The organism is Pseudomonas tohonis, assembly GCF_012767755.2.
Classification (GTDB): domain Bacteria; phylum Pseudomonadota; class Gammaproteobacteria; order Pseudomonadales; family Pseudomonadaceae; genus Metapseudomonas; species Metapseudomonas tohonis.
Genome location: NZ_AP023189.1, coordinates 1862194 through 1919864 on the forward strand (window position 1 = coordinate 1862194; position 57671 = coordinate 1919864).

The 57671-nt window shown below is 67.0% G+C and carries 46 protein-coding genes and 3 tRNA genes (2 of these 49 only partly in view); 36 read left to right on the top strand and 13 right to left on the bottom strand.

Annotated elements, in window-relative coordinates:
• From purF to HSX14_RS08655, 3 genes are all read left to right on the top strand, one after another.
• Window positions 1-1150 carry the 3' portion of an amidophosphoribosyltransferase gene (purF, locus tag HSX14_RS08645; RefSeq protein ID WP_111259420.1) on the top strand. 356 nt of this gene lie to the left of the window's left edge, so the window shows 1150 of its 1506 coding nt (coding positions 357-1506); its start codon lies off the left edge, out of view; the stop codon is at window positions 1148-1150.
• Between the two features lie 77 nt (window positions 1151-1227).
• Window positions 1228-2439 carry an O-succinylhomoserine sulfhydrylase gene (locus HSX14_RS08650; protein ID WP_173177189.1) on the top strand — a complete coding sequence of 404 codons (1212 nt, stop codon included), beginning with the start codon at window positions 1228-1230 and terminating at the stop codon, window positions 2437-2439.
• Between the two features lie 11 nt (window positions 2440-2450).
• A complete protein-coding gene (locus HSX14_RS08655) occupies window positions 2451-3215 on the top strand; it encodes an SDR family oxidoreductase (protein ID WP_173177191.1) in 765 nt (254 codons plus the stop codon).
• 114 nt (window positions 3216-3329) lie between these two features.
• Here HSX14_RS08655 and gspD read toward each other — a convergent pair whose 3' ends face one another.
• Together gspD and HSX14_RS08665 are read right to left on the bottom strand one after the other, a co-directional pair.
• The gene (gene gspD, locus HSX14_RS08660) at window positions 3330-5288 is read right to left on the bottom strand and encodes a type II secretion system secretin GspD (RefSeq protein WP_173177193.1); all 1959 of its coding nucleotides are present in this window, start codon (window positions 5286-5288) and stop codon (window positions 3330-3332) included.
• A 4-nt stretch (window positions 5289-5292) separates the two neighbouring features.
• A complete protein-coding gene (locus HSX14_RS08665; protein ID WP_228723562.1) occupies window positions 5293-5934 on the bottom strand; it encodes a type II secretion system protein N in 642 nt (213 codons plus the stop codon).
• 255 nt (window positions 5935-6189) lie between these two features.
• Here HSX14_RS08665 and gspE point away from each other — a divergent pair, with 255 nt between their 5' ends.
• The 12 genes from gspE to HSX14_RS08725 all read left to right on the top strand — a co-directional run bounded on the left by gspE (window position 6190) and on the right by HSX14_RS08725 (window position 14196).
• Window positions 6190-7677: a type II secretion system ATPase GspE gene (gene gspE / locus HSX14_RS08670; RefSeq protein ID WP_173177195.1), complete on the top strand. Its 1488-nt coding sequence runs from the start codon at window positions 6190-6192 to the stop codon at window positions 7675-7677.
• On the top strand, window positions 7678-8895 hold the full coding sequence (gene xcpS / locus HSX14_RS08675) for a GspF family T2SS innner membrane protein variant XcpS (protein WP_173177197.1): 1218 nt from the start codon (window positions 7678-7680) through the stop codon (window positions 8893-8895).
• Window positions 8896-8944: 49 nt separating this feature from the next.
• Entirely contained in the window at window positions 8945-9331 is a 387-nt protein-coding gene (gspG, locus tag HSX14_RS08680) for a type II secretion system major pseudopilin GspG (protein ID WP_230428053.1), read from the top strand.
• The gene (gene gspH / locus HSX14_RS08685; protein ID WP_173173615.1) at window positions 9331-9906 is read left to right on the top strand and encodes a type II secretion system minor pseudopilin GspH; all 576 of its coding nucleotides are present in this window, start codon (window positions 9331-9333) and stop codon (window positions 9904-9906) included. Before gspG ends, gspH begins: the two co-directional genes overlap by 1 nt.
• Complete coding sequence (gene gspI / locus HSX14_RS08690) at window positions 9903-10292, top strand: type II secretion system minor pseudopilin GspI (RefSeq protein WP_173173617.1); 390 nt, start codon at window positions 9903-9905, stop codon at window positions 10290-10292. The genes gspH and gspI overlap by 4 nt, the downstream gene beginning before the upstream one ends.
• Complete coding sequence (gspJ, locus tag HSX14_RS08695; protein WP_173173619.1) at window positions 10289-10981, top strand: type II secretion system minor pseudopilin GspJ; 693 nt, start codon at window positions 10289-10291, stop codon at window positions 10979-10981. The genes gspI and gspJ overlap by 4 nt, the downstream gene beginning before the upstream one ends.
• Window positions 10978-11952 (top strand): type II secretion system minor pseudopilin GspK, encoded by a 975-nt coding sequence (gene gspK, locus HSX14_RS08700; protein ID WP_173173621.1) that lies wholly within the window; start codon window positions 10978-10980, stop codon window positions 11950-11952. Before gspJ ends, gspK begins: the two co-directional genes overlap by 4 nt.
• Window positions 11949-13091, top strand: coding sequence for a type II secretion system protein GspL (gene gspL, locus HSX14_RS08705; RefSeq protein ID WP_173173623.1), 1143 nt, complete (start codon window positions 11949-11951; stop codon window positions 13089-13091). Before gspK ends, gspL begins: the two co-directional genes overlap by 4 nt.
• Entirely contained in the window at window positions 13088-13612 is a 525-nt protein-coding gene (locus HSX14_RS08710; protein ID WP_173173625.1) for a type II secretion system protein M, read from the top strand. Before gspL ends, HSX14_RS08710 begins: the two co-directional genes overlap by 4 nt.
• 216 nt (window positions 13613-13828) lie before the next feature.
• Window positions 13829-13904 (top strand) — tRNA-Val (locus HSX14_RS08715).
• Between the two features lie 35 nt (window positions 13905-13939).
• Window positions 13940-14016 (top strand) — tRNA-Asp (locus tag HSX14_RS08720).
• 103 nt (window positions 14017-14119) lie between these two features.
• Window positions 14120-14196, top strand: a tRNA-Asp gene (locus HSX14_RS08725).
• Window positions 14197-14475: 279 nt separating this feature from the next.
• Here HSX14_RS08725 and HSX14_RS08730 read toward each other — a convergent pair.
• Together HSX14_RS08730 and HSX14_RS08735 are read right to left on the bottom strand one after the other, a co-directional pair.
• Window positions 14476-15513 (bottom strand): AraC family transcriptional regulator, encoded by a 1038-nt coding sequence (locus HSX14_RS08730; RefSeq protein WP_173173627.1) that lies wholly within the window; start codon window positions 15511-15513, stop codon window positions 14476-14478.
• On the bottom strand, window positions 15510-16640 hold the full coding sequence (locus tag HSX14_RS08735; RefSeq protein ID WP_173173629.1) for a nitrilase-related carbon-nitrogen hydrolase: 1131 nt from the start codon (window positions 16638-16640) through the stop codon (window positions 15510-15512). The genes HSX14_RS08730 and HSX14_RS08735 overlap by 4 nt, the downstream gene beginning before the upstream one ends.
• 203 nt (window positions 16641-16843) lie before the next feature.
• Between HSX14_RS08735 and HSX14_RS08740 the strand changes: the two genes are divergently transcribed.
• From HSX14_RS08740 to HSX14_RS08760, 5 genes are all read left to right on the top strand, one after another.
• Window positions 16844-18880: an NADPH-dependent 2,4-dienoyl-CoA reductase gene (locus tag HSX14_RS08740; protein ID WP_173173631.1), complete on the top strand. Its 2037-nt coding sequence runs from the start codon at window positions 16844-16846 to the stop codon at window positions 18878-18880.
• Window positions 18881-19090: 210 nt separating this feature from the next.
• A complete protein-coding gene (locus HSX14_RS08745) occupies window positions 19091-19522 on the top strand; it encodes a nuclear transport factor 2 family protein (RefSeq protein WP_173173633.1) in 432 nt (143 codons plus the stop codon).
• A 211-nt stretch (window positions 19523-19733) separates the two neighbouring features.
• Window positions 19734-21104, top strand: coding sequence for a chromosome partitioning protein ParA (locus HSX14_RS08750; protein ID WP_173173635.1), 1371 nt, complete (start codon window positions 19734-19736; stop codon window positions 21102-21104).
• 65 nt (window positions 21105-21169) lie between these two features.
• A complete protein-coding gene (locus HSX14_RS08755; protein WP_173173637.1) occupies window positions 21170-22141 on the top strand; it encodes a 1-aminocyclopropane-1-carboxylate deaminase/D-cysteine desulfhydrase in 972 nt (323 codons plus the stop codon).
• Window positions 22142-22145: 4 nt separating this feature from the next.
• Window positions 22146-23252 carry a cyclic nucleotide-binding domain-containing protein gene (locus tag HSX14_RS08760; protein ID WP_173173639.1) on the top strand — a complete coding sequence of 369 codons (1107 nt, stop codon included), beginning with the start codon at window positions 22146-22148 and terminating at the stop codon, window positions 23250-23252.
• Between the two features lie 147 nt (window positions 23253-23399).
• Here the strand turns inward: HSX14_RS08760 and HSX14_RS08765 are convergent, their stop codons facing one another.
• A complete protein-coding gene (locus HSX14_RS08765) occupies window positions 23400-24344 on the bottom strand; it encodes a DUF1853 family protein (RefSeq protein ID WP_173173641.1) in 945 nt (314 codons plus the stop codon).
• Window positions 24345-24437: 93 nt separating this feature from the next.
• On the opposite strand from HSX14_RS08765, the gene HSX14_RS08770 reads away from it, so the two are divergent.
• From HSX14_RS08770 to HSX14_RS08825, 12 genes are all read left to right on the top strand, one after another.
• Window positions 24438-25325, top strand: coding sequence for an NAD(+) kinase (locus tag HSX14_RS08770; RefSeq protein ID WP_173173643.1), 888 nt, complete (start codon window positions 24438-24440; stop codon window positions 25323-25325).
• Complete coding sequence (locus tag HSX14_RS08775; protein ID WP_173173645.1) at window positions 25325-26299, top strand: metallophosphoesterase; 975 nt, start codon at window positions 25325-25327, stop codon at window positions 26297-26299. Before HSX14_RS08770 ends, HSX14_RS08775 begins: the two co-directional genes overlap by 1 nt.
• Window positions 26300-26341: 42 nt before the next feature.
• Window positions 26342-27691 carry an ATP-binding protein gene (locus tag HSX14_RS08780; RefSeq protein ID WP_173173647.1) on the top strand — a complete coding sequence of 450 codons (1350 nt, stop codon included), beginning with the start codon at window positions 26342-26344 and terminating at the stop codon, window positions 27689-27691.
• Entirely contained in the window at window positions 27691-28173 is a 483-nt protein-coding gene (locus tag HSX14_RS08785; RefSeq protein ID WP_173173649.1) for a hypothetical protein, read from the top strand. The genes HSX14_RS08780 and HSX14_RS08785 overlap by 1 nt, the downstream gene beginning before the upstream one ends.
• Window positions 28173-29096 carry a tetratricopeptide repeat protein gene (locus HSX14_RS08790; RefSeq protein ID WP_173173651.1) on the top strand — a complete coding sequence of 308 codons (924 nt, stop codon included), beginning with the start codon at window positions 28173-28175 and terminating at the stop codon, window positions 29094-29096. The genes HSX14_RS08785 and HSX14_RS08790 overlap by 1 nt, the downstream gene beginning before the upstream one ends.
• A 107-nt stretch (window positions 29097-29203) precedes the next feature.
• Window positions 29204-29467, top strand: coding sequence for a YeaC family protein (locus HSX14_RS08795; protein ID WP_173173653.1), 264 nt, complete (start codon window positions 29204-29206; stop codon window positions 29465-29467).
• A 14-nt stretch (window positions 29468-29481) separates the two neighbouring features.
• Window positions 29482-30318: a DUF2797 domain-containing protein gene (locus HSX14_RS08800; RefSeq protein WP_175384290.1), complete on the top strand. Its 837-nt coding sequence runs from the start codon at window positions 29482-29484 to the stop codon at window positions 30316-30318.
• A 76-nt stretch (window positions 30319-30394) separates the two neighbouring features.
• Window positions 30395-33055: an aminopeptidase N gene (pepN, locus tag HSX14_RS08805; protein ID WP_173173655.1), complete on the top strand. Its 2661-nt coding sequence runs from the start codon at window positions 30395-30397 to the stop codon at window positions 33053-33055.
• Window positions 33056-33580: 525 nt separating this feature from the next.
• Window positions 33581-35548, top strand: coding sequence for a DUF1302 domain-containing protein (locus tag HSX14_RS08810; RefSeq protein WP_173173657.1), 1968 nt, complete (start codon window positions 33581-33583; stop codon window positions 35546-35548).
• Window positions 35549-35606: 58 nt separating this feature from the next.
• A complete protein-coding gene (locus tag HSX14_RS08815; protein ID WP_111259392.1) occupies window positions 35607-36974 on the top strand; it encodes a DUF1329 domain-containing protein in 1368 nt (455 codons plus the stop codon).
• Between the two features lie 200 nt (window positions 36975-37174).
• Entirely contained in the window at window positions 37175-38260 is a 1086-nt protein-coding gene (locus HSX14_RS08820) for a WD40/YVTN/BNR-like repeat-containing protein (protein WP_173173659.1), read from the top strand.
• Window positions 38261-38278: 18 nt separating this feature from the next.
• Window positions 38279-40654 (top strand): efflux RND transporter permease subunit, encoded by a 2376-nt coding sequence (locus HSX14_RS08825; RefSeq protein WP_173173661.1) that lies wholly within the window; start codon window positions 38279-38281, stop codon window positions 40652-40654.
• 350 nt (window positions 40655-41004) lie between these two features.
• On the opposite strand, the gene HSX14_RS08830 is transcribed toward HSX14_RS08825, so the two are convergent.
• Genes HSX14_RS08830 through HSX14_RS08855 form a run of 6 tightly spaced genes read right to left on the bottom strand, consistent with a single transcriptional unit; the run spans window position 41005 to window position 47785 of the window.
• Complete coding sequence (locus HSX14_RS08830) at window positions 41005-42645, bottom strand: BatD family protein (RefSeq protein ID WP_173173663.1); 1641 nt, start codon at window positions 42643-42645, stop codon at window positions 41005-41007.
• A complete protein-coding gene (locus HSX14_RS08835) occupies window positions 42642-44387 on the bottom strand; it encodes a VWA domain-containing protein (protein WP_173173665.1) in 1746 nt (581 codons plus the stop codon). Before HSX14_RS08835 ends, HSX14_RS08830 begins: the two co-directional genes overlap by 4 nt.
• Window positions 44384-45403: a vWA domain-containing protein gene (locus HSX14_RS08840; protein ID WP_173173667.1), complete on the bottom strand. Its 1020-nt coding sequence runs from the start codon at window positions 45401-45403 to the stop codon at window positions 44384-44386. The genes HSX14_RS08835 and HSX14_RS08840 overlap by 4 nt, the downstream gene beginning before the upstream one ends.
• Complete coding sequence (locus HSX14_RS08845; RefSeq protein ID WP_173173669.1) at window positions 45396-45890, bottom strand: DUF4381 domain-containing protein; 495 nt, start codon at window positions 45888-45890, stop codon at window positions 45396-45398. Before HSX14_RS08845 ends, HSX14_RS08840 begins: the two co-directional genes overlap by 8 nt.
• Complete coding sequence (locus HSX14_RS08850; protein ID WP_173173671.1) at window positions 45887-46822, bottom strand: DUF58 domain-containing protein; 936 nt, start codon at window positions 46820-46822, stop codon at window positions 45887-45889. The genes HSX14_RS08845 and HSX14_RS08850 overlap by 4 nt, the downstream gene beginning before the upstream one ends.
• Before the next feature lie 3 nt (window positions 46823-46825).
• A complete protein-coding gene (locus tag HSX14_RS08855) occupies window positions 46826-47785 on the bottom strand; it encodes an AAA family ATPase (RefSeq protein ID WP_111259384.1) in 960 nt (319 codons plus the stop codon).
• 352 nt (window positions 47786-48137) lie between these two features.
• Here HSX14_RS08855 and HSX14_RS08860 point away from each other — a divergent pair, with 352 nt between their 5' ends.
• Window positions 48138-53003, top strand: coding sequence for an NAD-glutamate dehydrogenase (locus HSX14_RS08860; RefSeq protein WP_173173673.1), 4866 nt, complete (start codon window positions 48138-48140; stop codon window positions 53001-53003).
• A 168-nt stretch (window positions 53004-53171) separates the two neighbouring features.
• Here HSX14_RS08860 and HSX14_RS08865 read toward each other — a convergent pair whose 3' ends face one another.
• Window positions 53172-54044 (bottom strand): DUF6685 family protein, encoded by an 873-nt coding sequence (locus HSX14_RS08865; protein ID WP_173173675.1) that lies wholly within the window; start codon window positions 54042-54044, stop codon window positions 53172-53174.
• Between the two features lie 148 nt (window positions 54045-54192).
• Here HSX14_RS08865 and HSX14_RS08870 point away from each other — a divergent pair, with 148 nt between their 5' ends.
• Window positions 54193-54414 (top strand): DUF2835 domain-containing protein, encoded by a 222-nt coding sequence (locus HSX14_RS08870; RefSeq protein ID WP_111263998.1) that lies wholly within the window; start codon window positions 54193-54195, stop codon window positions 54412-54414.
• 53 nt (window positions 54415-54467) lie between these two features.
• Complete coding sequence (locus HSX14_RS08875; RefSeq protein WP_111263997.1) at window positions 54468-55493, top strand: quinone-dependent dihydroorotate dehydrogenase; 1026 nt, start codon at window positions 54468-54470, stop codon at window positions 55491-55493.
• A gap of 97 nt (window positions 55494-55590) precedes the next feature.
• Here HSX14_RS08875 and rmf read toward each other — a convergent pair whose 3' ends face one another.
• The gene (rmf, locus tag HSX14_RS08880) at window positions 55591-55806 is read right to left on the bottom strand and encodes a ribosome modulation factor (protein WP_111263996.1); all 216 of its coding nucleotides are present in this window, start codon (window positions 55804-55806) and stop codon (window positions 55591-55593) included.
• A gap of 430 nt (window positions 55807-56236) precedes the next feature.
• On the opposite strand from rmf, the gene rlmKL reads away from it, so the two are divergent.
• Window positions 56237-57671, top strand: partial view of a bifunctional 23S rRNA (guanine(2069)-N(7))-methyltransferase RlmK/23S rRNA (guanine(2445)-N(2))-methyltransferase RlmL gene (rlmKL, locus tag HSX14_RS08885; protein ID WP_173173677.1) — the 5' portion only. 752 nt of this gene lie beyond the right edge of the window; 1435 of the gene's 2187 nt are visible here — the first part of the coding sequence; it begins with the start codon at window positions 56237-56239; the stop codon falls past the right edge of the window.

Sequence of the window (57671 nt, forward strand, 5' to 3'; positions counted from 1 at the left end):
GCGCCACGTGAACACCAATTCCGACTCGGAAGTGCTGCTCAACGTGTTCGCCCACGAGCTGGCCCATCGCGGCAAGCTGCAGCCCACCGAGGAGGACGTGTTCGCCGCCGTCTCCGGGGTGCACGACCGCTGCCTGGGCGGCTACGCCGTGGTGGCGATGATCACCGGCTACGGCATCGTCGGCTTCCGCGACCCCAACGCCATCCGCCCGATCGTCTTCGGCCAGCGTCACACCGACGAAGGCGTGGAATACATGATCGCCTCCGAGAGCGTCTCCCTCGACGTGCTCGGTTTCACCCTGATCCGCGACCTCGCGCCGGGCGAAGCGGTGTACATCACCGAAGACGGCAAGCTCTACACCCGCCAGTGCGCCAAGGCGCCGAGGCTCGCCCCGTGCATCTTCGAACACGTCTACCTGGCGCGTCCGGACTCCATCATGGACGGCGTCTCGGTCTACAAGGCGCGCCTGCGCATGGGCGAGAAGCTGGCCGAGAAGATCCAGCGCGAGCGCCCGGACCACGACATCGACGTGGTCATCCCGATCCCCGATACCAGCCGCACCGCAGCCCTTGAACTGGCCAACCACCTGGGCGTGAAATTCCGCGAAGGCTTCGTCAAGAACCGCTACATCGGCCGCACCTTCATCATGCCGGGCCAGGCCGCGCGCAAGAAGTCGGTGCGCCAGAAGCTCAACGCCATCGAACTGGAGTTCCGCGGCAAGAACGTGATGCTGGTGGACGACTCCATCGTCCGTGGCACCACCTGCAAGCAGATCATCCAGATGGCCCGCGAAGCCGGCGCCAAGAACGTCTACTTCTGCTCGGCCGCCCCGGCGGTGCGCTACCCCAACGTGTACGGCATCGACATGCCCAGTGCCCACGAGCTGATCGCCCACAACCGCTCCACCGAGGAAGTGGCCGAACTGATCGGCGCCGACTGGCTGATCTACCAGGACCTGCCGGACCTGATCGAGGCGGTCGGTGGCGGCAAGGTGAAGATCGACCAGTTCGACTGCGCGGTGTTCGACGGCAAGTACATCACCGGCGATGTCGACGAGCACTACCTGAACAAGATCGAGCAGGCGCGCAACGACGCCAGCAAGAACAAGGTCAACGTGGTCAGCGCGATCATCGACCTGTACAACAATTGAGCGGCCACCACTGAGCCGCACGTTGCAAGCCAGCAGCCCGGACCCGATCCGGGCTGCGTTTCTGATGAGGTAGCGATATGACGCAGGAATGGGAAGCCGGGCGGCTGGACAGTGACCTCGAAGGCGCGGCCTTCGACACCCTGGCGGTGCGTGCGGGGCAGCACCGCACCCCGGAGGGCGAGCACGGCGAGGCGATGTTCCTCACCTCCAGCTACGTGTTCCGTACCGCCGCCGACGCCGCCGCGCGCTTCGCCGGCGAGGTGCCGGGCAACGTCTACTCGCGCTACACCAACCCCACCGTGCGCGCCTTCGAAGAGCGCATCGCCGCCCTTGAAGGTGCCGAGCAGGCCGTGGCCACCGCCTCGGGCATGTCGGCGATCCTCTCCATCGTCATGAGCCAGTGCAGCGCGGGCGATCACGTGCTGGTCTCGCGCAGCGTGTTCGGCTCGACCATCAGCCTGTTCGAGAAGTACCTCAAGCGCTTCGGCGTCGAGGTCGACTACCCGCCGCTGGCCGACCTGGCCGGCTGGGAAGCGGCCTTCAAGCCCAACACCCGGCTGCTGTTCGTCGAATCGCCGTCCAACCCCCTGGCCGAACTGGTGGACATCGCCGCCCTGGCCGAGATCGCCCACGCCCGTGGCGCCCTGCTGGCGGTGGACAATTGCTTCTGCACCCCCGCGCTGCAGCAGCCGCTGAAGCTCGGCGCCGACATCGTCATGCATTCGGCCACCAAGTACATCGACGGCCAGGGCCGCAGCATGGGTGGCGTGGTCGCCGGCCGCAAGGCGCAGATGGAAGGCGTGGTCGGCTTCCTGCGCACCGCCGGCCCGACCCTCAGCCCGTTCAACGCCTGGATCTTCCTCAAGGGCCTGGAAACCCTGCGCGTGCGCATGCAGGCCCACTGCGCCAGCGCCCTGGAGCTGGCCCGCTGGCTGGAACAGCAGCCGGGCATCGAGCGCGTGTACTACGCCGGCCTGGAAAGCCACCCGCAGCACGAACTGGCCAAGCGTCAGCAGAGCGCCTTCGGTGCCGTGGTCAGCTTCGAGGTGGCCGGCGGCAAGGACGCGGCGTGGCGTTTCATCGACGCCACCCGGGTGATCTCCATCACCACCAACCTGGGTGATACCAAGACCACCATCGCCCACCCGGCCACCACCTCCCACGGCCGCCTGTCGCCGCAGGAGCGTGCCAACGCCGGCATCGGCGACAACCTGATCCGCGTCGCCGTGGGCCTGGAAGACATCGCCGACCTCAAGGCCGATCTCGCGCGTGGCCTCGCCGCGTTGTGATCGAGTGGTCCATGGAGTCGCTACCCGCCCATAACGGCAAGGTCGCGCTGGTCACCGGCGCGGCCCGTGGCATCGGCCTGGGCATCGCCGCCTGGCTGATCGCCGAAGGCTGGCAGGTGGTGCTGGCGGACATCGATCGTGCCCGGGGCAGCAAGGTGGCCAAGGCACTGGGCAGCAACGCCTGGTTCGTCGGCATGGACGTGGCCCATGAAAGCCAGGTCGCCGTGGGCATCGCCGAGGTGCTCGGCCAGTTCGGCCGGCTCGATGCGCTGGTGTGCAACGCCGGCGTCGCCGAGGCCCATGGCGCGCCGCTGGAAAGCCTCGAGCTGATGCAGTGGAACCGCACCCTGTCGGTCAACCTCACCGGGCCGATGCTGCTGGCCAAGCACTGCGCGCCCTACCTGCGCGGCCACCGGGGCGCCATCGTCACCATCGCCTCGACCCGTGCCCATCAATCCGAACGCGACACCGAAGCCTACGCCGCGAGCAAGGGCGGCCTGGTGGCGCTGACCCACGCGCTGGCCATCAGCCTGGGGCCGGACATCCGCGTCAACGTGGTCAGCCCCGGCTGGATCGACTCCCGCGACCGCGCCGCCCGTGAAGAGGCGCCGCTGTCGGAATGGGATCATGACCAGCACCCGGCGGGCCGCGTCGGTACGGTGGAAGACGTCGCCGCCCTGGTCGCCTGGCTGCTTTCGGACAACAGCGGCTTCGTCACCGGCCAGGAGTTCCTGGTCGACGGCGGCATGACCCGCAAGATGATCTACCTGGACTGAGCTCGCTCTCCCGGTACACACCGTTCCCCCGATCGTTCCACGGGCCTGCGGAACGAACGAAAACGGGCGGCAGTGCCTTCGCACTGCCGCCCGTTGGTTTTCGGGGGCCGGGTATCAGGGCGCCGGGCTTTCTGCCGGGCGCACGTCGATGGCCGGGGTGCCCTGGCCGCCGTCGAACAGCTGCGCCGGGCTGCGCGGGAGGATGCTCGGGCGGTTCTCCTTGTCGCTCTGGTCGCCCAGCACGCGGATGTCGCTGTACTTCTTGCCCGAGAGGGCGGCGAGGCCGGCGCGGTCGCGGACCACGGTCGGGCGCAGGAAGACCATCAGGTTGCGCTTCACGTGGCTGTCCTTGGTGGAGCGGAACAGGCGGCCGAGCAGGGGGATGTCGCCCAGCAGCGGCACCTTGGAGTCGGTGGTGGTGACGTCGTCCTGGATCAGGCCACCGAGCACGATCACCTGGCCGTCCTCGGCGAGGATGGTGCTCTTGATCGAGCGCTTGTTGGTGATCAGGTCCACCGCCTGGGCGGTGAGGGTGGCGCTGGGAGCGATGGAGGAGATCTCCTGCTCGATCTCCAGGCGCAGGGTGGCGCCCTCGTTGATGTGCGGGGTGACCTTGAGGGTCACGCCGATGTCCTTGCGCTCGATGGTGGTGAAGGGGTTGTTGGCCCCGGCCGCATCGGTGGTGTAGGAACCGGTCTGGAAGGGCACGTTCTGGCCCACGAGGATTTCCGCCTTCTGGTTGTCCAGGGTCAGCAGGCTGGGCGTGGACAGCAGGTTGCTCTTGCTGTTGGCCGAGAGCGCGGTGACCAGGGCGGCGAAATGGTCGGTGCCGATGCCGATGATGGCGCCGTCGGGCAGGGTGGTCGGCAGCTTCTCGTCCTTGATGGCATTGAGCACGGTGCCCACCGAGAGGCCGGTGTTGCCGAAGTTGACCCCGCCGAGGCCGCCGGTATTGCCGCGGGCGTCGACGGCCCACTGCACGCCGAGGGCGTCGGTGATGTCGCCGGAGATTTCCACGATGGCGGCTTCCACCATCACCTGGGCGCGCGGCACGTCGAGCTGGCGGACGATGTCCTCCAGCGCGTTGACCGTGTCCGGTTCGGCCAGCAGGACCAGGGCGTTGAGGCTCTCGTCGGCACGGATGAGGATGTTCTGCGGCTTGCCCTGCTGTTCACCGCCGCCTTCGGGGGCCTTCAGGCCCTCGGAAATCTCGCCCAGGGTGGTGGCCAGGGCCTTGGCGTCGTTGTGGCGCAGGCGGATGACGCGGGTATTGGCCGAGCGCGAGGTCGGGGTGTCGAGGGATTGCGCCAGTGCCACCAGCTTGGCGCGTGCCGAAGGCGGGCCGACGATGATCAGGCGGTTGGTGCGCGCGTCGGCGATCACCTGGGCGGCGTTGGTGCCCTTGGCCTGGCCGCGGCTGACCGCGCTGTTGAGCACCTCCGCGGCGTCCATCACCCAGGCGTTCTGCAGGTTGAGCACGGTGTAGTCGCGGTCGCCCTTCTGGTCGAGCTGGCTCATCAGGCTTTCGATCCGCGCGATGTTGGCGCTACGGTCGCTGATGATCAGGGCATTGGACGAGGTCACTGCGGCGAGGTGGCCGTATTGCGGCACCAGCGGGCGGATCAGCGGGATCAGCTCGGTCACCGGCGTGTGCTGCACCTGGATGACCCGGGTTTCCAGCTTGTCCGGCGCGGCCGGCCCGCCCTCGGCTTCGGACTTGGCCTCGGCGTTGGGGATGATGCGTGCCTGGTCGCCCTGGGTGACCACGGTGAAGCCATGGGTGGCCATCACCGAGAGGAACAGCTGGTAGACCTCGGAGAGGCTCAGCGGCGCCTTGGACACCACGCTGACCTGGCCCTTGACCCGGGGGTCGACGATGAAGGTCTCGCCGGTGATGTCGGCCACCTGGTCGACGAACTCGCGAATGTCGGCGTCCTTGAGGTTGATCGTCCAGCCATCCTGCTGGCTGCTTTCGGCCTGGGGTTGCGGGGTTGCCGCCAGCAGGGGCAGCGGCGCGGTAGCGAGGCCGGCGGCCAGCAGGGCGATACTCAGGCGCGAGAGGAGTGTGGGCATTGATTCATTCGCTTTCCGGGGGCTGTTCGGGCGGTAAGTCCGGCGGCAGGCCACCGGATTCTTCCATCTGTTTTCTCAGTGCTTCCATGCGTTCGCGCAGCTCGGCGGTGTTCTCCTCCTGGAGGCCGCCAAGGTCGTTCACAGCATCGTTCGCCGGCTCCGCCTCCATGGCGGGCGTTCCGGGTGCGGCCAGGCGCGCCCGGGGGAATGTCAGGGTTTCGAGGCGGCCGCCACGGTCGATCTCCACGCGGTCGCGGTAGACGGCGTGCAGCTTCACGCCGGGGCTGAGCTCATCGCCGCTGTGCAGGCGCCGGGGCTTTTCGCCCTCGGTACGGATGATCACGCTGGAGCGCGCCGGGTCGGCATTGATGAAGCTGCCCAGCAGGGTCAGGCGCAGGTTGGTCGCCGGTGGCGGCGCATCGCTCTGCACGCGGCTCGGGCCGAACAGGGGTTCGAGGCGTTCCAGGCTGGCCGGAACCACGGCCTCGAGGGTGGGGTCACTGCTGGTGACGGGGGAATTGCGGAGCAATCGGATCCAGTCGGCGGTTTGCCAGGCGAGGCTCAGGCTCATGGCGATCACCAGGCCCGCGCCCAGCAGCGCAGGCGAATGCTGTTGCAGCCAGTGTCGAGCACCAGGTGTGGGCAAGTTGGGGGTTCTCCGCGAGTCGTTCTTGGTTTTCTGGATCGGCGAAAGTGCTGAATCATAGCAGTACGACGCAATCACGCTACAACTCGCTGGCACGTGTGTCGTGGAGGTCGATGTGCTAAGAATATTCCAGATTTTTTACGGGTTTGCGTGCGCGCCCGATCACAACGACAAGAGAAATGGCAGGGATTGCCGCACAACCGTCAGGCAGTGTTGTGATAATTGCCCAGGTGATTTCATGAAGGCATTACACGGATGAACCCCTCTTCGATCGAGGCGCCGCTGCGGCGCCTGCCGTTCGGCTTCGCCAAGCGCCACGGCGTCTTCCTGCAGGATGGCGTAGAGCCCTGCCTGGCCCATCGCCAAGGCGCCGAACTGGTGGCCCTGGCCGAGGCCCGGCGCTTCGTCGGCCGTTCGCTGCCGTTGCGCCCGCTGCCCGCCGAAACCTTCGACCAGGCCCTGGCCCAGGCCTACCAGCACGACTCCTCCGCCACCATGCAGCTCGCCGAAGACCTCGGCGGCAGCCTCGACCTGGCTGCGCTCGCCGAGCAGATGCCGGAGACCACCGACCTGATGGAGCAGGAGGACGACGCGCCGATCATCCGCCTGATCAACGCCATCCTCGGCGAGGCCATTCGCGAGAACGCCTCGGACATCCACCTGGAGACCTTCGAGAAGCGCCTCGTGGTGAGGTTCCGTGTCGACGGCATCCTGCGCGAGGTGCTCGAACCCAAGCGTGAACTGGCGGCGCTGCTGGTTTCGCGGATCAAGGTCATGGCCAAGCTGGACATCGCCGAGAAGCGCGTCCCGCAGGACGGCCGTATCTCCCTGCGCGTGGCCGGGCGCGAAGTCGACATCCGTGTCTCCACGCTGCCCTCGGCCAACGGCGAGCGCGTGGTATTGCGCCTGCTGGACAAGCAGGCCGGGCGCCTCACCCTGCAGCACCTGGGCATGAGCGCGCGCGACCGCGAACTGATGGAAGCCACGGTGCGCAAGCCCCACGGCATCCTGCTGGTCACCGGGCCCACCGGCTCGGGCAAGACCACCACGCTGTACGCCAGCCTGGTGACCCTCAACGACCGCACGCGCAACATCCTCACGGTCGAGGACCCGATCGAGTATCACCTCGAAGGCATCGGCCAGACCCAGGTCAATGCCAAGGTGGAGATGACCTTCGCCCGTGGCCTGCGCGCCATCCTGCGCCAGGACCCGGACGTGGTGATGGTCGGCGAGATCCGTGACCACGAGACCGCCGAGATCGCCGTGCAGGCCTCGCTCACCGGCCACCTGGTGCTTTCCACCCTGCACACCAACAGCGCCATCGGCGCCATCACCCGCCTGGTGGACATGGGCGTCGAGCCCTTCCTGCTGTCGTCCTCCCTGCTCGGCGTGCTCGCCCAGCGCCTGGTGCGCGTGCTCTGCAATCACTGCAAGGCGCCGTACAGCGCCGACGCCGCCGAATGCGCGCTGCTGGGCATCGACCCGGCGCAGCCGCCGACCCTCTACCACGCCCGTGGCTGCGCCGAATGCCACCAGCAGGGCTATCGCGGGCGTACCGGCATCTACGAACTGGTGGTCTTCGACGACCACATGCGCACCCTCATCCACAACGCCGCTGCAGAGCAGGAGATGACCCGCCATGCACGCCGCTTCGGTCCCAGCATCCGTGACGACGGCAAGCGCAAGGTGCTCGAAGGCGTGACCACGGTGGAAGAAGTGCTGCGCGTGACCCAGGAAGAATAAATGGCCGCCTTCGAATACCTCGCCCTGGATGCCCGCGGGCGCCCGCAGAAGGGTGTGCTCGAGGCCGACAGTGCCCGCCAGGTGCGCCAGCTGTTGCGGGAGAAGCAGCTGGCACCCCTGGAGGTGAAAGCCACCCGCACCCGCGAGCAGGCCGCCAGTGGCGGTCGCTTCGGTTTCACCCGTGGCCTGTCCGCCCGCGACCTGGCGCTGGTGACCCGGCAACTGGCGACCCTGGTACAGGCCGCGCTGCCCATCGAGGAAGCGCTGCGCGCCGCTGCCGCCCAGTCCACCTCGCCGCGCATCCAGTCGATGCTGCTGGCGGTACGCGCACGCGTGCTGGAGGGCCACAGCCTGGCCGGCAGCCTGCGCGAATTCCCCGCCGCGTTCCCCGAGCTCTACCGGGCCACGGTCGCCGCCGGCGAGCACGCCGGCCACCTCGGGCCGGTGCTGGAGCAGCTCGCCGACTACACCGAACAACGCCAGCAGTCGCGGCAGAAGATCCAGCTGGCGCTGCTCTACCCGGTGATCCTGATGTGCGCTTCGCTGGGGATCGTCTCCTTCCTCCTGGGCTACGTGGTCCCGGACGTGGTGCGCGTGTTCATCGATTCCGGGCAGACCCTGCCGCTGCTGACCCGGGGCCTCATCGCCCTCAGCGACCTGGTCAAGCACTGGGGCTGGCTGGTGGCGCTGGCGCTCATCGCGGCATTCGTCGGCGCGCGCCTGGCGCTGCGCGAGGAGGCGGTGCGTGTCCGCTGGCATGGCCTGGTATTGCGCATTCCACTGGTGGGCGGGCTGGTGCGCGCCACCGACACCGCGCGCTTCGCCTCGACCCTGGCGATCCTCACCCAGAGCGGCGTGCCGCTGGTGGAAGCGCTGGGCATCGGTGCCGAGGTCATCGCCAACCGGGTGATCCGCGCCGATGTGGTGCTGGCGGCGCAGAAGGTCCGCGAAGGCGGCAGCCTGACCCGCGCGCTGGAAGCCAGCGGCCAGTTTCCGCCGATGATGCTGCACATGATCGCCAGCGGCGAACGCTCGGGCGAGCTGGACCAGATGCTGGCGCGCACCGCGCGCAACCAGGAAAGCGACCTCGGCGCGCAGATCGCGTTGCTGGTCGGGCTGTTCGAGCCCTTCATGCTGGTGTTCATGGGCGCGGTGGTGCTGGTCATCGTCCTCGCCATCCTCCTGCCGATCCTTTCTCTCAACCAACTCGTGGGGTAATCGCGTGAAACAGCGCCGTACACAGACGGGCTTTACGCTCATCGAAATCATGGTGGTGGTGGTCATCCTCGGCATCCTCGCCGCGCTGGTGGTGCCGCAGGTGATGAACCGCCCGGACCAGGCCAAGGTCACCGTCGCCAAGGGCGACATCAAGGCCATCGGTGCCTCGCTGGACATGTACAAGCTCGACAACTTCGCCTACCCCAGCACCCAGCAGGGCCTGGAGGCATTGGTGAAGAAGCCCAGCGGCAACCCGCAGCCGAAGAACTGGAACAAGGACGGCTACCTCAAGCGCCTGCCGGTCGATCCCTGGGGCAACCCGTACCAGTACCTGGCCCCCGGTACCAAGGGCGCCTACGACCTGTACTCCTTCGGCGCCGACGGCAAGGAAGGCGGCACCGACGCCGATGCCGACATCGGTAACTGGGAAAACTGATGCACCCAAGGCCGCGCTGCCCAGGCTGCCCGCCCGCCGAGGGGCAGGGCGGCTTCACCCTGATCGAGTTGCTGGTGGTCCTGGTGATCATCGGCTGCCTGGTCGGGCTGGCGGTGCTCAGCAGCGGCGTGGCCGGCCCCTCCCGTGAACTGAACAACGAAGCCGAGCGCCTCGCCGGGCTGATCGGCGTGCTGGTGGACGAGGCCGTGCTCGACAACCGCGAGTACGGCCTGCGCCTGGAGGGGGACGGCTATCGCGTACTGCGCTTCGACGAGGCGAAGGCGCGCTGGCAGGAAGTGGGGGATGAAACCCACAAGCTGCCGGCCTGGGCCGAGCTCAAGTTCGAACTCGAAGGCGCCGCGCTGGCATTGCCCGGGCCGGTGGCGGACGAGGACGAGAAAACCAAGGACCAACCCCGTACGCCGCAGTTGCTGATCCTCTCCAGCGGCGAGCTCAGCCCGTTCCGCCTGGAGCTGGGCGAGCGGCGCAAGGACGGCCTGCGCCTGCAGATGAGCAGCGACGGCTTCCGCCTGCCCAGGGTCGAGGCGATGCCGGGCAAGGGGAGGGCGGGATGAGCACCCAGCGCGGTTTCACCCTGCTCGAAGTGCTGGTGGCCCTGGCCATCTTCGCCGTGGTCGCCGCGTCCGTGCTGGCCACCAGCGCGCGCAGCCTGCAGAACGCCGCGCGCCTGGAGGACAAGACCCTGGCGATGTGGATCGCCGACAACCGCCTCGCCGAGATGCAGCTGGCCGCCACGCCGCCGGGGGACGGGCGCGACCAGGGCGAGCTGGATTTCGCCGGGCGCCGCTGGGAGTGGCAGAGCCAGGTGGAGGCGACCTCCGATCCGGCCCTGCGCCGCGCCACGCTCTGGGTGGCCCAGCGCAACGACCGGGGCCCCCGGGGCAAGCTGGAGGAGCGCGCCGCCGCGCGCCTGGTCGGCTTCATCGAGACCCGCCAATGAAGCGCTCCGCCGGTTTCACCCTGCTGGAACTGCTGATCGCCATCGCCATCTTCGCGCTGCTGGCACTGGGCACCTACCGCATGCTCGACAGCGTCCTCTCCAGCGACCGGGCCACCCGTGCCCAGGAACAGCAGCTGCGTGAACTGGTGCGGGCAATGGCCGCCATCGAGCGGGACCTGCAGCAGGTCAATCCACGCCCCGTGCGCGATGCCTACGGTGAATGGCGCGGTGCGCTGGTGGGCGAGAGCGGCGACAACGATGCCATCGAACTGAGCCGTGGCGGTTGGCGCAATCCGCTAGGCGCCCCGCGTTCGCGGCTGCAGCGGGTGCGTTGGCAACTGTCCGGGGAGAAGCTGGAGCGCCGCTACTGGACGGTGCTCGACCAGGCCCAGGACAGCCAGCCGCAGGTGCAGCAGGCGCTGGACGGCGTGACCCGCCTCAAGCTGCGCTACCTCGACAAGTCCGATAACTGGGTGGAGGTCTGGCCGGCCGACGGCGAGACCGGCGACAAGAGCCTGGAGAAGCTGCCCCGGGCCATCGAACTGACCCTCGAACACCGCCGCTACGGCGAGTTGCGCCGCGTGCTGCGCCTGGTGGACGAGCCGCCGGAGCGCAAGCCCCAGGTCCCCGACAACAGTGGTGGCGATGACGGCGGCGACGTACCGCCCGATGACGGTGGTACGCCATGACGCGGCAGCGTGGCATGGCCATGATCACGGTGCTGCTGGTGGTAGCGGTGGTGACCGTCGTCTGTGCCGGCATGATCGCGCGACAACAGCTGGCGATCCGCTCCAGTGCCAACCAGCTGCATGCGCGCCAGGCCCTGCAATATGCGCTGGGTGGCGAAGCGCTTGCCCGTGGGATGCTGCAGCGCGACCTGCGCGCCGGCGATCCGCGCACCCCGGTGGATCACCTCGGCGAAGCCTGGGCGCGACCGCTGAACAATTTCCCGCTGGATGACGGCGGCGAGCTGCTGGTGCGCATCGAGGACGCCACCTCGCGCTTCAACCTCAACGCCCTGGTGCGCCAGGGGCGGGTCAACGAGCAGTCGCTGCAGCAGTTCCGTCGCCTCCTGTTGCGCCTGCAGATCGAGGCACCCTATGCGGAGCGCCTGGTGGACTGGCTCGACAAGGACCAGGAGCCCACCGGGGCCAATGGCGCCGAAGACAACGAATACCTGCTGAGCCAGCCGCCCTACCGGGCAGCCAACCGTGCCATGGTCGACGTCTCCGAGCTGCGCCTGCTGGCGGGCATGACCGAGGCGGACTATCGTCGCCTGCTGCCCTACGTCAGCGCGCTGCCGGACGACGCCACGCTCAACGTCAACACCGCCGGCGCGATGGTGCTTTCCAGCCTGGCCGACAGCCTCACGCCCAGCGTGGGGGAGGCGCTGGTGGCGGCCCGTGGCAAGGCCGGCTTCCAGACCCTGGACGCCTTCCTCGGGCAATCGGCGCTGGCCGGCATGGGGATGCAGGCGCAGGGCCTGGCGGTGGGCAGTGAATATTTCCGGGTGACCAGCGAAGTGCATCTGGGCGGACGACGCCAGGTACTGGTCAGCACCTTGCAGCGCAGCAATGACGGCCGCGTGCGGGTGCTTTCCCGCGACATGGGGCAGGGCGGATTGCCGCCGGCCCTTCTCAAGGAAAAGGACGAAGAATGAAGCAGGCAAGTATTTTCCTGCCGGCGGCGGCGGTCACGCGCGTCGAAGGCGAGCTGGAGGTCTGGCTGGTGCAGGGTGGGGACGCCCGGCAACTGCCATTCGCGGCGGCGGTGACGGCGCTCTCCGGTGACTGGCGCCTGGTATTGCCGGTGGAGGCGGTGACTGCCTGCGCCGCGCGCCTGCCCACGCAGAAGGCGCGCTGGCTGCGCCAGGCGCTGCCTTTCGCGGTGGAGGAGTTGCTGGCCGAAGACGTCGACAGCCTGCACCTGGCCCTTGGCGGCAGCCTGCCGGATGGCCTGCACCGCATCTTCGCCGTGCGCCGCGCCTGGCTGAGCGCCTGGGTCGACCTGGCGGCGGAACTGGGCTCGGTACCCACCAGCCTGCAGGTGGATGCCGACCTGCTGCCCGATGAAGGCACCCAGCTGTGCTGGCTGGATGGCCGCTGGCTGCTGGGGGGCGAGCAGAGCGCGCGCCTCGCCCTGCTGGACGAGGACTGGCCGCACCTGCGCGATGCCTGCGTGCTGCCGCTGCAGGGGCACGCGCCCCAGGCACGGCAGGTGCTCGAAGGCATCGAGCAGTGGCAGGAGCACGAACAGCCGCACCTCTGGCTCGCCGGACGTTCGGGCAGCGAACTGGCCCAGGCGGAGTTCGAAGTGCGCCAGGAACATCGCCACCAACGCTTCCTGCGTCCGCTGCTGGGGCTGGTCGGGCTCTGGGTGGTGCTGCAGTGGGGCTTCTACCTGGCCCAGGGCTGGCACCTGCGGCATGAGGGCGATCGCTATGCGGCGGCCAACGAGGCGCTGTACCGCGAGCTGTTTCCCCAGGACAGCAAGCTGATCAACCTGCGTGCGCAGTTCGACCAGCACCTGGCGGCCAGCTCGGTGTCGGGACAGGGCCGCTTGCTCGGCATGCTCGACCAGGCCGCCGAGGCGCTGCTGGCGGAGGGGGTCCAGGTGCGCGTGCAGCAACTGGATTTCAGCGACACCCGGGGTGACCTGGCGATGCAGGTGCAGGCCCCTGGCTTCGATGCCCTGGAGCGCTTGCGCGAGCGGCTGATCGCCGCCGGACTGGCCGTGCAGCTGGGCTCGGCCAGCCGTGAAGGCAATGCGGTGAGCGCGCGACTGGTGATCGGAGGATGAGCATGGCCATGGTTTTCAAGGACAGGGTGCAGGCGCAATGGCAGGCATCGGCGCTGGCCGGGCGCTGGAAGGCGCTGCCGACCCGTGATCGCCTGGCGCTGATGTCGCTGGGCGGCTTCCTGCTGCTGGTGCTGCTCTACCTGGCGCTCTGGCGCCCGGCCCAGCAGGGCGTTGTCAGTGCCCGCGAGTATTTCGAACAGCAGCGTGCGCTGCATGCCTATATGCAGCAGCAGGCACCGCGAGCCCGATCCAGCCAGGAAGCGCCGCAGGCCAGCGTCGAGCCGGAGCGCCTGCAGGGGCTGGTCACCGCCAGTGCCGCCGAGCAGGGGTTGTCGGTCGAACGCCTGGACAGCGACGCCCCGGGGCAGGTGCAGGTGAGCCTGCAGCCCACCAGCTTCGCTCGCCTGTTGCGCTGGTTCGCCGGCCTCGAGGCCCAGGGCGTGCGCATCGAGGAGGCCGGCCTCGACCGCGCGGATGAAGGGCAGGTGACGGCGCGGCTGACCCTGCGCGTCGGTGGCTGAATGCACCTTCCTGTGGCCGGGGGCACCGTCGTGCACCGGCCTGGTGATCACCGGTGGTGATCGGTGATCGCTGCGACGGCACCGTTTTCCCCTGGGCGGACGCTGCCATCGAAGGGGCTGTCGGAGGCGTGCAAAAAACGATTCCGAGAAAAAACTTCAAGCAGGGTGTTGACTTAGGTGGGGCCTCTGCGTAAATTGCGCGCCTCGCAAGGCGATGGGTGATTAGCTCAGCCGGGAGAGCATCTGCCTTACAAGCAGAGGGTCGGCGGTTCGATCCCGTCATCACCCACCATCCCTTGTGAATTCGGACGAAAGTCCGGCCGACGCGCAGCGGTAGTTCAGTCGGTTAGAATACCGGCCTGTCACGCCGGGGGTCGCGGGTTCGAGTCCCGTCCGCTGCGCCATATTTCCCATGCCAGGTTCCGCCGGGCATGAGGCGACGAGAAGCTCGAAACTCTCATCGCCAGACGAAGCAAAGGTTCCACCGGACGAAAGTCCAACCGACGCGCAGCGGTAGTTCAGTCGGTTAGAATACCGGCCTGTCACGCCGGGGGTCGCGGGTTCGAGTCCCGTCCGCTGCGCCATATAAAGGAAAGCCCTCAGGTAGCAATACCTGGGGGCTTTTTATTTGCCTCGAAAAAAGTCAGTTCGCCGGTTTCGGCGCCGATCGACTTCGCGGGGCATTGTCCTGGGTTAATTTTTCGGTCACCCGCACTCGTTACTCTTTTGGCACGGTCCTTGTTTCATCCAGGGAGCGACAGAACAGGAGAGTGATGATGGATGAGTATCAGGAAGAAATCCTCGACTTCCACGCCAGCGAGCAGGACGGGGTGGAGCCGGCGGACGACGCCACCGAGATGTGATCAGCCCACCTGGCGCTGGGCGCGGCGGAACTCGCCGGGTGTGCTGCCGCTCCAGCGCTTGAACGCGCGCTGGAAGGCCTCGGCCGAGGCGAAGCCCAGCAGGTAGGCGATTTCCCCGAAGGCCAGTTCGGTGTCGCGGATATAGGCCATGGCCAGGTCGCGTCGGGTGTCGTTGAGGATGCTGCGGAACTGCGTGCCTTCCTCGGCCAGCTTGCGTCGCAGGGTCCAGGTCGGCAGTTGCAGGCGCGCGGCCACCTCCTCAAGGTCCGGCTCGCGGCCGTGCAGCAGTGGCCCCAGCAACTGGGTGATGCGTTCGCGCAGGCTGCGGGTGCGGGTGCGTTGCTCCAGTTCCTGCTCGCAGAGCTCCAGCAACTGTCGCCAGGTGCTGGGGCAGTGCTCGCGTCCACGCAGGGCGAGGGTCGGCTGGGACAGGCGCAACTGGTTGGCGCCGGCAGCGAACTCCACCGGGCAGCCGAACAGTTCCGAGTAGCGCTCGGCGTAGTCGGGGGCGGGAAACTCGATCTCCACCTTCTCCACCGCTAGCGGCTCGCCCACCAGCATGCCGAACTGGCAGGCCCAGCTGGCCAGCACGGAATCCACCACGAAGCGGTTGTAGGCGTTGTACGGGCTGATGGAATAAAAGCGCAGCCAGGCACCGCCGGCGTCCTCGTGGAAGCTCGACTGGCCCCGGTAGTTGTGGGCGTACAGCGGCTCGAAGCGGATCAGCGTGCGGGCCGCCTCGCGCACGTTGGGGGCCTGCATCGCGGTGACGCCGGTGAGGCCGACCTGGCTCAGCCGGCTGATGCGCCCCATGCGCAGGCCCAGCGCTGGGTCGCCGATCAGTTGCATCGCGGCGTGGCCCAGGCGCATGTAGCGGGGGATCGACAGGCGCCCGCGCGGTTCGGCCAGGCGGGCGGCGTCCAGGCCGTACTGGGCGAGCAGGGGGGCCGGGTCCCGGCCGGCGTCGCGCACCGCCTCGGCGAGGTTCTGCACGAAGCCCACCGAGAGGTCGCCCAGGCGTACCCGTGTCGGTTTCATAGCCAGATGTTCAGCAGCTTCGCGCCGCGTCCGGCTTCGGCGATGTGGATGCCGTTGGCATCGGCGGCGAGGCCGGGGCCGTCGCTGCCCATGTCCCACAACTGGCCGCGGAGGAAGACCGTCATGCCGGCGCGGGCGCCGCTGCCCGGCTGGTGCCCGGCCAGGGCCAGGCGCTGCCAGGCCTCGCCTTCGCTGAGCTTGTCGGCCTGCAGGTTCGCGTCATCGGGCGCCGGCGCGCCTTTTTCGCCGCGCCAGGGCTTGCTCCAGCTGCCGTTGCCGGTGAGGAAGGCCGGCACTGCCAGCAACTCGACGCCCTGTTCGTGCAGCGCCGTGTAGCCGGCGGGGTACCAGCTGTCGGCGCTGACCAGCACGCCCAGCCGCCCGGCCGGGGTGTCGACCACCTGGAGCTGGTCGATCCCCGCGGCGGCGGTGAAGCCCTGTTCCTCGTGGCTCGGGAAGAGCTTGCGCTGGGGCTGGCCCACGGGCCTGCCCTGGCGGTCGAACACCAGGCTGACGTTGTACAGCGGCCCGCTCTCGGCCAGCAGGTTGCCGCCTTCGATGCGCGGCGCGGGGAGCAGGATGGAGCCTGCCACCAGGGTGATGCCGAACTCCCGGGCGAGGCCGCCGAACAGGGCCTGGTAGTCACCGGCCATGCGCGTCGCCTTCATGCGGAAGAGGGCATCGACCAGGCGTTGCTCGCCTTCGGCCGCGACCAGCGCGCGGGCGAGCTTCATCGGGTTGGCGGCGGCCAGCCAGAGCATGGCGTCATCCAGGGTGTGGGCGCTGTAGACCTGGTCCTTCTCGCCGGCGGCCACCAGCCAGGTGCCGATGTGCTCGGGCAGCACGACGACCGTGCGATCGTTGATCAGCCCTTCGGCGCGGGCCTTCTCCAGGTAGGCCGCGAGCTTCAGGCGCAGGCGCTCCACGCTCTGGTAGTCGGCGGCGAAGAGTTCGGGCTGGATGCCCAGCAGGTTGCCGCGTTCGCCGGGCTGGCCGAGGTTGAGCGCCACCTCGCTGCGCAGGTCGGAGAGGTAGTGGCCGACCGGTCGCTTGTCGGTCCAGATCGCGTAGCTGACCAGCACGCCGGCGAACAGGGCGGAGGCCAGGACAATCAGCAGTTTGCGCATGGGATTGGGCGTCGATGGATGTGCCGGTCAGGGTAGGGGAGCGCGTTGTGCTTGCCAAGTCGTGCTGTGCGTTTGGATCAATAACTTGTCACTTTCGATCATTGAGCGCGCCCGGCTGGCTGACTATCGTCTGCCCAATAAACCGACCGTGGCCCACGACGCCGCGGCATCCCGTGAATGCAACGCCCGCTGTGGAGACATCCATGACCGCTTCCGCCTACCCGAACCTGCTCGCGCCCCTGGACCTGGGCTTCACCACCCTGCGCAACCGCACCCTGATGGGCTCCATGCACACCGGCCTGGAAGAGAAGCCCAATGGCTTCGAGCGCATGGCCGCCTACTTCGCCGAGCGTGCCCGTGGCGGCGTCGGCCTGATGGTGACCGGCGGCATCGGCCCGAACGACGAGGGCGGCGTGTACTCCGGCGCCGCCAAGCTGACCACCGTGGAAGAGGCCGAGAAGCACCGCATCGTCACCCAGGCAGTGCACGAGGCGGGCGGCAAGATCTGCATGCAGATCCTCCACGCCGGCCGTTATGCCTACAGCCCCAAATCCGTCGCACCGTCCGCCATCCAGGCGCCGATCAACCCGTTCAAGCCGCGCGAACTGGACGAGGAAGGCATCGAGAAGCAGATCCAGGACTTCGTGAACTGCTCCGTGCTGGCGCAGAAGGCCGAGTACGACGGCGTCGAGATCATGGGTTCCGAGGGTTACTTCATCAACCAGTTCCTCGCCGCCCACACCAACCAGCGCACCGACCGCTGGGGTGGCAGCTACGAGAACCGCATGCGCCTGCCGGTGGAGATCGTCCGCCGCGTGCGCGAGGCCGTGGGCCCGAACTTCATCATCATCTACCGCCTGTCGATGCTCGACCTGGTGGAAGGCGGCAGCACCTGGGACGAGATCGTCCTCCTGGCCAAGGCCATCGAGGCTGCCGGCGCCACCCTCATCAACACCGGCATCGGCTGGCACGAGGCGCGCATCCCCACCATCGCCACCAAGGTGCCGCGCGCGGCCTTCACCAAGGTCACCGCCAAGCTCAAGGGCGAGGTGTCGATCCCGCTGATCACCACCAACCGCATCAACACCCCGGAAGTGGCCGAGCAGGTACTGGCCGAAGGCGACGCCGACATGGTCTCCATGGCCCGCCCGTTCCTCGCCGACCCGGACTTCGTCAACAAGGCCGCCGAAGGCCGCAGCGACGAGATCAACACCTGCATCGGCTGCAACCAGGCCTGCCTGGACCACACCTTCGGCGGCAAGCTGACCAGCTGCCTGGTCAACCCGCGTGCCTGCCACGAGACCGAGCTGAACTACATCCCCACCACCCAGGTGAAGAAGATCGCCGTGGTCGGCGCAGGCCCTGCCGGCCTCGCGGCTGCCACCGTCGCCGCCGAGCGTGGCCACCAGGTGACCCTGTTCGACGCCGCCGCCGAGATCGGTGGCCAGTTCAACGTCGCCAAGCGCGTGCCGGGCAAGGAAGAGTTCTACGAGACCCTGCGCTACTTCAAGCGCAAGCTGGAGACCACCGGCGTCGACGTTCGCCTGAACACCCGCGTCGGCGTCGATGACCTGGCCCGGGGCGGCTACGACGAGATCCTCCTCGCCACCGGCATCGCCCCGCGCACCCCGGAGATCCCCGGCGTCGACAACCCCAAGGTGATCAGCTACCTGGACGCCATCCTGCAGCGCAAGCCGGTCGGCCAGAAGGTCGCGGTGATCGGTGCTGGCGGCATCGGCTTCGACGTTTCCGAATTCATCACCCACGAAGGCGAGGCCACCAGCCAGAACCGCGACGCGTTCTGGAAGGAGTGGGGCATCGACGGTGATCTCGAGGCCCGTGGCGGCATCGCCGGGATCAAGGCCCAGCCGCACCCGGCGGCGCGCGAGGTGTTCCTGCTGCAGCGCAAGAAGACCAAGGTCGGCGACGGCCTGGGCAAGACCACCGGCTGGATCCATCGCACCGGCCTGAAGAACAAGAACGTGCAGATGCTCAACTCGGTCGAGTACCTGAAGATCGACGACGCCGGCCTGCACATCCGCATCGCCGAGGGCGAGCCGCAGGTGCTGCCGGTGGACACGGTGGTCATCTGCGCCGGCCAGGACCCGCTGCGCGAGCTGCACGACGGCCTGGTCGCCGCCGGCCAGACGGTGCACCTGATCGGCGGTGCCGACGTGGCCGCCGAGCTGGACGCCAAGCGCGCGATCAACCAGGGCTCGCGCCTCGCCGCCGAACTCTGATGGAAAGACGCCCCGCCTTGTGCGGGGCGTTCTCTTTAAGGGCATCTCTAAAAACGTAGGCGAGGCCGTCAGCGCAAGGCAAAAACAGGCGAAAAAGCGCAGTTTACGCACGGTAAATGAGCATTTTGAGCGTGTTTTTAACGCAGCGATGACAACACAGGTAGTTTTTTGAGGTGCCCTTTACAGGCTCATAAGAACAAGGAGAAGCCAATGTCCCTCGACGCCCGACTCAACCCCGCCGTGGCCGCCAGCCTGCAGCGCTGGCACTACTTGATCGCCAGCCAGGACCTGAGCCGGCTGCCCGAGCTGCTCCACCCCGAGGCGGTGTTCCGCTCGCCCATGGCGCACACGCCCTACCCGGGCGCGCAGGCGGTCAACCTGATCCTCAACACCGTGATCCAGGTGTTCCAGGACTTCGCCTACCACCGCGAGCTGGCCAGCGCCGACGGCCTGAGCGTGGTGCTGGAATTCAGTGCCCGGGTCGGTGAACGGGAGCTGAAGGGGATCGACATGATCCGCTTCGACGAAGAGGGCCGGATCGTCGATTTCGAGGTCATGATCCGCCCGATGAGCGGCCTTGCCGCCCTCGGCGAGGAGATGGGACGTCGCCTGGCGCCCTACCTGGCGGCGATGAAAAGCTGAAAGTCTCCAACCCCATCACATTTTCACTGTGCGCCCGGTCCGCTCCCTGATGGGGGCGGGTCGAGTGCCAACCCAGTCACATTGCCCGTTGCGCTTTTTCCCCTAGACTCCGTGAATCAGGATGTACGCCTGTCTCCCAGGCGTAGCTCCACCGACAGGAATGTCACCCGTCCCGCCCAGGGACTCACCGCGTTGGCCTAGAGGGAAACCGATGAGCATGCAGAACAAGCCGCAGATGGTTGAAGCCGTGCTGTTCTTCAATGAGCGTGGCATCTGCAAGGAAATGCTCTTCCCCGAATTCGAAGCGATGCTCGATGGCGTGGTGAACATGCCCGAGTTCGCCGACGAGCAGATGCGCCTGGTGTATGTGCTGATCAACCCCCGCCTGCTGGTGCGTTCGCTGGTCTTCTTCTATCTGGATTTCGACGAGAAGGGCCAGGCCGACACCGGCTGGAACATGCCCCTGCGCCACCTGGCCGAGCGCGCCGGACGCGGCCCCGACCTGGGCGCCGGGCCGATCCGCCTGGCCTGCCGCAGCCAGTGCCCGGTCTCCTGGCACCAGATGCACATGTGGGACCCGAACCTGGCCCCGGGCAACAACGACCTCGCCCTGGTCCGCGACACCGTCAAGCGCAATGGCCTGGGCCTGATGGTCGAGGACGACCTGCCCCAGGCGGTCGAGCCGGAGCGGCTGCAGATGGCTCCGGAGGACAAGTGGTACGCGCCGCCGGATGCCAGCGCCGAAGTGGCCGAGCAACTGGCGCAGAAGCTGGAGCAGGAACACCGCCTGAAGACCGCGCAGCTGATCAAGCAGCAGCGCCTGCGCATCGCCAGCCTCGGCCAGCAGAACGAAGAGGCCCTGGCCAAGTACCGCCTGGCTGCCGAAGAGCAGATCCGTGGCCTGCAAGGCCAGATCCAGGCGTTGCAGCAGAACGTGCGCCAGCAGGAAGAACTCAACGCCGATCTCAAGCGCCAGTTGCTCACCCAGACCGAAGGCTTCCAGAAGTCCCGCGAGGAAATGAGCCAGCAGCTGCGTGCACTGGAGCGCCACGGTCGCACCGAGGTGGACATCCTGCGCTCGCAGTTCGAAAGCGAGATGCAGGCCAAGATCGCCGCCGCGGTCATGGACTACAAGGAGCAGATCGCCATCCGTGATGTCGAGCTGGCCTACCGCAACGAGCTCGACGCCCAGTTGCAGCAGGAGATCGACCGTCTCAAGCAGGAGCGTGAGCAACTGGTCAACCAGGGCGGCGACCAGATCCTCGAGCGCCTGGCCCGTCTCGGCGTGGTCTTCGTCGTCTATCACCCGGGCGCCGGGCACCTCACCATCCCGCTGCAGGACGTCGCCCGCTACCAGGACAACCCATTGGCCTACGCGGCCTCTAAGTGCTTCGTCTCCGAAGCCCAGTACCGCCAGTGGCTGACCCACTACCAGCAGCCCACCTGCGAAGCGGCGCTGCCCAGCGGCGAGCGTTGCTCGATGCCCATCGACCGGGTGGACTCGCCCAGCCGCTTCGTCGCCGGTGATTCCAACTGCTGCGCCCGGCACAAGGCCAGCAGCCGCCTGCGTACCGTCAGCTGAGATCGCAGCGGCATCGCCGCTGCCGTATCCTGCCGCCCTTCGTCGCCCGGTTGCCGGAACCCGCCTTGCCCCTTCGATCGCCCGACTGGACTCCCAGCGCCACCCTCGACCCCGTGCGCCTCGACTGGCTCGATAGCGCCTCGGTCAGCCTCGCCCTGTTGCGCCTGGAACGCATCGACCCGCTGGTGAGCGGCAACAAGTGGTTCAAGCTGGCGCCGCACCTGGCGCGTGCCGCAGCCCAGGGGGCGGAAGGCGTGATCAGCCTCGGCGGCGCCCATTCCAACCACCTGCACGCCCTGGCGGCGGCGGGACGTCGCTTCGGTTTCCCCTGTGTCGGTCTGCTGCGCGGCGAGCCCGTGGAGACGCCGACGGTAAGCGATTTGCGCGAGCTGGGCATGGCGCTGCACTGGCTCGGCTATGGCGGCTACCGCGCCCGCCACCTGCCGGGCTTCTGGGAGCCCTGGGCCGCGCGCTATCCGGGTTTCCTCCAGGTCCCGGAGGGCGGTGGTGGCCTTGTCGGTGCCCAGGGCTGCGCCCCGCTGGTCGCGATGATCCAGGAGCAGCTCCCTCGCCTTGGCTGGGACGACTACGACGCGCTCTGGGTGGCGGCCGGTACCGGCACCACCCTGGCCGGGCTGGTGCTGGGGGAGGGCGGCCGCCATTCGGTGTTCGGAGCCCTGGCGGTGCCCCCCGACCATGGTGTCGCCCAGCAGGTGAGTGCGTTGCTGGCCGAAGCCGGCGCCGTGGATGCCGGCTATCGACTGCTGGATGCCAGCCGAGGCGGCTTCGCCCGTGTCGATGCGGCGCTGGCGCAGGCGTTGTTCGACTTCGAGGCACGCACGGGAATCGAACTCGACCCGCTCTATACCGCCAAGGCGTTAATAGCGTTGCGCCAGCACGTGGAGGCCGGTTACCTTGCCGCCGGCAGTCGCGTGATCATGCTGCACACCGGGGGCTTGCAAGGCCGCCGAGCCATGTTGCCGCGCCTGCTGCGACTGGCTGGCTACACTGCCACTTCAGCTGATGCCTCAAGGTGATGGGATGACCGAACCGCTCAATCCGGACCAACTGCGCAGCCTGACGCCGCTCAATGCTCTGTCCGAGCAGCAGTGGCGCGAATTGCGCAGCCAGCTGGTACCGCAGCCGCTGCTCGCCGGCCAGGCGCTGTTCCGCCGTGGCGACCAGGCGCGGCTGACCTACTACCTGCTGGCCGGTGAGCTGCAACTGCGCGACGCCGACGGTGCCGAGCAGCGCCTGGTGGCCGGCAGCGAAGCCAGCTGCCACCCGCTGTCACCCAGTCTGCCGCGCCTGCAGGAGGCCCTGGCACTGACCGAAGTGAGCGTGCTGGCCATCGACAGCGCCACCCTGGCGCGGCTCATCACCTGGCGTTCCGCCTACCAGGACCTGCTCCTGCAACTGGACCCGGACGGCGACCAGGAGTGGCTGGAGCACCTGCTGGAAAACCCGCTCTTCGCCAAGGTGCCGCCGGCCAACGTGCAGGAGATGGTGAAGCGCCTGCAACGCATCGAGCTGCCCGCCGGCAGCGAGGTGCTGCGCGAAGGCGAGGCGGGGGATTGCTGCTACTTCCTGCAGTCCGGCCGTGCCGAGGTGATCCGCGGTGCCGGCAGCGACCACCAGGTGCTCGCCGAACTCGAAGTGGGGGCCTGCTTCGGCGAGGAGGCGCTGCTGTCCGACCGTCCGCGCAATGCCACCGTCACCCTGATCGAGGACGGCGTCGTGCTGCGCCTGGACCGCCAGGACTTCTTCGCCCTGCTCAAGGCCCCGGTGGTGGACGAGGTCTCCCTCGGCGAGGCCTCGCGCCTGCTGGCCGCCGGCGCCCAGTGGCTGGATGTCCGCCTGCAGGACGAATACGAGCGCGCCCACGCCCCCGAAGCGCTGAACATGCCGCTGCACCTGCTGCGCCTGAAGGCGCGCCTGCTCGACCGCGAGAAGGCCTACCTGTGCTACTGCGACAGCGGCAAGCGCAGCGCCAGCGCGGTGTTCCTCCTCTCCCAACTGGGCTTCAAGGCCTATGCCCTGCGCGACGGCCTGGATGCACTGCCCGCCATACAGCGTGACGCGCTGCTCTGCGAGGACGGCGCCGGCTACCTGGCCCGTTCCGGCGGACGGACCGAGCGCAGCCGGTAAACCCGATTTACAGGGTTCGCCTTATCGCGAATAAATTCGCTCCCACGGGTGCAGGCCGGGCTCGCTTGCCGTAGGAGCGAGCTCCGCTCGCGAATAGCTGTCGGGTTGCTCCTGGCCTGCATGCTGGCAAGCTTCCAGCTTCCAGTTCTAAGCCCCCACCGTCTGCGGCCAGCGATCGCTGACCAGGAACACCCGCTCGCGCTCCTCCCAGCATTCCCCGTTCCTTTCCAGCCGCACCAGCATCCGCGCAGGGGCATCGGGGGGCAGTGCCTGCAGCCAGTGCTCCAGGTGCTCGCGGGGCCACAGGTCTTCCCGTACGCAGCGCGCCGGGGCGAGCCATGAATGGCGTTCCAGGGGCTGCCAGGCGGCAGCGGGCGCCAGGGCGAGGAAATCCGCGATCTCGCTGCGCCGCAGCCAGCGTCCGCGCAGGTGCTCGCCATTGGCGCCCAGGGGCGCGGTGCAGTCGCCCGGCCAGGGGTAGAAGAGGTAGCCGCCCAGCCACAGTTCGGCGCTGGCCGGCCAGGCGTCCAGCGCCTCCAGCAGCGGGCGGCATTCCGGGTTGGAGGAGAGCGGCAACTGGTGTTGGGCGAGGTGTTCCAGCTTGAGGTCGAGGCGGTCCAGGCTGCCCGGGCCGAGCCATTGCGAGGCGTCCTCGCCCTGGCCGTGGCGCGGGCCGAGGTAGAGCTTGATGGCCAGTTCCAGGTGATGCACGCCCTCGTCGTCGTGGAGCAGCAGGTCCAGCTCGCCGAGGGTCTGCCCGGCCACCCGCACCGGCAGGTTGGCGCCCAGCAGGCGGATGCCCGGTGCGCGCTCCAGGGCGAACTGCCAGAGGCGCTCGTAATAGAGGCCGAGTCGCCGGCTGGAGCCCTGGGTCAGCCAGTGCTCCAGTTCGGCGGGGGCGGCGTCCTGCTGCTCCAGCCAGGCCGCCAGGCGCGCCGGCTCGGCGGCCCATCCGCTGGCGCTGAGCGGGTGGCGCTGGCGCCAGGGGGCCTGGGCCAGCAGCGGTTGGGACAGCAGCACCCAGGCCAGATCGCGCACGGCGTTATGGCGCAGATGGCGGGGCAGGGTGGCGAGGGCGGCGAAGGGATGCATGCTGCGAGCATAGTCGAGGCTGGTTTGCCGCTGTCACGGGCTTTCGCCCATAATCCGAGCATTCCTCCCGTTGCAGAGCCCTGCTGGAGCCCCATGGAGCAATTCCGCAATATCGGCATCATCGGTCGCCTGGGCAGCCCCCACGTGCTCGACACCATTCGCCGCCTGAAACGATTCCTGCTGGACCGCCACCTGCATGTGATCCTCGAAGACACTATCGCCGAAGTCCTGCCGGGCCATGGCCTGCAGACGTCTTCGCGGAAGATCCTCGGCGAGGTCTGCGACCTGGTCATCGTGGTCGGCGGTGACGGCAGCATGCTCGGTGCCGCCCGCGCGCTGGCGCGCCACAACGTGCCGGTGCTGGGCATCAACCGGGGCAGCCTGGGCTTTCTCACCGACATCAAGCCGGACGAGCTGGAGATCAAGGTCGCCGAGGTGCTCGACGGCCAGTACCTGGTGGAGAGCCGCTTCCTGCTGGAGGCCGAAGTACGCCGCCACGGCGAGGCCATCGGCCAGGGCGACGCGCTCAACGATGTGGTGCTGCACCCCGGCAAGTCGACCAAGATGATCGAGTTCGAGCTGCACATCGACGGCCAGTTCGTCTGCAGCCAGAAGGCCGACGGCCTGATCGTCGCCACGCCCACCGGCTCCACGGCCTATGCGCTGTCCGCCGGCGGCCCGATCATGCACCCCAAGCTGGACGCCATCGGCGTGGTGCCGATGTACCCGCATACCCTGTCCAGCCGGCCGATCGTGGTCGACAGCAACAGCGAGCTGAAGATCGTGGTCTCCCCTGACATGCAGATCTACCCGCTGGTTTCCTGTGACGGCCAGAACCACTTCACCTGCGCCCCCGGCGACACCATCACGGTGGCGAAGAAGCCGCAGAAGCTGCGCCTCATCCACCCGCTGGACCACAACTACTACGAGGTCTGCCGCACCAAGCTGGGCTGGGGCAGCCGCCTGGGTGGTGGCGACTGATGGAACTCGACGCCGTGCGCGGCTACGACCTGATCGGCGACGTCCATGGCTGCGCGCGCACCCTGGAGCGCCTGCTCGATCGCCTCGGTTACCGCAAGCACGGCGATGTCTGGCAGCACCCCCGGCGCATGGCGCTGTTCCTCGGCGACATCATCGACCGGGGCCCGCGCATCCGCGAGGCGCTGCACCTGGTCCACGCCATGGTCGAGGCCGGCCAGGCGCGTTGCATCATGGGCAACCACGAGTTCAACGCCATCGGCTGGAACACCCCGGCGCCGCCCGGCAGCGGGCGGCAGTTCGTCCATGAGCACACGCCGCGCCATGCGCGCCTGCTCAAGGAGACCCAGGAGCAGTTCGAGGGCCATCCGGGCGACTGGCACGACTTCCTCGGCTGGTTCCAGGAATTGCCGTTGTTCATCGACGGCGGTCACTTCCGCATGGTCCATGCCTGCTGGGACAGTGAGCTGATCGAGCCGCTGCGTGCCCAGCATCCTGACGGGCGGGTCGACGAGGCGTTCATCCAGGCCGCCGCCGAGCGTGGCAGCTTCGCCTTCCGCGTATTCAACCGCCTGCTGCGCGGCACCGACATGCCGCTGCCCAGCGGCATGACCCTGACCGGCAGCGACGGCTTCACCCGCTCGGTGTTCCGCACCAAGTTCTGGGAGGAGGACCCGCAGACATACGGCGACGTGGTCTTCCAGCCCGATGCGCTGCCCGAGCAGGTGGCCCGGCAACCCCTGTCGGCGGCGCAGAAGTCCGCGCTGCTGAGCTATGGCGCCGACGAGCCGCTGCTGTTCGTCGGCCACTACTGGCGACGTGGCCGTCCTGCCCCGATCCGCCCCAATCTCGCCTGCCTCGACTACAGCGCGGTGATGTACGGCAAGCTGGTGGCCTACCGGCTGGACGCCGAAACCCGGCTGGACCCGGACAAGTTCGTCTGGGTCGAGGTGGAGCGCCCGGAAACGCCGCACTGAGCGGCGTCCGTCCCGAATCCCCAAATGGAGTCCTCGCGCACTATGGATGACGCGACACTGGTTCAACTGGAGGCGGCGCTGTCGGCGTCTCCCGACAACGATGCCCTGCTGGCGCTGCTGCTGCCGGCCTGGATCGAGCGCAACGAGTGCGCCCGCGGCCTGCCCTTCCTGCCCGAGGGACTCGCCAAGCGGCTCGACGCCACGGCGTTGCGCCAACAGGCGGCACGCCTGTGCCTGGGGGCAGGCGATGCCGAGCGGGCGCTGGCGCTGCTGGGCGGTGACGAGCCGACCGAGCGCCTGCTGCGCGCCCGCGCCCTGGCGGACCTGGAACGCCGCGAGGAGGGCCTGCGCGAGTACCGCGCCGCCGTCGAAGTCAGCCCGGCGCTGGAGGACCTCGCCCTGCAGCGCCGCCTGAGCGCCACGGTGGTGGACTTCCGTGGCGGCGAGGGGCGGCCGCGCCTGCGGGTCATCTCCAACGACGACACCGACAAGGCCGAGACCACGCGCCTGCTGACGCCGTCCGCCGAGACCCTGACCTTCGACGATGTCGGCGGCCTCGACGAGCTGAAGAAGACCATCCACAAGAAGATCATCCTGCCGTACCAGAAGCCGGGACTGTTCCAGCGCTTCCGCAAGCGCGTCGGTGGCGGCATCCTGCTCTACGGCCCGCCGGGCTGCGGCAAGACCATGCTGGCCCGCGCCACGGCGGGTGAGTGCAAGGCCACCTTCCTCAACGTCGCCATTTCCGATGTGCTGGACATGTACATCGGCGAGTCCGAGCGCAAGCTCCACGCCCTGTTCGAGGAAGCCCGGGCCAAGGCGCCGGCGGTGCTGTTCTTCGATGAGGTGGAGGCCCTGGGCGGGCGCCGTACCAATACCCGCGAAGCCACTTCGTCCAAGCTGGTGAGCCAGTTCCTCACCGAGATGGACGGCTTCGCCCAGTCCAACCATGGGGTGCTGATCCTCGCCGCCACCAACGTGCCCTGGTCGGTGGATGCCGCCTTCCGTCGTCCCGGGCGCTTCGACCGGGTGCTCTTCGTGCCGCCGCCGGACCGCCCCGCACGCGCCAGCCTGCTGCGCATGCTGATGGCCGACCGGCCCAGCGAAGGCGAGATCGACTACGAGTTCCTCGCCCGCAGCACCTCGGGCTTCTCCGGTGCCGACCTGCGCGAGCTGGTGGAGACGGCGGTGGACGAGGCGATCGAGGAGTCCATCGCCGAAGGCCGCGAGCAGCCGGTGACCGACCGCCACCTCAAGGCGGCCCTCAAGGAGGTGCGCGCCACCACCCTGGAGTGGCTGACCACCGCGCGCAACTACGCGCGCTACTCCAACGAGGGTGGCCAGTACGACGAAGTGCTGGCCTTCCTCGACAAGCACGGCAAGGGGCGCTGATGGACAACCGCAACCTCTACCGGCTGGACGACGAGCCCCGGCCCGGCACCCTGGCACGCCTGGCGGTGGAGCCGTTGTGGCCACTGCTGGGCCTGATGCTGGGCGGCGCCTGGCTAGGCCTGCCCTGGTTCGTGCTCAACGGCGTGGCGGTGGGCAGCCCGACGCGGGTGCGCGAGGCCGTGCTGGCCGCCATCGGCCTCCTGGGCAGCCTGGGCCTGGCCTTCGGCCTGCTCTACCTGTGGCAGGCCGGCATCCTCGACAAGGACAGCCTGCAGTACGCGATGCTGGTGCTGGTGGTGTGGAAGCTGGCCATCGGCTACGCGCTGTTCGTCATGCAGGCCGCGACCATCGAGCTCTACCAGTACTACGGCGGCGTGCTCAACCGCTTCGGCCTGCCGGTGGTGCTGCTGGGCGCCTTCTTCCTGCGCGCCCTGGTGCTCAACCTGCTGCCCTTCACCCTCTGGTTCCTGGTGCTCAGCTGATGAACGAAACCAACCTGCTGCACCTGGCCTACCAGCGCCTGCAGAGCGGCCATGTCGAGGGCGCGATCAACAGCTTGCGGCAACTGCTCAGCGACGACCCGGAACACGCTGAGGCCCACGCGCTGCTGGCTCTGTGCCTGCTGCTGATGCGCCGCGCCTTCGCCGCCGAGCGCGAGGCCGGGCTGGCCCTGGCCGCCGACCCGCAACTGGAGTTCGCCCATTACGTCGCGGCCCGCGTGGCCATGGCGCGGCGGCGCTTCAAGGTGGCGGAGAAGCATCTGGACCAGGTGCTGGAGCTCAATCCCCAGGAAGCCGGCTATCACCTGGCCCGCGCCGAGCTCGCCGACCTGATGGGGCGTCGCGGCCAGCAACTGCCCAGCCTGCAGCGAGCCCTGGAGCTGGCGCCGGACAACCCCGACTGCCTGGCCGCGCTGGCCCATTACCATCGCCTGCGCGGCGAGGTGGAGCCGGCCGAGCGCTATGCCCGCGAGGCGCTGCAGCTGCGTGCCGACCACCCCGGCGCCATCGTCACCATGGGCCACCTGCTGCTGCGTCGCGGCGACCTGCAGGGCGCGCGCGACCACGCGATCTGGGCCCTGCGCGAGAATGCCAACGACGTCTCCGCGCTCTACCTGATGTCCGCCATCAAGGCGCGCGGCAATCCCTTCATGGGGCTCTGGTGGCGCTACAACTCGTGGATGTCCGAACTGGGTCCGACCCGCTCGATCATCGTGTTGCTGGGCATGTTCGTGCTCTACCGCGTGGTGGTGATCGCCAGCAACCAGCACGGCCACGAGACGCTGGCCCAGGGCATCGAATGGGCCTGGCTGGGCTTCGTGGTCTACAGCTTCGCCGGCCCGCAGATCTTCCGCCGCTCCCTGGAAAAGGAGCTTGAGCAAGTGAAGCTTTCCCGCGATTTCTAGGTTACCGGCTCCCCAGCAGGCATCGGCGCCCTGACCGGCGTCGGTGCGCAACACCGGCAGTGCCGCTAGAATGTGCGCTCGTTTTCGCCGCCCTTCAGGAAACCGCCGTGTCCGATTTCGCCAAGCTGATCAGCAACATCACCGAGGATGTCTACCAGAGCCTCAAGCTCGCCGTGGAGATCGGCAAGTGGTCCGACGGCCGCAAGCTGACCCAGGAGCAGAAGGAGCTCAGCCTGCAGGCGGTCATCGCCTGGGAGATCAAGAACCTGCCGGAGGAAGAGCGTACCGGCTACATGGGCCCGCAGGAGTGCAGCTCCAAGTCCGAGAAGATAGAGAACATCCTGTTCAAATCCTCCGACTCGATCCACTGATGGGTACCTGCGACATGCAAGAGCTGGGGCGCGGCGCGCTGAGCAAGATGTCCGCGCAACTGGGTGATCCGGTGGTGCAGTACGCGTTTCGTCTCGGCGAGGGGCAGGTGGCGGTCAATCCGTTGCTGGGCCGGCGCATCCGCCTGGAGTTCCTCGGTGCGATCCACTGCTCCCATTGCGGGCGCAAGACCGGCAAGAGCTTCGCCCAGGGCTACTGCTACCCGTGCTTCACCAAGCTGGCGCAGTGCGACAGCTGCATCATGAGCCCGGAGCGCTGCCACTACGAGGCCGGTACCTGCCGCGAGCCCGCTTGGGGCGAGTCCTTCTGCATGACCGACCACGTGGTCTACCTGGCCAACTCCTCGGGCATCAAGGTCGGCATCACCCGCGCGACCCAGGTGCCTACCCGCTGGATCGACCAGGGCGCGCGCCAGGCACTGCCGATCATGCGCGTCGCCACCCGCCAGCAATCCGGCCTGGTGGAGGACCTGCTGCGCAGCCAGGTGGCCGATCGCACCAACTGGCGCGCCCTGCTCAAGGGCGAGGCCGAGGCGCTGGACCTGCCCGCCGTGCGCGAGGCCATCTTCGAAGCCTGCGACGCCGGCATCCAGGGGCTGCAGCAGCGCTTCGGGCTGCAATCGGTGCAGAAGCTCGAGGATGTCGAGCCGCTGGAGATCCGCTATCCCGTGGAGGCCTACCCGACCAAGGTGGTGAGCCTCGATCTGGACAAGACGCCGGTGGTGGAGGGTACCCTGCGCGGTATCAAGGGCCAGTACCTGATCCTCGACACCGGGGTCATCAACATCCGCAAGTTCACGGCCTACCAGGTGGTGGCGAGCAGCGAGCCGTAAGGCCGCACCGCCCCGCCTGGCAGGAACACACACCGCAGCCGGGGCATCGCGCCTGGGCTGCCTCGGAGAGGCAAGCATGCGAACCGAACAACCGAAAGTCATCCACCTCAAGGACTATCAGGCGCCGGACTACCTGATCGACGAGACCACCCTGACCTTCGAGCTGCACGAGGACCACACCCTGGTCCACGCCCAGCTGGTGATGCGCCGCAACCCCGAACGCGCCGACGGCAGCCTGCCCGCGCTGGTCCTGGACGGCCAGCAGCTGGAGCTGCTGGCGCTGTCCATGGACGACCGCGAGCTCGGTACCGCCGACTACCAGTTGACCGACAGCCACCTGACCCTGCAGCCCGTCAGCGACAGCTTCACCCTCGACAGCACGGTGCGCATCCACCCCGAGAGCAATACCGCGCTGGAAGGCCTGTACAAGTCCGGCAGCATGTTCTGCACCCAGTGCGAGGCCGAGGGCTTCCGCAAGATCACCTACTACCTCGACCGCCCGGATGTGATGAGCAGGTTCACCACCACCGTCAGCGCCGAGCAGCATCGCTACCCGGTGCTGCTGTCCAACGGCAACCCGGTGGCGAGCGGGGCGGAGGAGGGCGGTCGCCACTGGGCGACCTGGGAAGACCCGTTCAAGAAGCCGGCCTACCTGTTCGCCCTGGTGGCGGGCGACCTGTGGTGCGTGGAAGACGTGTTCACCACCATGAGCCAGCGCGAGGTGACCCTGCGCATCTACGTCGAGCCGGAGAACATCGACAAGGTGCAGCACGCCATGGACAGCCTGAAGAAGTCCATGCGCTGGGACGAGGAGGTCTACGGCCGCGAGTACGACCTGGACATCTTCATGATCGTGGCGGTCAACGATTTCAACATGGGCGCCATGGAGAACAAGGGGCTCAACATCTTCAACTCCAGCTGCGTGCTGGCCAGGGCCGAGACCGCTACCGACGCCGCCCACCAGCGCGTCGAGGCGGTGGTGGCGCACGAGTACTTCCACAACTGGTCGGGCAACCGCGTGACCTGCCGCGACTGGTTCCAGCTGTCGCTCAAGGAAGGCTTCACCGTGTTCCGCGATGCCGAGTTCTCCGCCGACATGAACTCGCGCACCGTCAAGCGCATCGAGGACGTGGCCTTCCTGCGCACTAACCAGTTCGCCGAGGATGCCGGCCCCATGGCCCACCCGGTGCGCCCGGACTCGTTCATCGAGATCTCCAACTTCTACACCCTGACCGTCTACGAGAAGGGTTCGGAAGTGGTGCGCATGATCCACACCCTGCTGGGCGCCGAGGGCTTCCGCAAGGGCACCGACCTGTACTTCGAGCGCCATGACGGCCAGGCCGTGACCTGCGACGACTTCGTCAAGGCCATGGAAGATGCCAACGGCGTCGACCTGACCCAGTTCAAGCGCTGGTACAGCCAGGCCGGTACGCCGCGCCTCGCCGTCGAGGAAGCCTTCGATGCCACCGCCAGGACCTACAGCCTGACCTTCCGCCAGAGCTGCCCGGCGACCCCCGGCCAGGCCGAGAAGCTGCCCTTCGTCATTCCCGTCGAGCTCGGCCTGCTGGATGCCGCCGGCAACGACCTGCCGCTGCGCCTGGCGGGCGAGGGCGAGGCCCTTGGCGGCAACCGGGTGATCTCTGTGACCGAGGCCGAGCAGACCTTCACCTTCGTCGATATCGCCGAGAAGCCGCTGCCCTCGCTGCTGCGCGGGCTGTCCGCCCCGGTGAAGCTGAGCTTCCCCTATGGCCGCGACCAGTTGATGTTCCTCATGCAGCACGACAGCGACGGCTTCAACCGCTGGGACGCCGGTCAGCAGCTCTCCGTGCAGGTGCTGCAGGAACTGATCGGCCAGCACCAGCGTGGCGAGGCGCTGGTGCTGGACACCCGCCTGCTGGATGCCTTCCGCAGCCTGCTGGAGGACGAGTCGCTGGACCAGGCGATGGTGGCCGAGATGCTCTCGCTGCCCAGCGAGGCCTATCTCACCGAGATCAGCGAAGTCGCCGATGTCGACGCCATCCATGCGGCGCGCGAGTTCGCCCGCCGGTCGATCAGCGATGCCCTGTTCCCTCAACTGCTGGCGCGCTACCAGGCCAATCGTGCCCTCTCGCGCGAGACGCCCTATGTCGCCTCCGCCGAGCACTTTGCCCGTCGCACCCTGCAGAACATCGCCCTGTCCTACCTGATGCTCAGTGGCAAGGCCGAGGTTCTCCAGGCCTGCCTGGAACAGTTCGAGGCCTGCGACAACATGACCGAACGCCTGACCGCGCTCTCGGTGCTGGTCAACTCCGGTTTCGAGGACGAGAAGGCCAGGGCGCTGGCGAGCTTCGCCGATCACTTCAAGGACAACCCGCTGGTGATGGACCAGTGGTTCAGCGTCCAGGCCGGCAGCACCCTGCCGGGGGGGCTGGAGCGCGTGCAGGCGCTGATGGGCCACAAGGCCTTCACCTTGAAGAACCCGAACAAGGTGCGTGCGTTGATCGGCGCCTTCGCCAACCAGAACCTGGTGAACTTCCACCGGGCCGATGGTGCGGGCTACCGCTTCCTCGCCGACCATGTGATCACCCTCAACGCGCTGAACCCGCAGATCGCCTCGCGCCAGCTGGCGCCGCTGACCCGCTGGCGCAAGTACGACGAGGCGCGGCAGACGCTGATGCGGGCCGAGCTGGAACGCATCCTCGCCTCCGGCGAGCTGTCCAGCGATGTCTATGAAGTGGTGAGCAAGAGCCTCGCCTGACCCTCCGGAACCACGTCCGTGGTTCCGCTGCCGTTTCCCCGGCGTCGACAAGTGTTACTGGCAATCTGCCGGTAACACTTTTTTGTTACTCAAAGGAATATCCCTTCGGTCTCTGAGGCGTAAATGGCCTGTTCCCTGGCATTTCTTTCTTGACGGGGTGAGCGAGGTATGAGTGCGCAAGCGCTATAGGTGTGGTTTTGAGTGACAAATCGAGCCACCTTGTAGGACAAAATCGGACGATTCGTAAGATTTGATCAGTGGATGATCAGTCACTCGTTTGAATTTAATCTGTCCCTTCGTTCAGAAAAATATAACGACCCATAAACGTGCACTTGGCACCATGGTTGCACGTCTCGACGCCGTCCCAGGCCCTCCAGTCCCGCAAGAATTGCTGAAGGCCGCGGTTCAGACGCGTTGGTGCTTCCGCCCACGCCAGAAGAAAGGTCGCACGAGCGGCTGAACAGCGTCCCTGCCAGACGGGGCCGTAATAACAAATGAATGATCTGTCCACGGAGTAAAGTCTCGATGGAACTCAAGTCCCGCAAGCCCCAGTTGCGCTTCGCTCCGGCCAAGGCCGGCTACGCCCTCGCCGGTCTCCTGCCCCTGATGTGCGCCGTCCAGGCCCAGGCGGTCGAATTCAGCTTCGCCGACGACGAGATCAGCGGTTCCATCGACACCACCGTCTCCTACGGCCAACTGTGGCGCGTCCAGGGCCAGGACAAGACCAACAACGACATCAACACCAACGACGGCAACCGTAACTTCGACACCGGCCTGGTTTCCGAGGTGTACAAGATCACGTCCGACCTGGAAGCGACCTACAAGAACTACGGTGTGTTCGTCCGCGGCACCGCTTTCTATGACACCCAGATCATGGACAAGCGCAACGATTACTACGACAACAACACCCCCGTTCAGCCGAGCCAGAGCTATCCGAACGACGACCGCTTCACTCACGAGACCCGTCACAAGGCCGGTCGCGATGCGCAGATCCTCGACGCCTATGTCTATGGCAACTGGGATATTGCCAACATGCCGCTTAGTGCGCGCCTTGGTAAGCAGGTCTTCAACTGGGGTGAGGGTATCTTCTATCGTGGCGGTATCAACACCACTAACCCGCTGAATGCCGCCCAGTTCCGCCTGCCGGGCTCCGAGCTGAAAGAGGTACTGGTTCCGGTCGAGGCCCTGAGCTTCAACCTTGGCCTGACTGACAACCTGTCGATGGAAACCTTCTATCAGTTCAACTGGAAAGAAAGTGCCATCGACCCGGCCGGTACCTACTTCTCCGAGACCGACCTGTTTGCAGATGGCGGTAATACTGCTTACAACCAGAGTGGGTCGTTGGCAGGGCTTATGACGCCGAACCCGCTGCTCGGCGGCAACTCGCTCTATGGCCTGCTGTCCTCTAACCCGGCAACAGGTCTCCGTGGTAGTGAATTCGCCAACACGAGTGCCTTTAAAGTCGCTTCCATTGGTCCGGATATCAATGCCAAGAACGACGGGCAGTTCGGCGTCAACTTCAAGTACATAGCTGAAGAGCTGAACTCGACGGAGTTTGGTGCCTACTTCATCAACTATCACTCCAAAGAGCCCTATATCTACGCTGATGTGAACAGCGCATACAGCGGTATCAGCGCTGGCCAGTATGGTGCTCTGCTCGGTAATGCTGCCGTGGCTGGCGCTGCTGCTGCTGCCGGCACCTCTGCACAGCAGATCGTCGGTGGGCTGCTGGCTGTTGATCTGGGGAACCAGATTCAGGCTCGCCGCGAGTATGTCGAAGACATCCGTGTATACGGTTTCAGCTTCAACACCACCATCAACGAGACTTCTGTATTCGGTGAGATCGCCTATCGCCCGAACATGCCGATCGGCATCGCTGCGACCAACGATGCACTTCAGCAATTCCTCGGTCAGGCCACTCAGTTCTCGCTGGGGCAGGGCATCAACGTTGCGGGGCAGAACGTACGTCTGGGCGGCCAACTGCATAACTACGAGCGTGTAGAGTCCTTCAATACCTCGTGGGGCGCTATCCAGAATTTCGGTCCTTCGCTGGGCTTCGACTCTCTGATCGGTGTGGCCGAACTGGCGTCTGAACACCTCCGTGGTAGCGATCTTAAGTACACCGACTACCAAGGCAACGTACGCTACTACGCAGGTCGTGGTAACGGTGCTTACGCGAGCAATTACGGCCGTGATGACCAAGTCAACAAGAACTCCTACGGCTACACCCTGGTGCTGTCCGGTACCTGGAACGACGTGTATGCCGGTGTGAACCTGTCTCCGTTCGTGGTCTACAAGGACGACTTCGAAGGTAACTCTCACCAGACCGGCAACTTCATCGAAGGCCGCAAGGCCTACACCGTCGGCCTCAAGGCGAGCTACCTGAACAGCCTGGAAGGCGAGATCCAGTACACCGAGTTCTATGGCGCCGGCCAGAACAACTCCAGCCGCGATCGCGACAATATCGGCGTCAACGTCAAGTACTCCTTCTAACTAGAAAGAATGCGGGCACCTGCGGGTGCCCGCCGCTGAACCCTCACGGAGAACCAACATGCTGAAAAAGCTTTCGCTGGTTGGCGCGGCAGTCGCTTTTGCACTGTCCGCCGGTAGCGCACTGGCCGCGGTGTCGGCTCAGGAAGCCGCCAAACTGGGCACTAGCCTGACGCCCTTCGGTGCCGAGAAGGCCGGCAACGCCGCCGGCACCATCCCGGCCTGGACCGGTGGCATCACCCAGGCTCCGGCCGGCTACAAGCCGGGCCAGCACCATGTCGATCCGTTCCCGGAAGACAAGCCGCTGTACACCATCACCAAGGCGAACCTGGACCAGTACAAGGCCAATCTGACCCCGGGTCAGATCGCCCTGTTCAACGCCTACCCGACCACCTTCCAGATGCCGGTCTACCCGACCCGCCGCTCCGGTTCCGCGCCGCAGTGGGTGTATGACAACACCATCAAGAACGCCACCACCGCCAAGCTGCTGGACGGCGGCAACGGTTTCGCCGACGCCTACGGCGGCATCCCGTTCCCGATCCCGCAGAACGGCGTAGAGGCGCTGTGGAACCACATCGTCCGCTACCGCGGTTCCTACATCGTGCGTCGCGCCTCCGAAGTGGCCGTGCAGCGCAATGGCGACTACTCCCTGGTCACCTCGCAGCAGGAAGCCCTGTTCAAGTACTACAACCCGAAAGGTTCGTACGCCGACCTGAACAACATCCTGTTCTACTACCTGTCCTTCACCAAGAGCCCGGCCCGTCTGGCCGGTGGCGCCGTGCTGGTGCACGAGACCCTGGACCAGGTGAAGGAACCGCGTCAGGCCTGGGGCTACAACGCCGGCCAGCGTCGCGTACGCCGTGCGCCGAACCTGGCCTACGACACCCCGATCGCCGCCGCCGACGGCCTGCGTACCGCCGACGACACCGACATGTTCAACGGTGCTCCGGATCGCTACGACTGGAAACTGGTGGGCAAGAAGGAAATCTACATCCCGTACAACAACTACAAGGTCTCCAGCCCTGAAGTTAAGTACAAGGACCTGCTGCAGCCCGGCCACCTGAACCCGGCCGTCACCCGCAACGAACTGCACCGCGTGTGGGTCGTCGAGGGCACGCTGAAGTCCGGTGCCCGCCACATCTACTCCAAGCGCACCCTGTTCCTCGACGAGGACAGCTGGCAAGCCGCCGTGGTCGACCAGTACGACGGTCGTGGCGAGCTGTGGCGTGTATCGATGGCCTACCTGAAGAACTACTACGACCTGCCGACCACCTGGTCCGCACTGGACGTGTTCCATGACCTTCAGGCCCGTCGCTACCACGTGCAGAACCTGGACAACGAAGAGCCGACCACCATCGACTTCACCCAGGCTGTTCCGGACGACGGCTACTTCAAGCCTTCGGCACTGCGTCGCCGCGGTACCCGATAAACGCCTTGTAGCCTGACGAAAAGGCCGCTACAAACGTAGCGGCCTTTTTGCTATCAGGGCCCCTGATAAGGCCTCAATCACGCGGGTTTGCCTTAACAAAACATAACGTCCAGCCGATTGTCATGGCTTTCCAAAGCTGGATAGCATAGGCGGCCTGCCAAAAGGCAAGGTCCACCTATAACAATAAGGGGGAAAGGTGTATGAGTGAGCCCGTCCTGCGGCGCACCCAGTCCGGTCATGACGTGCAGTCCCTTGCGCAACCGGCGTTCCGCTTCCACTCGCCGCTGGCCAAAGCGCTCTCGCTGTTCAGTGTGCTCTCCGTCCTGACTCTCGGCGCCGCGCCCATCGCGCAAGCTGCCGAATCAGCACCCGTGTTCTCCATCGAATCGCCCAAGGCGGCCAGCAGCCTGCTGCTGGATATCGCCCATGCCGGCAAGCGCCTCGTCGCCGTCGGCGACCGTGGGCACATCCTCTATTCCGATGACGACGGCAAGACCTGGACCCAGGCCAAGGTGCCGACCCGCCAGATGCTGACCGCCGTCTACTTCGTCGACGACAAGAAGGGCTGGGCCGTCGGCCATGACGCACAGATCCTCGCCAGCGAGGACGGTGGCGCCACCTGGACCCAGCAGTTCGAGGACCTGGAGCGTGAGGCTCCGCTGCTCGACGTCTGGTTCAAGGATGCCAGCACCGGCTTCGCCGTCGGCTCCTACGGCGCCCTGCTGACCACCGAGGACGGTGGCAAGAACTGGGAAGACGTCAGCGACCGCCTGGACAACGAAGACCAGTACCACATCAACGCCATCACGGCGGTGAAGGACTCCGGCCTGTTCATCGTCGGTGAGATGGGCAGCATGTTCCGCTCGCCCGACTGGGGCCAGACCTGGGAGCGCCTCGAGGGCCCCTACGAGGGTTCCCTGTTCGGCGCCACCGGCACCAACGAGCCGGGCGTGGTCGTGGCCTATGGCCTGCGTGGGCACCTGTTCCGCTCCGCCGACTTCGGCAAGACCTGGGAAACCATCGCACTCAAGAATGCCCGTGGCGGCACCCTGGAGTTCGGTCTTTCCGGCGGCACCCTGCTCGATGACGGCACCCTGCTGGTGGTCGGCCATGGTGGCAGCGTCCTGAAGAGCACCGATGCCGGTCGCACCTTCAGCGTGGTCAACCGTTCCGATCGCCTGTCGCTGGCCAGCGCCACCGCAGATACCAAAGGCAACCTGATCCTGGTGGGACAGGGCGGAGCGCGTGTCGCCTCGCCGACTGGCGCCGAGCTGGGCCAACAATAACAAGCCGGGGGAGTTTCGATGAGTAACCATCACCAGGACAAGGCGACCTTCCTGGAACGCCTGATCTTCAACAACCGGCCGGCCGTGATCGTCATCTGCCTGCTGGTCAGCATCTTCCTCTTCTGGCAGGCCACCCAGGTGCGTCCGTCCACCAGCTTCGAGAAGATGATCCCGCTGCACCACCCCTTCATCCAGAAGATGATGGAGCACCGCAACGACCTGGCGAACCTGGGCAACACCGTGCGTATCTCGGTGGAAGCCAAGGACGGGGACATCTTCAGCAAGGAGTACATGGACACCCTGCGTCAGATCCACGACGAGGTGTTCTACATTCCCGGCGTCGACCGTTCCGGCCTGAAGTCCCTGTGGAGCCCCAGCGTGCGCTGGACCGAGGTCACCGAGGAAGGCTTCGCCGGCGGCGAGGTGATCCCGCAGACCTACGACGGTTCCGACGACAGCCTCGACGAGCTGCGCAACAACGTGCTCAAGTCCGGGCAGATCGGCCGCCTGGTGGCCAACAACTTCAAGTCCAGCATCGTCGATGTGCCGCTGCTCGAGTCCTACCCGGACCCGAACGACCAGGGCAAGCTGCTCAAGCTCGACTACCGCCAGTTCTCCCATGAACTGGAAGCCAAGATTCGCGACAAGTACCAGGCCCAGAACCCCAACGTTCAGGTCCACATCGTCGGCTTCGCCAAGAAGGTCGGTGACCTGATCGACGGCCTGATCATGGTCGTGGCCTTCTTCGGCATCGCCTTCCTCACCACCCTGGTGCTGCTGTACTGGTTCACCTGGTGTATCCGCAGCACCATCGCCGTGCTCTCCACCACCCTGGTGGCGGTGATCTGGCAGTTGGGCCTGATGCACTCGGTGGGCTTCGGTCTCGACCCCTACTCGATGCTGGTGCCCTTCCTGATCTTCGCCATCGGCATCTCCCACGGGGTGCAGAAGATCAACGGCATCGCCCTGCAATCGAGCGATGCGGACAACGCCCTGACGGCCGCGCGGCGTACCTTCCGCCAGCTGTTCCTGCCGGGCATGATCGCCATCCTGGCCGACGCCGTGGGCTTCATCACCCTGCTGATCATCGACATCGGCGTGATCCGCGAGCTGGCCATCGGCGCCTCCATCGGCGTGGCGGTGATCGTGTTCACCAACCTGATCCTGCTGCCGGTCGCCATCTCCTATGTCGGCATCAGCAAGAAGGCCATCGAGCGCAGCAAGAAGGACGCGACCCGCGAACACCCGTTCTGGCGCCTGCTGTCCAACTTCGCCCATCCGGTCGTTGCCCCGATCTCCGTGGTCGTCGCCCTGGCCGCCTTCGGTGGCGGCCTCTGGTACGGCCAGAACCTGAAGATCGGCGACCTCGACCAGGGCGCGCCGGAACTGCGTCCCGACTCGCGCTACAACAAGGACAACAACTTCATCATCAGCAACTACTCCACCAGCTCCGACGTGCTCGTGGTGATGGTCAAGACCGCGCCGGAAGGCTGCTCCACGCACGAAGCGCTGGCGCCGATCGACGAGCTGATGTGGACGATGGAAAACACCCAGGGCGTGCAATCCGCCATCTCGATGGTCACCGTGTCCAAGCAGGTGATCAAGGGGATGAACGAGGGCAACCTGAAGTGGGAAACCCTGTCGCGCAACCAGGACGTGCTGAACAACTCCATCAGCCGTGCCGATGGCCTGTACAACACCGACTGCTCCCTGGCGCCGGTGCTGGTGTTCCTCAACGACCACAAGGCCGAGACCCTGCAGCGCGCGGTCAAGGCGGTCGAGGGCTTCGCCAAGGAACACAACAAGGAAGGGCTGGAGTTCATGCTCGCCGCCGGTAACGCCGGCATCGAAGCGGCCACCAACGAGGTGATCGCCCAGTCCGAGCTGACCATCCTGATCCTGGTCTACATCTGCGTGGCGGTGATGTGCCTGATCACCTTCCGCTCCATCGCAGCGACCATCTGCATCGTGCTGCCGCTGATCCTCACCTCGGTGCTGGGCAACGCGCTGATGGCCTTCCTCGGCATCGGAGTGAAAGTGGCGACGCTGCCGGTCGTGGCGTTGGGCGTGGGTATCGGTGTCGACTACGGCATCTACATCTACAGCCGCCTGGAAAGCTTCCTGCGTGCCGGCCTGCCGCTGCAGGAGGCGTACTACCAGACGCTGAAGTCCACCGGCAAGGCGGTGCTCTTCACCGGCCTGTGCCTGGCCATCGGCGTGGCGACCTGGATGTTCTCGGCGATCAAGTTCCAGGCCGACATGGGCCTGATGCTGACCTTCATGTTCATCGTCAACATGTTCGGTGCGCTCTGGCTGCTGCCTGCCCTGGCACGCTTCCTGATCCGCCCCGAGAAGCTGGCGGGCAAGACCGGCGGCTCGCTGCTGGCCCACTAAGCCTCAAGGCAATGAAGAAACCGCGGCCCAGGCCGCGGTTTTTTTATGGGCGATCAACTACCCGCAACTCACGCGCACAAACCTGTAGGGGCGACTTCAGTCGCCTAGCAACTCAATGGGTGGCCACCCTAAAGCCTGTGCACCTGGCACCGTAGAGACCACATCTGGGGCGTTGGTGGGTCGGGTGCAACCCGACAGGGTTCGGCAGGAGGCTCCAGCGGGTTCCATCCGCCTTACACCGCAAGCACGTCCTCACCCTGTAGCCCGAACTTCATTCCTGGGGCGGCCACGCCTTTCCCGCGTTGACGCACGGGCCGCGAAGCCGCACCCGGGTTCTGGTCGGGTGCGGATCAGCGCGGATAGAGCGGCGGCAGCCCGCTTTCGCCAGCAGCCTGCTGCTGGACCTGCGGGGTTGGCAGGGCGCGGATGGCCTTCCACAGCTCCTCGCCCTGCCAGTGCTGGCCGCTCTCGCTGTAGAGGGCGCCGTTGAGGCCATCCATGGCGTCGGACAGCGGCACGAAGCGTGCGGCCATGTCCGCCAGGGTTTCCGGTTGTTGCCGCGCCCAGGCGTCCAGGGCCTGGCGCGTGGCGTGGGGATCGTTGGCCAGGCAGGCGCGCTTGAGGTCGTCCAGCAGGGTGCGCGGGCTGGGGCCGGTCTGCGCGGTGGGCAGGATCGCCGGTTGCCGGCGGGCGTGCCACCACAGGCCGAAGCCCAGCAGCGTGGTCAGGGCCAGCAGCAGCGTGGCGAGCTTCCAGGGCCACAGAAGCGGGCCCTCGACCACGCGCTGGGCGTCATTGGCGCTTTCCACCGGTGCTTCCGGTTCGAGTGCGGGGTTGTTGGCCACTTCCAGGGTGCGCCCCGGCAGCTGGCTGCGTTCCAGGTGATCCTCGCGGGTGTTCCACCAGACCACTTCAACCGGCGGCAATTCGATGCGCCCGCTGGTGGTGGGCACCAATGCCTCGCGTTCCTCGCGGCTGCCGAGCACGCCGCGCTCGCTGGCCTGGTTGGAGAGCTGCGGCTGGTCGGGATAACGGCGCAGGCCCGGTGCATGGGTGGCGGGCAGGGCGGGCAGCTGGGCGCTGGCCAGGCCCTCGACCTTGACCATCAGGCTGCGGGTCAGCGAGTCGCCGACCTGGGCCTTGTCCGGCTCCGGGTTCCAGGCCTCGGCCAGGGTCAGGTTGCGTGCCGGCAGCCAGGGTGCATCGGCGGGGTACTCGGCCGGCTTGGCCTTCACCGTCAGCGGGATTTCCGGCGAGCTGACCCGTGTCAGGCGACCCGGGCGTGGGCCGAAGGGCTGGTAGTCGTTCTGCCCGGAGCGCTCCACCAGGGTCGCGCTGAACACCTGGGCAGGGATGCTCAGTTGTCCGCTCTTCTGCGGGAAGATCGCGTAGCGCAGCTCGATCACGCCGTGGCGTATGCCGTTGATCTCCTTCTCGTAGGTGCGCGGCTCGCCCAGTTGCTCGATGCGCGCATCGGCCATCTGCAGCGGCGTCAGGCTGCTGTCGTCGTACAGCGATACGGAGTGGTAGATGCGCAGGGTGAGGATGGTCTGCGCCTGCACGTAGACGCTTTCCTCGTCCAGGCTGGCGTCGATGAACACCGGGGCGAGCTTGCTGTTGCCGGCGGCGTTGTCGCTCTTCTGGATGTGCAGGGTGATCGGCCGGGTCTCGGCCTCGCCCAGGCGCAGCGGCGGGATCACCACGAAACCGCTCTGCTTCGGCTGCAGGGTTACGATCCAGCGCGTGGCGCGGTCGTCCTGGCCGTTGAGCGTACTGATGCGGTTGATCTGGCGGGTGCCGAGCACCTCGAAGAGCGACTCCAGCGGCTTGAGGTCGGGCTTGCCGAACAGCGTCGGGTCGGAAGACTCCAGGATCAGCTCCACCGTCTCGCCCTCGCTGAGGCGCGCGCGGTCGACGCTGGCGGTGAAGCCCGCCGCGCTGGCGGTGCAGGCCAGCAGGCTGAGGAGGAGGGCGCAGAGGAGGCGCATCATTCTTGGTTTTCCTGGCGGCGTTGCTGTTCGTACCAAAACTTGCGGCGCAGCAGTTCGGCGGGGTCGTCGGGAATCTGCCGCAGCCATTGCTCCAGGGACTGGCGGCGCTCATCGCCCAGGGGCTCGGCCTTGCCGGGTGTGTCCGCGGTTTGCTGCTGGCCCTCGGGCTTCTGCCCGGGCTCGGCCGGCTGCTCCTGCGTACCGGCCTGCTGGCCCGGCGGCTTGCCTTCTTCGGGCGGTGTGGCGGAAGCGCCTTCGGCGCTCTGCTGCTCGTCCTTGTCCTCGCTTTTCTCCGGGTCGCCACCCTGGCCGGCGGAGGGTTGCTCCTGGGGCTGCTGCTGGCCCTGCTGGCCGTCCTGCGGCTGTTGCGATTGCTGCTGCTTCTGCTGTTGCAGCAGCTGTTCCACCAGCGCCTTGTTCTTCAGCGCCGGCTGCAGGTCCGGTTCACGCTCGAGGGCTGATTCGTAGGCGTCCAGGGCGGCTTCCAGCTGGCCGGCCTTGGCCAGCGCGTTGCCACGGTTGTAGTGGTCGGCGGCGCTGTCGCCACCGGCGAAACGTTCGGCGGCTTCGGCGTGCTTGCCGGCCTCGTAGAGCGCATAGCCCTGCCAGCGTGGGTCCTCGAAGCGACGGGCCGCCTCGGCGCACTGCCGGGCTTCCAGCAGGCGCTGGCCCTGCTGGTCGGGTCGCAACCACAGGTCCTCCGGCTCGAAGGCCAGGGCAGGGCGGGGTAGTACGAAAAACAGCGGCAGGCAGAAGATCCAGCCCCGGCGCCCGGCGCAGGCGGCGATCAGCAGCAGCGGCAGCAGCAGCCAGTGGCCCTGGTCGGCCCAGGCTTCCAGCCGTGTGGTTTCACCGCTTTCGCGCAGGGGCCGGGCACCGCCGAGCAGGTCCAGGTTGCGCAGGTCGCGCTCGTCGACGCGGGCGGTGGCGTATCTGCCCCCCAGGCTGCTGGCGAAGCGCTTGAGGCTGGGGGCGTCCAGGCGCGGCAGGAGGATGGCGCCCTGGGCGTCCTTGATGAAGCCACCGTTCTCCTGGGCGATGGGGGCGCCTTGGGACGTGCCGATACCGAGGATGCTCAGGCGTTCGCTCTTCGAGCCGAGCGCCTGGCGGATGCCGTTGCGTTCCTCCTCGCTCAGGCTGCTGGTGATCAGCAGCAGGCGGCCCTGGCCCTGGGCACCCTGCTTGAGCAGTGCGAGGGCCTTTTCCACGGCGAGGTCGGCGCGCTGGCCGGGCTCCGGCATGATCGATGGCTTGAGCGCCTCCAGCAGGTTGCCGGTGGTCATCAGGTCGTCCGAAAGCGGCACCAGGCTGTGGGCGCTGCCGGCATACAGGACGATGGCGGTCTGCGCATCGTGGCGGGCTTCCAGCAGGTCGCGCAGCTTGCGCTTGGCCTGCTCCAGGCGCGTGGGCGGCACGTCGGAGGCGAGCATCGAGGGGGTCAGTTCGAGGATCACCACCAGCGGGTCCGCACGTTTCTGCGTGCTTTGCTCCACCCGCTGCCAACTGGGGCCGATCAGTGCCAGCAGGCCCAGGCTCCAGGCCAGGCCGAGGGCGATCCAGGGCAGGCGGTTGTTGCGTTCGCGGCCACCGCCCAGCAGCCAGGGCTGGAAGGCTATGGGCAGCAGTTGCTGCCAGCGTCCGCTGCGGCGCTCGCGGTGCCAGAGCTGCCAGATCAGCCAGGCCAGCAGCGGCAGCATGAGCAGCCAGAGCGGGCGCGACCAGTGCGGCCAGAGTTCGCTCATGGGCGTCTCCTCAGCCACTGCGGCCGTTGCTGCAGGGCATGGGGCCACAGCTCGCGGCTGATCAGCAGCAGGCTCAGCAAGAGGGCGGCGCCCAGCGGCCAGCAATACAGCGCCAAGGCGGGGCGGGCCTGGCTGGGCAGCTGCGAGACAGGCTCCAGCTGGTCAAGCGAGCGCTCGATCTCCTCCAGCTCCTTGCTGGAGCGGGCGCGGAAGTAGCGGCCACCGGTCTGCTCGGCGATGCGGCGCAGGGTCGGCTCGTCCAGGTCCAGGCCGGGGTTGAGGCCGAACATGCCGAGCACGCCGCCCTGTTCCGGGTCGGCGCCGATGCCGATGGTGTAGATCTTCACCTGTTCCTCGGCGGCGAGGCGGGCGGCGGTGAGCGGCTCGATCTCGCCGCCGGTGTTGGCGCCATCGGTGACCAGCACCAGCACGCGGCTGTTGGCCGGGCGCTGGCGCAGGCGCTTCACCGCCAGGCCGATGGCGTCGCCGATGGCGGTGTTCTTGCCGGCGATGCCGATCAGCGCCTCGTCGAGCCAGACGTGCACGGTCTGCCGGTCGAAGGTCAGCGGCGCCTGCAGGTAGGCCTGGCTGCCGAAGAGGATCAGGCCGATGCGGTCGCCGATGCGGCCGTCGATGAATTCACCCATCAGGTGCTGCACCAGGGTCAGGCGGCTGACTTCCTTGCCGTCGAGTTCCATGTCGGCGTAGTCCATGGAGCCGGACACATCCACCGCCACCAGCAGGTCGCGGCCGCTGGCCGGCAGGGGTTGCGGCTCGCCCACCCATTCCGGGCGCGCGGCGGCGCAGAGCAACAGCAGCCAGAGCAGGATGAACGGCGCCTGCTGGCGCCAGGCCGGCAGGTTGGCGCGGGCACGGCGGCCGGCGAGGGCCTCCAGCTCGCCGAGGAAGCTCACCTTGAGCGCCGCCTCGCCGCTGTCGGCCGGCGGCAGCAGCACGCGCAGCAGCCAGGGCAGCGGCGCGAGCAGGAAGATCCAGGGCCAGGCGAGCTCAAACATGTTTGCGGATCCAGGTGTCGACCGCCTGGGACAGGCCCTCGATGGCCTTGTCGTCGAGCTTGCACTCGGGGCGGTAGGCGCCTTCCACCAGCACCATCCAGCGGGTCAGGCCGGCGGCGGGGCAGCGGTTGTCCAGGTAGGCCAGCCAGGCACGGCCGCTGAGGGTGAGGCTGTGGTCGTTGGGATAGTGCAGGCGGCACAGGCGCTTGAGCAGGCCGTTGAGCTGCTGCAACCAGGGGCCTGCGGGCGCGCCGTCGTAGGGCTTGCGCAGTTGGGCGAGTTCCCGGAGGGCGGCTTCGCGCATGGGCTCCAGGGGCTGCTCCGCCCGCTCGCCGCGTTGCCGGCGAGGCAGGCGATGGCGCAGGCGCCAGAGGCCCCAGAGCAATAGCGGCAGCAGCGCCGCCAGCACCCACCAGCCCGGCGCGGGTGGCCACCAGGGCACGGCGGCGGGGGCGATCAGCGGCTCCAGCTGGTCGAGCGGGTTCATCGCTTGCCACCGCGGTGCTGCAGATGGTCACGCAACTGCTCGACCATACCGGCCTGGGTGCTCAGGGGCAGCAGCAGCACGCCCAGGCGCTGGGCCAGGCGCTGCCAGCGTGCCTTGCGGGCGTCGCCCTGGTCGCGATAGGCCTGGCGCAGCTCGGGGTTGTGGGTGTCCAGCTCCAGCCTGGCGCCCAGCTCGGTGAAGCGCAGCAGCCCGGCGGCGGGCAGCGCGTGGTCGAGCGGATCGGAGAGCGGCAGGAGGATCAGGTCGGTGTGGCGGGCGAGCAGGGCGAGTTGCTGCTCCGAGGTGTCGGACAGGGTGCGCTCGTCACAGAGGATCACCACCAGGCTGCCGGGGCGCAGCACTTCGCGGGCGCGGCGCAGGGCCAGGCTGAAGCCTTCGCGGGTGGCGCCCTGCTGGCCGCCGAGTGCCTGGTTGGTGCGCACCAGGCGGTTGAGCAGTTGCAGCAGGCTCTGCTTGCTGCGCCGGGGCTTGATCTCGTGGTGCTCGCTGTCGCTGAAGACCAGGCCGCCGATGCGGTCGTTGTGGCCCAGGGCGGCCCAGCCGATGAGGCTGGCGGCGTGGGCGGCGAGCACCGACTTGAACATCTGCCCGGAGCCGAAGAACAGCCGCTGGCTCTGCTCGACCATGATGAACACCGGGCGTTCGCGCTCTTCGTGGAACAGCTTGGTGTGAGGCTCCTGGGTGCGCGCGGTGACGCGCCAGTCGATGGTGCGCACGTCGTCACCGGGCTGGTAGACGCGCACCTGGTCGAAGTCGACGCCGCGCCCGCGCAGCTTGGAATGGTGCAGGCCGATGAGCGGGCTGCGTCGCGAGGGCGTGGAGAACAGCTGCACCTCGCGGACGCGGTGACGCATGTCGATCAGCTCGGCGAGGCTGACCTTGATGCCGGTCGGGGCGGCTGGGCTGTCCATGGGTCAGGCGACGGCGACCACATCGAGGATGCGCTGGATCACCCGGTCCTGGTCGATGCCGGCGGCCTCCGCCTCGAAGGAGAGGATCAGGCGGTGGCGCAGGGCGTCGAAGAGCACGGCCTGGATGTCCTCGGGGCTGACGAAGTCGCGCCCGGCCATCCAGGCATGCGCACGTGCGCAGCGGTCCAGGGCGATGGAGCCGCGCGGGCTGGAGCCGTAGGCCAGCCACTCGGCCAGCTCGCTGTCGAACTTGGCCGGGGTGCGCGTGGCCATCACCAGCTGCACCAGGTACTCCTCCACGGCGTCGGCCATGTACAGGCCGAGGATTTCCTTGCGCGCGGCGAAGATCGCCTGCTGGCTGACCTGGTGCTCGGGGCGTGTCTCGCCGTTGAGGGCGACGCCACGGGCCTGCTGGAGGATCTTGCGTTCCACCGAGGCCTCGGGGAAGCCGATCTTCACGTGCATCAGGAAGCGGTCGAGCTGGGCCTCGGGCAGCGGGTAGGTGCCTTCCTGCTCGATGGGGTTCTGCGTCGCCATCACCAGAAACAGCGGTGGCAGGTCGTAGGTGGAACGACCGATGGAGACCTGGCGCTCGGCCATGGCTTCGAGCAGCGCCGACTGCACCTTGGCCGGCGCGCGGTTGATCTCGTCGGCGAGCACCAGGTTGTGGAAGATCGGCCCCTGCTGGAACACGAAGCTGCCGGTTTCCGGGCGATAGATCTCGGTGCCAGTGATGTCGGCGGGCAACAGGTCGGGGGTGAACTGGATGCGATGGAACTCGGCTTCCACGCCTTCGGCCAGGTCCTTGATCGCCTTGGTCTTGGCCAGGCCGGGCGCCCCTTCCACCAGCAGGTGGCCATCGGCGAGCAGGGCGATCAGCAGGCGGTCGATGAGCTTTTCCTGACCGAGAATCTGGGTGGACAGGTACTGGCGCAGGGCGATCAGTGCTTCGCGGTGTTCCATCGTTGGACTCGCTCGGAATGGACGGGGGAAGCGGAAGCCTCCGGGGTGGCGCAGTACTTTAATCCAGAGTGGGGCCACCGGCCTAGGCGGCGTGCCGACGCGCTGAGGATTTCGTCACGGGGCGCGTGCAAGGGGCGGGCAGCGGACCAGTATTGACCGAATATGTCGCGCCTCGAAAAGCCTGCGCGATGCCGCCCTCGCTAAGCTCTTGCGCAACGGTGACTGTCCGGTCCGACCCATGCCCGGCGCGTCATCCGACCGTCACACTGCCCAATGAACCTGTGACCCCATCACCGCGCAATAAGCGTTCTACGCTTACACCCCAACAATACGAGCCAAGCGGAGCACAACCATGGCGTTCTTCACCGCGGCCAGCAAAGCCGACTTCCAGCACCAACTGCAAGCGGCCCTGGCGCAGCACGTCAGCGAACAGGCCTTGCCACAAGTAGCCCTGTTCGCCGAACAATTCTTCGGCATCATCGCCCTCGACGAACTCACCCAGCGGCGCCTGTCCGACCTGGTGGGCTGCACCCTGTCGTCGTGGCGGATGCTGGAACGCTTCGACCCGGCCAAGCCGCAGGTGCGCGCCTTCAACCCCGACTACGAAAAGCACGGCTGGCAATCCACCCACACCGCAGTGGAAGTGCTGCACCCCGACATCCCCTTCCTGGTGGACTCGGTGCGCATGGAGCTGAACCGCCGCGGCTACAACATCCATACGCTGCAGAACAGCGTGCTCAGCGTGCGCCGCAACAAGAAGGGCGAGCTCGCCGAAGTGCTGCCCAAGGGCACCCAGGGCAAGGACGTGCAGCAGGAATCGCTGATGTTCCTGGAGATCGATCGCATCGCCGCGCCCGCCGCCCTCAAGGCCCTGGAGAAGGCCATCGAGGAGATGCTCGGCGAGGTGCGCATCGCCGTCGCCGACTTCCAGCCCATGACCGCCAAGGCCCGCGACCTGCTGGCCTGGCTGGACAAGGCCAAGCTGAAGGTGGACAAGGCCGAGCTGGCCGAGATCAAGGTCTTCATGAACTGGTTGCTGGACAACCACTTCACCTTCCTCGGCTACGAGGAGTTCACCGTGGTGGACGAGGGCGAGGCCGGCGGTCACCTGGTCTATGACGAGAAGTCCCTGCTCGGTGTCTCGCGCCTGCGCCGCACCGGCCTCAGCGCCGCGGACCTGCACGTCGAGAAGGAGGCCGTCGACTACCTGCGCGGCCCGGTGCTGCTGTCCTTCGCCAAGGCCGCCGAGCCGAGCCGTGTGCACCGCCCGGCCTACCCGGATTTCGTTTCCATCCGCGAGCTGGACGCCAAGGGGCGCGTGGTCAAGGAATGCCGCTTCATGGGCCTGTACACCTCTGCGGTGTATGCCGAGAGCGTGACCGAGATCCCCTTCATCCGCGGCAAGGTCGCCGAGATCCAGCGCCGCTCCGGCTTCGACCCCCGTGCCCACCTCGGCAAGGAACTGGGCCAGGTGCTGGAAGTGCTGCCCCGCGACGACCTGTTCCAGACCCCGGTGGACGACCTGTTCTCCACCGCCATGGCCATCGTGCAGATGCAGGAACGCAACAAGATCCGCCTGTTCCTGCGCCGCGACCCCTACGGGCGTTTCGCCTATGCGCTGGCTTACGTGCCGCGCGACGTCTATTCCACCGAGACGCGCCTGAAGATCCAGCAGATCCTCATGGACCGCCTGCAGGCCAGCGACTGCGAGTTCTGGACCTTCTTCTCCGAATCCGTGCTGGCGCGCGTGCAGTTCATCCTGCGCCTGGACCCGAAGAACAAGGCCGTGGTCGACCCGGTGCGCCTGGAGAAGGAAGTGATCCAGGCCTGCCGTTCCTGGAAGGACGACTACGCCAGCCTGGTCAACGAAAGCTTCGGCGAAGCCCAGGGCACCCGTGTGCTGGCCGACTTCCCGAAAGGCTTCCCCGCCGGCTACCGCGAGCGCTTCGCCCCGCACTCGGCCGTGGTCGACATGCAGCACCTCAACAGCCTCTCCGACGAGCGCCAGCTGGTGATGAGCTTCTACCAGCCGCTGACCCAGGGCGAGCAGCTGCTGCACTGCAAGCTGTACCACGCCGACACGCCGCTGCCGCTGTCCGACGTCCTGCCGATCCTGGAGAACCTCGGCCTGCGCGTGCTCGGCGAGTTCCCCTATCGCCTGCACCGCCAGGACGGCCGCGAGTTCTGGATCCACGACTTCGCCTTCACCAGTGCCTCGGGCCAGGAAGTCGACATCCAGCAGCTCAACGACACCCTGCAGGACGCCTTCATCCACATCGTCAGCGGTGACGCCGAGAACGACGCCTTCAACCGCCTGGTGCTGACCGCCTCCATGCCCTGGCGCGACGTGGCGCTGCTGCGCGCCTATGCCCGCTACCTGAAGCAGATCCGCCTGGGCTTCGACCTGTCCTACATCGCCAGCACGCTGCTGAACCATGTGGACATCGCCAAGGAGCTGGTGCGTCTGTTCAAGACCCGCTTCTACCTGGCCCGCAAGCTCACCGCCGAGGACCTGGAAGACAAGCAGCAGAAGCTCGAACAGGCCATCCTCGGCGAGCTGGACAACGTCGCCGTGCTCAACGAGGACCGCATCCTGCGGCGCTACCTCGACCTGATCAAGGCGACCCTGCGCACCAACTTCTACCAGCCCGATGCCAACGGCCAGAACAAGGGCTACTTCAGCTTCAAGCTGAGCCCGCGGCTGATCCCCGACATCCCGCGCCCGGTGCCCAAGTTCGAGATCTTCGTCTACTGCCCGCGCGTCGAGGGCGTGCACCTACGCTTCGGCGACGTCGCCCGTGGCGGCCTGCGCTGGTCCGACCGCGAGGAAGACTTCCGCACCGAGGTGCTGGGCCTGGTCAAGGCGCAGCAGGTGAAGAACGCGGTGATCGTGCCCATGGGCGCCAAGGGTGGCTTCATCCCCCGGCGCCTGCCGGTGGGCGGCAGCCGTGACGACATCCAGGCCGAGGCCATCGCCTGCTACCGCATCTTCATCAGCGGCCTGCTGGACGTCACCGACAACCTCAAGGAAGGCCAGGTGGTACCGCCGGCCAACGTGGTGCGCCACGACGCCGATGACCCCTACCTGGTGGTGGCGGCCGACAAGGGCACCGCGACCTTCTCCGACATCGCCAACGGCATCGCCCTGGAATACGGCTTCTGGCTGGGCGACGCCTTCGCTTCCGGCGGCTCCGCCGGCTACGACCACAAGGGCATGGGCATCACCGCCAAGGGCGGCTGGGTCTCGGTGCAGCGCCACTTCCGCGAGCGCGGCATCGACGTGCAGAAGGACAACGTCACCGTGATCGGCATCGGCGACATGGCCGGCGACGTATTCGGCAACGGCCTGCTGCTGTCGGAAACGCTGCAGCTGGTGGCGGCCTTCAACCACATGCACATCTTCATCGACCCGAACCCGGACGCGGCCAGCAGCTTCGTCGAGCGCAAGCGCCTGTTCGACCTGCCGCGTTCCTCCTGGGCCGACTACGACGCCAAGCTGATCTCCGCCGGCGGCGGCATCTTCCTGCGCAGCGCCAAGAGCATCGCCATCAGCCCGGAAATGAAGGAACGCTTCGACATCCGTGCCGACAAGCTGACCCCCACCGAACTGCTCAACGCCCTGCTCAAGGCACCGGTCGACCTGCTGTGGAACGGCGGCATCGGCACCTACGTGAAGTCGAGCAAGGAGTCCCACGCCGATGTCGGCGACAAGGCCAACGACGCCCTGCGCGTGGACGGTCGCGAGCTGCGTGCCAAGGTGGTGGGCGAGGGTGGCAACCTCGGCATGACCCAGCTCGGCCGCGTCGAATACGGCCTCAACGGCGGCGCCAGCAACACCGACTTCATCGACAACGCCGGTGGCGTGGACTGCTCCGACCACGAGGTGAACATCAAGATCCTCCTGGGCGAGATCGTCGCGGCCGGCGACATGACCGGCAAGCAACGCAACAAGCTGCTGGCGGACATGACCGACGCGGTGGGCAGCCTGGTGCTGGGCAACAACTACAAGCAGACCCAGGCGCTGTCCCTGGCGCAACGCCGCGCGCGCGAGCGCATCGGTGAATACAAGCGCCTGATCGCCGCGCTGGAGGGCGCCGGCAAGCTGGACCGCGCGCTGGAATTCCTGCCCGGTGACGAGGAGCTCAACGAGCGCGCCGCCAACGGCCAGGGGCTGACCCGGCCGGAGCTGTCGGTGCTGATCTCCTATAGCAAGATCGACCTCAAGGAATCGCTGCTCAAGTCCCTGGTACCGGACGACGACTACCTCGCCCGCGAGATGGAGACCGCCTTCCCGCCGCTGCTGGCGAGCAAGTTCGGCGAGGCCATGCGCCGCCACCGCCTGAAGCGCGAGATCATCAGCACCCAGATCGCCAACGACCTGGTCAACCACATGGGCATCACCTTCGTGCAGCGCCTGAAGGAGTCCACCGGCATGAGCGCGGCCAACGTCGCCGGTGCCTACGTGGTGGTGCGCGATGTGTTCCGCCTGCCGCACTGGTGGAAGCAGATCGAGTCGCTGGATTACAAGGTGCCCGCCGAACTGCAGCTGACCCTGATGGACGAGCTGATGCGCCTTGGCCGTCGCGCCACCCGCTGGTTCCTGCGCAGCCGCCGCGAAGACCAGAACGCCGCCCGTGACGTCGGCCACTTCGGCCCACGCGTGGCCGAGCTGGCCGGCCGCCTGGACGAGCTGCTGGAGGGCCCGGCCCGCGAGCAGTGGCTGGCCCGCTACCAGGCCTACGTCGAGGCCGGCGCACCGGAGGAACTGGCCCGCGTGGTGGCCGGCACCAGCCACCTGTACACGCTGCTGCCGATCATCGAGGCCTCGGACGTCACCGGCAAGGACACGGCCGAAGTGGCGGCCGCCTACTTCGCCGTCGGTGGCGCGCTGGACCTGTCCTGGTACCTGCAGCAGATCACCGGCCTGCCGGTGGAGAGCAACTGGCAGGCGCTGGCGCGCGAAGCCTTCCGTGACGACCTCGACTGGCAACAGCGGGCGATCACCGTTTCGCTGCTGCAGATGGTCGATGCCCCGGTCGACATGGACGAGCGCGTGGCCCTGTGGCTGGAACAGCACCGTCCGCTGGTGGAGCGCTGGAAGGTGATGCTCACCGAACTGCGCGCCGCCACCGGCACCGACTACGCCATGTATGCCGTGGCCAACCGCGAGCTGATGGACCTGGCCCAGAGCGGCCAGCATGGGGTCAAGACCTCCTGAGCCATCGTTCGCTGAAAGGTTGAATGTGCTCTAGCCCCGCCTCGGCGGGGCTTTTTTTTGCCTGGTTTCCGGTGGCGGAACCAAGGGGCACGCCCTCGGAGCGTCCCCCTGGCAGCGAATTGGCTCGCGAAGGGATGGATTGCCAGCGGACGGATGAGGAGGAGGGAATCAGCTCAGGGACGCGAGGTAGCGCACCACATCGGCGGCGCCGGCCAGGCGCAGGCCTTCGCCAAGGGCGGTGGCCTCGGGGTGGTCCTTTGGCAGCAGCAGGAGTTCGGGGGCGCCGCTGTTCTTCAGCAAGGCGAGGCGGGCATAGGGGATGCCACCGTCGAGCAGCAGGCCCATGAAGGCCGGGTCGCTCCATGCCTGCACCGGCATGGCCAGTACGTGGTAGTGGGCGTCCAGCTCGGCGAGGCCCGCGGGGTTGAGACGGTAGGTGGCGAGTTCGGCCGGCAGGCTGATTTCCAGCTCGCGGCGGCGTGCGTAGGCGATGGCGGCGGCAAAAGCTTCCAGATGGTGGGTGCCGCTCCAGAAAACACGTTTGCCGTGCCAGCTGGACTGGCACAGGCTGATCCGTTCGCCGGCCAGGAAACGTGGTAGTGGCAGGCTGATGGCCTTGACGAAATCCTTGTAGCTGATGATGCGCACGCTACGGCAGGCCGGCGTCGCGGCGAATTCCTCGAAGCTGGGGCAACTGGGCATCGCGCCCTCGGTGCCGCAGAACCCATCGATCAGGCGCAGGTCGAAATTGGTGAGTTCGCGTTGCTCCAGTTCAACCACTCGGATCAGCACCGCGTGGGCCTGGGCCTTGTCTTCCTGTACCGGGCCGGAGAGCGCGTTGCGCGGGAGGTCCACCAGGCGCTGCAGGGGCGGGCCGTTCTGCCACCAGATATCGGCGGCCGGGGGCTTCAACTGCTGGAACGGCAAGCGCAGCTGGCTCGCGCTTTCCAGCAGGCGGGGCGCACGTCCTCCCAGGCCGAGGCGTTGCGCGAGGGCGGCCAGGCGTGAGGAAAGAGAGGATGGGGACGACTGCGAACTCATGGCCAGACTAGGACTCCCAGGTCACGAGTGGCAGTGTGGCAGAGGTCGGGCGAGGCTGCACGGCTTTGCCCGCCAATGCGTCCGTACCTGGCGTCCACTGGGGGCGCGGAACGATACTGTTGTTCATTTCAACCAAGAGGATGCCTCCATGCCCAGCCTGGTGCTGGATATCTCCCTGACCGCCGAGCGCTTTCTCGCGGTCTACCAGGGCCACGCCAACCGAGTGATGTTGCGCAGCCGCGACGGGCGCAAGGTTAGCCTGCCTGCACATCATTTGCGGCCTTTTCTGACCCATGATGGCATTCATGGTTCATTCGAGCTGGAATTCGATCCCTCCGGCTCGCTGCTGGCGTTACGTCGCCTCGCCTGAGGCGGGGCTGGCAGCTATAATCGCCGGCCCATCCCGCCGATCGATACCCGCCCATGTACACCCTGGCCCGCGAGCTGCTGTTCAAACTGTCCCCGGAAACCTCCCACGAGCTGTCCATCGACCTGATCGGCGCCGGTGGCCGCCTGGGCCTCAACGGCTTGCTGACCAAGGCGCCGGCCAGCCTGCCGGTGAAGGTCATGGGGCTGGAGTTCCCCAATCCCGTCGGCCTCGCCGCCGGCCTGGACAAGAACGGCGACGCCATCGACGGCTTCGCCCAGTTGGGCTTCGGTTTCGTCGAGATCGGTACCGTGACGCCGCGCCCGCAGCCGGGCAACCCCAAGCCGCGTCTCTTCCGCCTGCCCGAGGCCGAGGCGATCATCAATCGCATGGGCTTCAACAACCATGGCGTCGATCACCTGCTGGCCCGGGTTCGCGCGGCGAAGTTCAAGGGCGTGCTGGGCATCAACATCGGCAAGAACTTCGACACCCCGGTCGAGCGCGCGGTGGACGACTACCTGATCTGCCTGGACAAGGTCTACGCCCATGCCAGCTACGTGACGGTCAACGTCAGCTCGCCCAATACTCCCGGCCTGCGCAGCCTGCAGTTCGGCGACTCGCTCAAGCAGTTGCTCGAAGCCCTGCGCCTGCGCCAGGAAGACCTCGCCGTCCAGCATGGCCGTCGTGTGCCGCTGGCGATCAAGATCGCCCCGGACATGAGCGACGAGGAAACCGCCCTGGTGGCCGGTGCGTTGCGGGAGTCGGGCATGGACGCGGTGATCGCCACCAACACCACCCTCGGCCGCGAAGGCGTCGAGGGGCTGGAATATGGCGACGAGGCGGGTGGCCTGTCAGGTGCGCCGGTACGTGACAAGAGCACCCATACCGTCAAGGTGCTGGCTGGCGAGTTGGGCGGTCGCCTGCCGATCATCGCCGTGGGCGGGATCACCGAAGGCCGCCACGCGGCTGAGAAGATCGCTGCCGGTGCGAGCCTGGTGCAGATATATTCGGGCTTCATCTACAAGGGCCCGGCGCTGATCCGCGAGTCGGTGGATGCCATCGCCGCGTTGCCGAAGCGCTGATAGCGGACAAATAAAAAGGGCTCCCTCTAGGGAGCCCCTGGGCTTGCGCCCGCCGCCCGGATGGGGCGTGCTTGGTGAAATCGTGTGATCCGTGGTGTCAGCCGACGGCGTGAAGTTCGTTCAGTCGATGAATGCCGGCCGTGCCGGTGAGGCCATCCCAATTGTCGCCGCGACCCTCACGCCAGCCGTTGATCCAGGCTTGACGGGTGGTGGGATGGGTGAAAGGACAGAGATCGCGGGATTTGCCATGAATGCCGTGCTGATAACCGCGCAGGAATGCTCGTTCCATCGGATCACGCTTAAGTCTTCTCATAGGGTGTAGCCCTCATTTGTTGACTGTTATGTCCATCGGTCCCAAGTCGGGAACCCGGCAGAAAATGCTCTGCCACTGAAGAGCAGTTGCCGGCGTGACTGCCCTTCATCCGCTACCGTTGCGGCAGCGGATTAAGCTGAGTTCTAACCGTTGCCCCGAGGCATTGGAATGATCGTTTTGTCATAAGGACGTAACGAGAATGGCTTCCGGACCATAAGCTGTAGGAGCTTCGGACGGGGCATGAACGGCCCAGGCCTGATGGGATGGGGCCTTGGGAAACCCATGATGTCGCGGTGCTATGGGGCAACGCAGATGAGAATGGGAATTTTCTTATCCGACGAAGGGCCGTTTTGCGACCTTTAGTCACATATTCATGACCGCACGGAGACGCATCCGTGCCGCTGATCAGCCGCAAGGCACTGGAATTACCATGTCGGATGTCTTCGAACTCTTCCTTACCTGCCCGAAAAGCCTGGAGGGCCTGTTGCTGGACGAAGCCACCGGGCTTGGCCTCGCCGAGGCGCGCGAGCAGGTGGCCGCCATCCGTGGCCGGGGTGACCTGGAAACCGCCTATCGCCTGTGCCTCTGGTCGCGCCTGGCCAACCGCGTGCTGCTGGTGCTCAAGCGTTTCCCGGTGCAGAACGCCGACGACCTCTATCAGGGCGTGCTGGAGGTGGACTGGCACGACCACCTGTCGCCCACCGGCAGCCTGGCAGTGGAGTTCAGTGGCCATGGCTCGGGTATCGACAACACCCATTTCGGCGCCCTCAAGGTCAAGGACGCCATCGTCGACAAGCTGCGCACCGCCAATGGCGAGCGCCCCTCGATCGACAAGGTCAGCCCCGACCTGCGCATCCATCTGCGCCTGGAGAAGGGCGAGGCGATCCTCTCCCTCGACCTCGCCGGGCACAGCCTGCACCAGCGCGGCTACCGCCTGCAGCAAGGGGCCGCGCCGCTGAAGGAGAACCTCGCCGCCGCCATCCTGCTGCGTGCCGGCTGGCCACGCATCGCCGCCGAGGAGGGCGCCCTGGCCGACCCCATGTGCGGGGTGGGGACCTTCCTGGTTGAGGCCGCGATGATGGCGGCCGACATCGCTCCCAACCTCAAGCGTGAGCGCTGGGGGTTCTCCAACTGGCAGGGCCACGTGCCGGCCCTGTGGAAGAAGCTGCACGAGGAAGCCCAGGCGCGTGCGGATGCGGGCCTGGCCCGGCCGCCCCTGTGGATCCGTGGCTACGAGGCCGACCCGCGCCTGATCCAGCCCGGGCGCAACAACATCGAGCGTGCGGGCCTCTCCGACTGGGTGAAGATCTACCAGGGCGAACTGGCCACTTTCGAACCGCGCCCGGACCAGAACCAGAAGGGCCTGGTCATCAGCAACCCCCCCTACGGCGAGCGCCTGGGCGACGAGGCCAGCCTGCTGTATCTCTACCAGAACCTTGGCGAGCGCCTTCGCCAGGCCTGCATGGGCTGGGAGGCGGCGGTGTTCACCGGCGCGCCGGAGCTGGGCAAGCGCATGGGCATCCGCAGCCACAAGCAGTACGCCTTCTGGAACGGCGCGCTGCCCTGCAAGTTGCTGCTGATCAAGGTGCTGCCCGACCAGTTCGTCACCGGCTCGCGTCGCCCGGAGGCCGCTGCCGAGCCACAGGCGGGCGCCATGCCTGCGCCGGAGCAGGCGCGCCTGTCCGAGGGCGGGCAGATGTTCGCCAACCGCCTGCAGAAGAACCTCAAGCAACTGGGCAAGTGGGCCAAGCGCGAAGGCGTGCAGTGCTACCGCCTGTATGACGCCGACATGCCCGAGTACGCGCTGGCCATCGACCTCTATGGCGACCGCGTGCACGTGCAGGAATACGCACCGCCGCGCTCCA

What these genes read in the sequence shown, in the direction of transcription:
- HSX14_RS08650 (WP_173177189.1), top strand. Translation starts at nt 1,228, where the DNA reads ATGACGCAGGAATGGGAAGCCGGGCGGCTGGACAGTGACCTCGAAGGC.
- HSX14_RS08655 (WP_173177191.1), top strand. Translation starts at nt 2,451, where the DNA reads ATGGAGTCGCTACCCGCCCATAACGGCAAGGTCGCGCTGGTCACCGGC.
- gspD (WP_173177193.1), bottom strand. Translation starts at nt 5,288, where the DNA reads ATGCCCACACTCCTCTCGCGCCTGAGTATCGCCCTGCTGGCCGCCGGC.
- gspE (WP_173177195.1), top strand. Translation starts at nt 6,190, where the DNA reads ATGAACCCCTCTTCGATCGAGGCGCCGCTGCGGCGCCTGCCGTTCGGC.
- xcpS (WP_173177197.1), top strand. Translation starts at nt 7,678, where the DNA reads ATGGCCGCCTTCGAATACCTCGCCCTGGATGCCCGCGGGCGCCCGCAG.
- gspG (WP_230428053.1), top strand. Translation starts at nt 8,945, where the DNA reads ATGGTGGTGGTGGTCATCCTCGGCATCCTCGCCGCGCTGGTGGTGCCG.
- gspH (WP_173173615.1), top strand. Translation starts at nt 9,331, where the DNA reads ATGCACCCAAGGCCGCGCTGCCCAGGCTGCCCGCCCGCCGAGGGGCAG.
- gspI (WP_173173617.1), top strand. Translation starts at nt 9,903, where the DNA reads ATGAGCACCCAGCGCGGTTTCACCCTGCTCGAAGTGCTGGTGGCCCTG.
- gspJ (WP_173173619.1), top strand. Translation starts at nt 10,289, where the DNA reads ATGAAGCGCTCCGCCGGTTTCACCCTGCTGGAACTGCTGATCGCCATC.
- gspK (WP_173173621.1), top strand. Translation starts at nt 10,978, where the DNA reads ATGACGCGGCAGCGTGGCATGGCCATGATCACGGTGCTGCTGGTGGTA.
- gspL (WP_173173623.1), top strand. Translation starts at nt 11,949, where the DNA reads ATGAAGCAGGCAAGTATTTTCCTGCCGGCGGCGGCGGTCACGCGCGTC.
- HSX14_RS08710 (WP_173173625.1), top strand. Translation starts at nt 13,088, where the DNA reads ATGAGCATGGCCATGGTTTTCAAGGACAGGGTGCAGGCGCAATGGCAG.
- HSX14_RS08730 (WP_173173627.1), bottom strand. Translation starts at nt 15,513, where the DNA reads ATGAAACCGACACGGGTACGCCTGGGCGACCTCTCGGTGGGCTTCGTG.
- HSX14_RS08735 (WP_173173629.1), bottom strand. Translation starts at nt 16,640, where the DNA reads ATGCGCAAACTGCTGATTGTCCTGGCCTCCGCCCTGTTCGCCGGCGTG.
- HSX14_RS08740 (WP_173173631.1), top strand. Translation starts at nt 16,844, where the DNA reads ATGACCGCTTCCGCCTACCCGAACCTGCTCGCGCCCCTGGACCTGGGC.
- HSX14_RS08745 (WP_173173633.1), top strand. Translation starts at nt 19,091, where the DNA reads ATGTCCCTCGACGCCCGACTCAACCCCGCCGTGGCCGCCAGCCTGCAG.
- HSX14_RS08750 (WP_173173635.1), top strand. Translation starts at nt 19,734, where the DNA reads ATGAGCATGCAGAACAAGCCGCAGATGGTTGAAGCCGTGCTGTTCTTC.
- HSX14_RS08760 (WP_173173639.1), top strand. Translation starts at nt 22,146, where the DNA reads ATGACCGAACCGCTCAATCCGGACCAACTGCGCAGCCTGACGCCGCTC.
- HSX14_RS08765 (WP_173173641.1), bottom strand. Translation starts at nt 24,344, where the DNA reads ATGCATCCCTTCGCCGCCCTCGCCACCCTGCCCCGCCATCTGCGCCAT.
- HSX14_RS08770 (WP_173173643.1), top strand. Translation starts at nt 24,438, where the DNA reads ATGGAGCAATTCCGCAATATCGGCATCATCGGTCGCCTGGGCAGCCCC.
- HSX14_RS08775 (WP_173173645.1), top strand. Translation starts at nt 25,325, where the DNA reads ATGGAACTCGACGCCGTGCGCGGCTACGACCTGATCGGCGACGTCCAT.
- HSX14_RS08780 (WP_173173647.1), top strand. Translation starts at nt 26,342, where the DNA reads ATGGATGACGCGACACTGGTTCAACTGGAGGCGGCGCTGTCGGCGTCT.
- HSX14_RS08785 (WP_173173649.1), top strand. Translation starts at nt 27,691, where the DNA reads ATGGACAACCGCAACCTCTACCGGCTGGACGACGAGCCCCGGCCCGGC.
- HSX14_RS08790 (WP_173173651.1), top strand. Translation starts at nt 28,173, where the DNA reads ATGAACGAAACCAACCTGCTGCACCTGGCCTACCAGCGCCTGCAGAGC.
- HSX14_RS08800 (WP_175384290.1), top strand. Translation starts at nt 29,482, where the DNA reads ATGCAAGAGCTGGGGCGCGGCGCGCTGAGCAAGATGTCCGCGCAACTG.
- pepN (WP_173173655.1), top strand. Translation starts at nt 30,395, where the DNA reads ATGCGAACCGAACAACCGAAAGTCATCCACCTCAAGGACTATCAGGCG.
- HSX14_RS08810 (WP_173173657.1), top strand. Translation starts at nt 33,581, where the DNA reads ATGGAACTCAAGTCCCGCAAGCCCCAGTTGCGCTTCGCTCCGGCCAAG.
- HSX14_RS08815 (WP_111259392.1), top strand. Translation starts at nt 35,607, where the DNA reads ATGCTGAAAAAGCTTTCGCTGGTTGGCGCGGCAGTCGCTTTTGCACTG.
- HSX14_RS08820 (WP_173173659.1), top strand. Translation starts at nt 37,175, where the DNA reads ATGAGTGAGCCCGTCCTGCGGCGCACCCAGTCCGGTCATGACGTGCAG.
- HSX14_RS08825 (WP_173173661.1), top strand. Translation starts at nt 38,279, where the DNA reads ATGAGTAACCATCACCAGGACAAGGCGACCTTCCTGGAACGCCTGATC.
- HSX14_RS08830 (WP_173173663.1), bottom strand. Translation starts at nt 42,645, where the DNA reads ATGATGCGCCTCCTCTGCGCCCTCCTCCTCAGCCTGCTGGCCTGCACC.
- HSX14_RS08835 (WP_173173665.1), bottom strand. Translation starts at nt 44,387, where the DNA reads ATGAGCGAACTCTGGCCGCACTGGTCGCGCCCGCTCTGGCTGCTCATG.
- HSX14_RS08840 (WP_173173667.1), bottom strand. Translation starts at nt 45,403, where the DNA reads ATGTTTGAGCTCGCCTGGCCCTGGATCTTCCTGCTCGCGCCGCTGCCC.
- HSX14_RS08845 (WP_173173669.1), bottom strand. Translation starts at nt 45,890, where the DNA reads ATGAACCCGCTCGACCAGCTGGAGCCGCTGATCGCCCCCGCCGCCGTG.
- HSX14_RS08850 (WP_173173671.1), bottom strand. Translation starts at nt 46,822, where the DNA reads ATGGACAGCCCAGCCGCCCCGACCGGCATCAAGGTCAGCCTCGCCGAG.
- HSX14_RS08855 (WP_111259384.1), bottom strand. Translation starts at nt 47,785, where the DNA reads ATGGAACACCGCGAAGCACTGATCGCCCTGCGCCAGTACCTGTCCACC.
- HSX14_RS08860 (WP_173173673.1), top strand. Translation starts at nt 48,138, where the DNA reads ATGGCGTTCTTCACCGCGGCCAGCAAAGCCGACTTCCAGCACCAACTG.
- HSX14_RS08865 (WP_173173675.1), bottom strand. Translation starts at nt 54,044, where the DNA reads ATGAGTTCGCAGTCGTCCCCATCCTCTCTTTCCTCACGCCTGGCCGCC.
- HSX14_RS08870 (WP_111263998.1), top strand. Translation starts at nt 54,193, where the DNA reads ATGCCCAGCCTGGTGCTGGATATCTCCCTGACCGCCGAGCGCTTTCTC.
- HSX14_RS08875 (WP_111263997.1), top strand. Translation starts at nt 54,468, where the DNA reads ATGTACACCCTGGCCCGCGAGCTGCTGTTCAAACTGTCCCCGGAAACC.
- rmf (WP_111263996.1), bottom strand. Translation starts at nt 55,806, where the DNA reads ATGAGAAGACTTAAGCGTGATCCGATGGAACGAGCATTCCTGCGCGGT.